Raw genomic sequence first — 54,522 nt, 5'->3', positions numbered from 1 at the left:
TAGCTTGTTTTGCTTATAAGGGCTCAGTCGACTTTTTTTCATGGGATTTATTCTAAATGATTTTGAATAAATCTAGTTATCTAGTACAGCCCCTTTTTAATTGCCGATGCCGAGGCGCGTTACCGCTATTTTGTGCAAAAGCAGCCTGATTTGTTCCGCCGCCTGTCGCTGTCGGATTTGTGTTCGTATCTGGGGATTCAGCGTCAGCATTTGACCCGTATCCGCAAAAATCTGCTTACGCAAAAATGACACATTTGTGTCAGGCAAATAGATGCGGCTGTGCCTAAAATGCTGTTATCTTATTTCATTGCCCAAGCCACATTCGTTAAGGAGCAACCATGTCATTTAAAATCCACTGCATTACCACCGGCTGGGTGCAAATCAAAATCCACCACCAGCTTGCCCGTTTTCTCAAACGCCCGCTGCGGGTGCTGGACGTGCTCACCGACCGCAAATGGTCGCCGCAGCTGCCCATCGGCTGCTGGCTGATTGAGCACTCCGAAGGCTTGATTATGGTGGACACGGGCGAATCGGCGCATGCCAACGACAAGGGCTATCAACCCTGGTGGCACCCGTTTATGCAGTTTTGCGAACGCCGCGGCGTAAAGCCCTCCGAGCAGGTGGGCGGAAATCTAAAATCGCTGGGCTTTGACCCGCTTGCCGTCAAAACCGTGGTGATGACCCATATGCATGGCGACCACGCGGGCGGTATTCCCGATTTTCCGAACAGCCGTTTTGTGCTGAGCGAAACGGAAAAAGCCGCCATCTCCAAGCCCGATGCGGTGTTCAACGGCTATCTGACCATGCACTATCCAAGCTGGTTTGCCCCCGAAGGCATTGCCTTTAACGATGGTGCTTTTGAAAGTTTTGAGCGTTCGCACAAACTCACCGCCGACGGCAAAATCCGCCTTGTGCCCACGCCGGGGCATACGCTCGGGCATATGTCGGTGGTGGTAGATCAGGGCGACCATTATGTGCTCATCGGCGGCGACGCTTCTTATTGCGAAGCCTATCTGAAAAACGGCGATGTGGACGGCGTATGCGTGGACGAAAACCTGCACCATCAATCCACCGCCAAAATACGCGAACTGTGCAACCGCAAGCCGACCATTACCCAGTTTGCCCACGATAGGCAAAGCGAAGAACGGCTGGAGAATAAGGTTTTTACCCGGTGTTGAAATGAGAATGCCGTCTGAAAAATTTTCAGACGGCATGGTGTTATCCGCTTCCTCACAATACTAGCTTTATCCGTCTGCTTTCGGGCTGATACCAAAAAACTGCTTATATTCACGGCTAAATTGTGACGGGCTTTCATAACCCACTTCATAAGCGACGGCGGTAATGCCAAGCTGCCGCTGTTTCACCAATTTGCGCGCTGCCAATAAGCGCAGATTTTTTTGATATTGCAGCGGGCTTAGGCCGGTGATTTCTCTAAAACGGCGGTAAAAATTCGAGCCGCTCATACCCATTTGAGCCGCCAAATTTTCCATTTCAAGATGTTCGGCAAAATGCTGTTGCAAAAAATTGACCGCCTGCCCGATTCGGTGCAGGCTTTGTCCGCGTTGGAAGTGGCGGTGCAAACTGCCGCCCAAGTTGCTTTGCAGCAGATAAAAATAAATTTCTGTTTGCAGCAGCGGAAACAAAACTTGTTGATGATTGGGCGAATCAAGCAAGTCAATCAGGCGTTCCAAACTATTGAAAAGCGCGGTAGGAATCGGCGCGGTTTTCTGTTCATTCGGCGGCGGCAGAGGACGGATTTTCACCGCCAGCCGTTCAATTTCGTCATAATCCAAAGGCAGACTCAAGGCCAGATAGGGCTTATCGGGGCTTGCTTCCAGCACTTCGGTGGCAATCGGCAAGCTGGTGGCATACACCGCCATTTCACCCGCACCAATGGTATAGGCTTGATTACCGCCCCGTAAAATCTTACGGCCTTGCAGAGAAAAATAAATCCCCGCCGACTGCATATAAGTCAGGTTTTCCGCCGGATAATCCGCGCCATAAAGCACCATACCGCCTAAATCCGTATAAATAATTTGATTGGGCGGCGTGTGGCGTTGCAGTTTTTCAATCAAAGACATCGCAAGCTCCTTGTTTTTATCTATTATCGCATTTTGATAGAATTAGGCAAATTTTTCGGTGTATCGGGCAAGTATGGCAAATGAAAATCCCTATAATAACGTCCATCCCGCAACAACGCGGCTCACTCAACAAAAAGGAAATGATTATGTCAACTATGCAAAAATTTAACGAATTATCCGCCAAAACCGATTATCAAAACGATGACGAACTGTTCGCTTTCTTTGGCAGCCTGCCTGCCGTCAGCGCACAAGAAATGCTCGGAAAATGGCAAGGCGGCGATTTCAAAACCGGTCATTGGGCTGGGCAAGCGCTGATTGATACCCGATGGTTCGGCAAATGGTTTAAAGGCAAATTCGACGTTGCGCCGCTGGTGTCTTACAACGACGAAGGCAAACTGTATTCCAACAAAATGATGGGTGGACAAGAGGCCAGTCTGCAAATGGTGGAATTTCGCGGCGTGGTATCCGCCACGATGATTTACGACGGCGCACCGATTTTCGATCATTTCCGCAAAGTGGACGACAACACCGTGATGGGCGTGATGGACGGCAAACCGTTCAAAGGCTTTCCCGATATCGTGTCAAACGGCCGCTATTATTTCTTTTTCTTAAAACGCATTGATGAATTTCCGGTGGAATTTGTAGAAGCGTAAAAAAAAACAATGCCGTCTGAAAATTTCAGACGGCATTGTTATCGCAAAATTTCTCCAAAAATGACCGCGCTTTATTTGAAATATTCCACCGCTTCGCTCATCGGGCGGTGTGTTTTGGCGTGTTTCGGTTCGCCTGCGCGGTAGCCGAAGGTAGCCATGACCGACAGTTTGAAACGGCTTTTGTCATACACGCCGCGATCAGACAGCAGTTGGTCAAATTCGGCGTAATTAAAACCCTCAATCGGGGTGGAATCAATGCCCAACATGGCGGCGGTGGTGAGCATATTGCCCAAGGCGATGTAGCTTTGGCGCGCTGCCCATTCGTGCACCAAGCGCGGGTCGTGGGCAAAAGTGGCCTCTTTTTCGCTGTAATGGCGGAAGAAATCCGTGTAACCCTGCTGCACCTCGGCGGGCATGTGCATAATGTCCTGCATTTGGTGTTTGAGGTAGTCGCTGCCCGCAGTCAGGTCGGCTTGTTGGCGCACCACAAACAGCACAAAATGACTGGCGTCCACGGCTTTGCCCTGCGCCCCGCCCACGTCAAGCAGACGGCGGATTGCAGGATTTTCCAGCACAATCAGCTTCCACGGCTCAAAGCCGAAGGAACTCGGCGACAGGCGCGCGGTTTCTAAAATCAGATCGAAATCTTCCTGAGGGATTTTCTTGCTTGGATCGTAGGCTTTGCAGGCGTGGCGAAAGTGGTAGGCATCGAGAATATCTTGTTTGTGAATCATGGTTTGTCCTTGTGTGTAGGTGTTTTGATGGGGGTATTATAGGTATGCCGATTTTGAATGGTAGTGCTGAAAATGAAAAATGGTTTTTCAGATTTGAAAAAACCGATAAATAAAATGCCGTCTGAAAACTTTGCGAAAACCGACCGCACTTTCAGACGGCATTTTTATTTGTAACGCCTTCATTAGTGAATTTTTCTCACAAGGGTATAAAGATAATCGCCTATTATCAATGCAAATGCTGCGGCTTATACTATGTCTATTGAAACAATATGACTTAGGAGTAGCACCATGAACCCGACTTCCCGCCGCCGTTTTTTGCAAGGCAGCGTGGCCGTTGCCGCCGCAGCCGCCTTACCCGCCCGCTCTTTATTTGCCGCACCGGTGCGGCCCAAATCCAAAGCAGCGGTTAAATCTTCCTTTTTATCCGACCGCAACATCGGCGGCTTGACCGTGTCCGCCATCGGTTTGGGCTGCCAAAATGCGGGCGTGGGCAGCAGCTCTTACGGCTCTTTTGCCGAGCCTAAGTATTTGGAAAAAATGATCCGCCAAGCCGCTGATACGGGCGTGACCTTTTTCGACACCGCCAAAGTCTATGGCGAAGCTTTTGAAAGCGAAAAACGCACGGGCGCGGCGTTAAAACCCATCCGTCAGCAGGTGGTGATTGCCTCCAAATTCGGTATGAACGTGGATTTGCAAACAGGCAAGCGTTTGGGCGGTATGAACAGCCGCCCCGAGCAGGTGCGCGCCTCCATTGAACGGATGCTCAAAACCCTGCAAACCGATTATTTGGATTTGGTGTACCAGCACCGTGTCGATCCTGCCGTGCCCATTGAAGATGTGGCGGGCGTAATTAAGGATATGATGAAAGAAGGCAAAGTGCTGCATTGGGGCTTGTCGGAAGCAGGGGCAGATACGATTCGCCGCGCCCATCGCGAACAGCCGCTTGCCGCCGTGCAAAACGAATATTCGCTCCTGTATCGCGGTGTGGAGCGGGAAATCCTGCCTTTGTGCGAAGAACTCGGCATCGGTTTGGTGGCGTGGTCGCCGCTGGGTATGGGCTTTTTGACCGGCGCTATTGACGAAAACCGCCGTTTTGCCCAAGAGCCGATATTTGATTTTCGTGCCGTTACGCCGCGTTTTGCCCCTGAAAATCTGGCGAAAAATATGGCGTTGGTGCGCCTGATCCAAAAATGGGCAATGCGCAAACAATGCACCGCCGCCCAGCTTTCGCTGTCGTGGCTGACGGCGCAAAAACCGTTTATCGTGCCGATTCCGGGAACGACCAAAGTGCGGCATATGCTGGAAAACACCGGTGCGGACGATGTGGCGTGGACGGCGGACGAACTGACCGCTTTCCGCAAAGAATTGGATCAAATCCAAATTGCGGGCGAGCGTTTGCCCAAAGCGGTATTGGACGGCACCAATGTGAATGCGCCGCGCAAACGTTGACAAAGTGCGGTCGGTTTTTGACAAATTTTTCGCTCTTGCGATTGAGTTTTGCCCGCGCTTTGCCGATAATAAATCTCGGTTTAACAGCGAAGCAGGCGGGGTGGCCTGCTTTTTTGCAAACAAAAGGTAGGTGAATATGAGCACAGACAATTTCCCTGACTATGCCGTCGGCGTTGCCCATTTGCAAAAGCGCGACAAAAAAATGGCGTGGCTGATTGGGCAAATCGGCGAGGTCGGTTTTTGCGACCGAAAAGAAGATTTTTGCTTTTTGGCAGAGCAGATTATCGGGCAGATGTTGTCGGTAAAAGCGGCAAACACCATCATTGCACGCCTTGCCGCCTTATGCGGCGGCGAGATAACGGCGCAGGCGGTTTGCCGCTTTTCTGCCGAAGAGCTAAAAAGCGTCGGCATTTCAGGGCGTAAAGCGGAATGTATGCGGGCGTTGGCACAAGCCGTGCAGCGGGGCGATTTGGATTTCGGCCGTCTGAAAGACTTATCCGACCGCGACATCACCGCCGCGCTGACCGCCTTTAAAGGCATCGGCGGTTGGACGGCGAAAATGTACCTCTACAAAATCCACCGCCCCGACGTGCTGCCTTTTGAAGACGTGATTCTGCTTTCCGCCTACCGCTGGCTTTACCGCACGAAGGACGACAGCCCCGCCGCCGTGAAAAAACGCGCACAAAAATGGTCGCCTTATTGCTCCATCGCCTCGATGTTTCTGTATGAAGCGGCGGAGCGGGGATTGTTGGACAAGGAAGTGCCGAGGTTGAAGGATTTGTAGGCAGATTTTAGGCCGTCTGAAAAATATGGCTGCTGGGTTGCGGGATTTTTCAGACGGCCTTTTGCGTTCCCTTACATAATCATGCCGTCTGAAAATAATGGGCTGTGTTACAATGCCGCCCTTCCAAGTAATTCAATTTAAAACAAAAAATGCATACTTCCGACTTGCAGGATTCAGACGGCCAAACGGCGCATGAATATTTTGCCGACAATCCCGATTTTCCCGCCAAAACCATTATTGCCACGCTGTTTATCGGCGCTTTTTTTGGCTTCCTCAACGATACGCTGCTGAATGTCGCGCTGACGCGGATTATGCAGGACTTCGGCGTGGACAAAACCACGGTGCAATGGCTGACCACCGGTTTTCTGCTGGTGATGGGCGCGTTTACGCCGATTACTGCCGCCGTCATCCAATGGATTGAAACGCGCAAAATGGTGTTGCTGACGCAGGCGGTGTTTTTGGCCGGGTCGCTGATTTGCGCTTTCTCGCCGACGTTTGGCGTGTTGCTGGCGGGGCGCATGGTGCAGGCGGTGTCGGCGGCGTTTTTTGTGCCGTTGCTGTTTAACGGCGTTTTGTCGATTTATCCGCCGAGCCGACGCGGGACGGCGATGGGCGTGATTACCATGATGTTCACCGCCGCACCCGCGCTGGGGCCGACATTGTCAGGAATCATCATCGACCACAGCCACTGGCGCGTATTGTTTGCTTTTATCGTGCCGTTTATGCTGGTGGCGATGTGGCTGGTGAATAAATATCTGACGGTTAATTTGAGCAACATCGGCCGGCCGAAGATTGATGTGTTGTCGGCGTTGCTGTCGATTGCGGGCTTCGGCGGGCTGGTGTATGCCAGCAGCAATTTCGCCCATCTGCCGCTGGCGGAATTTATTTTGCTGTTTACCGTATCGCTGGTGTTGGTCGGTTGGTTTGCCCACCGTCAATTCCGTTTGGCTACGCCGTTGTTGAACCTGCGCGCGTTCCAATACACGCAGTTTGGTTATTGCGTGGTGATTTTGGGTATTTCGGGCTTTCTGTTTTTGGGGATGGAACTCTTGATGCCGATGTACACGCAGCAGGTGTTGCTGCTGACGGGTACGGCCACCGGCCTGATTCTCATGCCCGCCAGTATTGCGCAGGCGGTGGCGGCGCCGCTGTTTGGCAAACTGTTGGATAAAAAAGGCGGCCGTTTTGTGGTGCTACCGGCGACGGTGCTTTTGGTGGCGGCATTGGCGATTTTGTGGGCATTTTTGCGCATTGATACGCAGGTGGTGATGTTGTCGGCGATGTTTACTCTGTTTGCGGTATCGGTATCCGCCTGTATGACCGGTGAAACCCATGGCCTGAACGCCTTGCCGAAAACCCTTAATCCGCACGGTGCGGCGATTATCACCACGCTCAACCCGATTTCCGGCGCGGTCGGCGCGGCGTTTTTTGTCGGCGTGACCAATATCGGCGAAAAATTGTCTTCAGCTGCTTCGCCGCAGCAGGCGATGTTGGACGGTATCCATTTGGCGATGGGCAGCGCCTTGGTGTTGGGCGCATTGATGATTTTCTGCGCCGCACGCTTGAAAGCAGATAAAAAGTAAGCGCATGAATAAACAATAAAAAGGCCGTCTGAAAATTCACGATTTTCAGACGGCCTTTTATATTTGAAACAAACCTTATAGCCGTGTGACGCTCAATACGCCTTTGACATCGCCCAAGCTTGCCAACACACGCGGCAAGTCGTTGACTTGTTTCACTTCCAGCGTAAAGCGCATGCTGGCTTCCAAATCGCGCGATTGGGTTTGCACTGCGGTGACGTTTAATTTATGGCGGGCGAGGGCGTCGGAGACATCGCGCAGCAGACCCGGGCGGTCTTGGGCGCGGATTTCCACATCCACGGCAAATACCTGCCCTTCCTGCAACGCCGCCCAGCTTGCGTTCAATACCTTATCCGGTGATTGCTCGGCCAAGTGGCGGAACGACGGGCAGGTGGTGCGGTGGATGGAAATGCCCCGCTCGCGGGTAACGAAGCCGACAATATCGTCCGGCGGTGCGGGTTTGCAGCATTTGGCCAGCGTGGTGAGCAAACCGTCTTCGCCATCGACCAACACGCCGTTTTTGCCGCCTTTTTTGATTTTGGACTGCTTGACGATGGTGGTTTCGGTTACCGGTGCGGGCGGCGGTTCGTTGAGCATGCCGCAGGCTTTTTGAATTGCGCGCGGGGTCACTTCGCCCTGGCCAAGCGCGGTGTAGAGGTCTTCCAGCTTTTTAAAGCCGAGTTTTTCCGCCAAATCTTGCAGATTCGGTTTCGGATTAACTTTCAAAAGCTGCTTGTCGAGCAGGGCGCGGCCTTCTTCGCGCACGGTGTCGGCGTTTTGCTGGCGGATGTAGGCGCGGATTTTGCTGATGGCTTTATTGGATTTGACCCAGCCTTCGTGTAGCCAGTTGACCGACGGATGGCCTTCTTTGGCGGTGATGATTTCCACCCGCTGGCCGTTTTCCAGCGGCGTAGAAAGCGGCACAATCTGGCCTTCCACTTTCGCGCCGCGACAGCGGTCGCCGACGCTGCTGTGCAAAGCGTAGGCAAAATCAATTGGGGTCGCCCCGGCGGGCAGCGACAACACTTTGCCGTGCGGCGTCAAGACATAAATCGTGTCGTTGAAAAGCTCGGTTTTAAAGGCGGCAGCGAGGTCTTCCTTACCGCTTTCGGCCATGTTTTCGCGCCAGTCTAACAGTTGGCGCAGCCAGGCGATTTTCTGCTCGTAAGCCGAATCGCCCTTGCCGCCTTCTTTGTAGCGCCAGTGGGCGGCCACGCCGAATTCGTTGAACTGGTGCATGTCGAAGGTGCGGATTTGCACTTCCACGCCCTTGTCTTCCGGGCCGACAATCACGGTATGCAGGCTTTTATAGCCGTTGCTTTTCGGGTTGGCAATGTAGTCGTCAAACTCGCCCGGAATCGGCTGCCACAGGCTGTGGACAATGCCCAGCGTGGTGTAACACTCGGGTACGGTGTCCACCAAAATGCGCACGGCGCGGATGTCGTAGAGGCCGTCGAAACTGAGCTTTTTCTTTACCATCTTGCGGTAGATGGAGTAGATGTGTTTCGGGCGGCCGGCAACTTCAAAATGGATATTGTATTTGCCCAGCTCGGTGCGCAAAATATCGAGAAAATGGTCGATGTATTCCAAACGCTCGGTACGCTTTTCATCCAAGAGCCCGGCAATGCGTTTGTACTCTTCGGGATTTTGGTGACGGAAACCGAGGTCTTCCAACTGCCATTTGAGCTGCCATACGCCCAAGCGGTTGGCTAGAGGCGCGAAAATATCCAGCGTTTCTTTGGCGATGGCGCGTTTTTCGGCGGTATCGGGCAGGCTGCCGAGAAAGTGCATGGTGCGCGTGCGCATGGCGAGTTTAATCAACACCACGCGGATGTCGGTTACCATCGCCAGCAGCATTTTGCGCATGGTTTCCGCCTGTTGCGCACGCTCCTCCGGCGTGGCGAGGCTGTCCATGCGGGCAAACTGGGTGAGTTTGTGCACTTCATCCACGCCTTTCGCCAATTCGGTAACCGTGGCGTTGCATTGCTCGGTGACGACGGTTTGCCAGTCGGGGAGGCATTGCGAAATGCTGGTCAACAGCGTGGCCGCCACCGCGTCGGGCAGCAAGTCCATATCTTTAACCATTTGCGCCGCGCCGAAGACATTGCTGACCACCGGCTCGCCGCTGAGGGTTTGCAAATCGGCGGGATAATACTGCTCCATCAGCTTGAGCGCCGACTCAAGCATTTTGCGGTCGGCGTCGTTTTGCTGCGCCAGATAAGCGTCAAACCAATCGCGGTAGGCGTTTAAATCGGGCGAAAGGGAGCTGGGATGGAGTGCGGGATTCATACGGATCTTTCTCGTGAGCAGGGGAGAAAAGGCATATTGTAACAGGGTTTGCCGTTTTTAAAGAATAACTATTACATAGATTGTTAATATATTGCAAAGCATTGGCCGCATTTTCAGACGGCCTGCGAGAATCAGGTAAAATAGCATTTTTAGGAGCGAAACATGAAACTGTATATTTACGACCATTGCCCGTTTTGCGTGCGTGCGCGCATGATTTTCGGCTTGCGCGGCGTGCCGTTGGAAACCGTGATTTTGGCTAATGACGACGAAGCAACGCCGATTAAAATGATTGGCGCCAAACAAGTGCCGATTCTGGAAAAAGAAGACGGCTCGTTTATGGGCGAGAGCCTCGACATCGTGCGCTATATCGACGAAAAAGCCGGCAAAGGCCGTCTGAAAGAAGATGTCCGACTTGAATTGCAGGCTTGGTTGGATAAGGTCAACGAATACAGCGGCAAGCTGATTCAGCCGCGTGCCGTCAAACTCGGCCTGCCCGAATTTGCCACTGCGGAAGCCGTTAAATATTTCCAAGACAAAAAAGAGAAAACCATCGGCAGCTTTGAAACTAATCTGAACAAAACCGCGCAATATCTGGCGCGGATGAATGCTGATTTAGCCGATTTGCTGCCACTGGTTTCCGCAGAAGGTGCGGGCGTGAACGGCGAGGCTGCGATGGAAGATATTTTGCTGTTCCCGCTGCTGCGCAACCTGACTTCGGTGCGCGGTATCGAGTGGCCGCAAAACATTATGGATTACCTGCTGCGCATGAGCGAAGCGAGCGGTGTGAATCTGTATTTTGACCGTGCGTTGTAACCGCTTTCCGGATTGATAAAAGGCCGTCTGAAAATTTTTCAGACGGCCTTTGTATATGGGAAAACGCTTGCAGGGCGGTATTTTGCATATGCATGGCGTAGGCGGTAATTTTATGCTATCAACATTTTTGCATAATGATGTCGGAGCGGGAAAACAAACGGATGAGCCGTGATAATCCTTTATAGATTCTGTTTTCAGACGGCCTTAATTTAAACAGCCTTAAGGCCGTCTGAAAATCAAGCGATAATCCGTACTGCTTCCTTACCCTGCTTAAACTTGCCTTTCAACAGCGCGAGCAGGGTGTCGTCGAAATACCAGCGGCCGTCGGGCAGCACCAGTGCGCCGCCGGCGCAGTAAAAGGTCATGCTGTGGCCGGTGAGCGGGTCGGTTTCGGTGATTTCAATTTCGTGCGCACGCCCCCAGTCGGAGACGGGTAGCAGCGGGGCGAGTTGGCGGACGCGTTCGTTTTGCCGTGAGATGCCGTCTGAATTTTGGCACGCGCCGCTGCATTTGCCGACGGCGTGCACGGGGCAGGGCACGCCTTTGGCGTGGGTGTCGGGCAGGATGTTCAGCGAATCCGGGCACAGGCCGTATTCCTGCGCCCACGCCGCCAATGCGCGTTTGGCGGCTTTTTTATGCAAAAAGAAACCGTAGGGACGCTGGTTGCGGCTACCGTTTTTCAGCGGCACAATCCGCGCCTGCAATGCGCCGTGTTCGTCGGCGGCAAAGTGGACGGTGGTAAAGGTGCGCAGGCTTTCAGACGGCATAATATGGTATTCCTGTATGGTCTGCGCCTTGAGCCATAAGGCGTGCAAGCTGCCGACAGCGGGGAGGAAGCGCACGGCGGCGGCGCTTTGCGCATAATGCAGCACTTTTTTACCGTGCAGCAGGGCGGCGGTTTCTTGATAGGCGCGCTCGTGCGCGGTAACGGCTTGCGCTTGGCCGAATTTATCCAGCCAAACCAATACGCCGTGGCGGTCGGGCAGGGCGTAGAGCTGCTGCGCCAGCACCTCGGGTAACCAAGTCGGCAGCATTTTCGGGTTCATCAGGCTGCGGCACTGGTTATCCCATTCCTGCGCGTCTTTGTCGCTCAGGCTGTGTTCCAGAAAATCGCTCAAAGCCAAGACGTCGGTCATGGCGCGGTGACGGTGTTCCACTTGGATATGGAAACGCTCGATAATGCTGTCGAGATTGTGTTTGTAAAACTGAGGATACAGGCGGCGTGAAAGCTGTACGCTGCACAACGCGGGCGTGGCGAAATCCAGCCCGGCTCGGCCGAATTCGTGGCGCAAAAAGGTGTAGTCGAAACGGCTGTTGTGCGCGACCACCAAAGCGCCGCGCAACAGCGGCAGCAGGTCGGGCGCGATTTGGGCGAAGGTTGGCGCGTCGGCCACCATTGCGTTGCTGATGCCGGTGAGGTTTTCGATAAAGGGCGAAATCGGCTGCTCGGGATTGACCAGCCATTCGTAGCGCTTGACCGCGCCGCGCTCAAAACGCAATACGGCCACTTCGGTAATTCTGTCCTGATAAAAATTGCCGCCGGTGGATTCCAAATCCACCACCGCCACGGGCAGCCCCAAACGGGCGAAGGCGGCGGCCAGTTGCGGCCAACGCGAAGCGTGCGCCATTTTCTTTTCCTGTAAATTCAACAAACAATCGCGCATTCTACACTTTTTTGAAGTTTTTTCCAGTATGGTGCTTGACAGGATTTTAGTGTATCTCTATAATCCAAATCTTTCTTGCAGTGCACCCGTAGCTCAGTTGGATAGAGTATCTGGCTACGAACCAGAGGGTCGGGCGTTCGAATCGCTCCGGGTGCGCCATCAAGAATTTCCGCGCCCATCGTCTAGCGGTTAGGACATCGCCCTTTCACGGCGGTAACCGGGGTTCGATTCCCCGTGGGCGTGCCAGATTTTAAAAAGCGCTTCTGTTTTGCAGAAGCGCTTTTTTGCATATTGGTTTAGAGGCGATTCGGCTCAGGGCGGGCTTTAAACGGCTCGGCTATGCCCCCTTAACCTATCTTTATCTTTCAGACGGCCTATTTGTAAGGGCTTACGCGTACACTTAAGCCTGTCGTGTCAATAAGAATGAATCTCAATGTATCAAGGCGAACGGTTTAACGCATACAGCCATTTGGTCGGCGCACTGCTGGCGGTGGCTGGGATGGTGCTGCTGATTGTCAAAGCGGTGTCACAGGGCGACGGCTACAAGCTGGCGGCGGCGATTACTTACGGTATCAGTCTGTTTTTACTCTATTTCGGTTCGACGCTGTACCACAGCATTCCCTATACCAAAGCCAAAGCGGTGCTGCAAAAAGTGGATCACTGCATGATTTACCTTTTGATTGCGGGCAGCTATACGCCGTTTACGCTGGTCACGCTGCACGGCGGCTGGGGTTGGTCATTATTCGGTGTGTCGTGGGGTTTGGCGCTGTTTGGGATTATTCAGGAGCTGACCATCGGCCTGAAAAGCGAAAAGCGCATATTGTCGCTAGTGATTTATGTGGTGATGGGTTGGTTGATTTTGGTGGCGATGTATCCGCTGGCCAAAGTGTTGTTGGGCGCGGGGCTGTTTTGGCTGGCGCTGGGCGGTGTGTTGTACAGCGCGGGGATTTATTGGTTTGTGAACGATACCAAAATCAAGCATGGACACGGCATTTGGCATTTGTTTGTGTTGGGCGGCAGTTTGGCGCAGTTTATTTGTATTTATTTTTATGTGTTTTAAACGCAATACCGCCGATATTCAAAAGGCCGTCTGAAAAATTTCAGACGGCCTTTTTTATGCGGGTAGATTATTGCTCGTGGTATTCGTGATACTCATATTGGTAAGACAATTCTTTGCCGGCTTTGGTTTGCGCCAGATAATCGTCGTAAATGCCGCGAATTTCCTTGCGCAGCAGGAAGAGGGCGATTAAGTTGGGAATTACCATAAAGCCGTTGAACATGTCAGAGAGGCTCCACACCAAATCCACTTTACCCAGCGTACCCAAGACAATCGCCACCAATACCAAGGCGCGGTAGAGTTTCATGTGTTTGCCGTGAAACAGGAAATGGATGTTGGATTCGCCGAAGTAATACCAGCCGATGATGGTGGTAAAGGCGAAGAAGGTCAGACAGATGGCCAAAAGCTGCGAACCGAAACCGGGGAAAGCCATGGTAAAAGCCTGTTGGGTCACGGCGGCACCGTTTAAGCCGAGACCGTCGGCGCCGGTCAGCAGGATAATCAGCGCGGTGGCGGTGCAGACCAGCAGCGTGTCGATAAACACGCCGATAAAGGCGGCCATGCCTTGCAATACCGGATGTTTGACGTTGGCAGTGGCATGCGCATGAGGGGTCGAACCCATACCGGCTTCGTTGGAAAACAGGCCACGCGCCACGCCGTAGCGTACCGCTTCGCGCATACCGATACCGGCCGCGCCGCCTAATACCGCTTCAGGATTGAAGGCAGCGGTAAAGATGTGGTCAATCATCGGCACGATGTTTTGCGAATATTGGAACAAAATCACCACGGCGCACAAAATATACAATACCGCCATAAACGGCACGATAAATTGCGTAAAATTGGCAATGCGGTTGACGCCGCCGATGACAATCAGGCCGGTCAATACGGCCAAGGCAATGCCTACCGCCAAAGCGGGAATATCAAATGCGATGGTTACTGCTGAAGCGATGGAGTTGGCTTGCGTGGCGTTGCCGATAAAGCCCAGCGCGATGATGATGGCAATGGAGAAAAAGCCGGACAGGAAGCGTGCCGCGCCCTTGCCGATTTTCGGCGTCAGGCCGTGGGTGATGTAAAACGCCGGGCCGCCGATGTATTTACCGTGGCTGACCACGCGGTATTTTTGCGCCAACACCGCTTCGGCAAAAATCGTGGACATGCCCAAAATGGCGGAGAGCCACATCCAAAAAATCGCGCCCGGCCCGCCGGCGGTAATGGCTGTGGCGACACCGGCGACGTTACCCGTGCCGATTTGGGCGGAAATGGCAACGGCCAGAGCTTGGAATTGCGACAGGGACTTATCGTCGCGTTGGCCGTCTTTTTTCTTGGCAAACAGCCCGCCGAACACGGATTTGAAACCCGTGCCCAGCTTGGTAATCTGCGGCGCACCCAGATACAGCGTGAAAAAAAGACCGATACCGATTAATGCGTAAATCAGCAGATAGTCCCATAAAATCAGGTTGACCGCGCCCACCAGCGCAGACAAAGTGGCTTCCATAATAAACACCTCAAAATAAAGATGGATAACAGGCGGCGGATGCGCCGCCACACCGCCCGCAGCATGGCCGACGCAGTGAGCAGACCGCAGCAACCGGCTGTTGGGCGGAAACCGATATTTCCGTTAAATAAGAAATATTCCCACCATCATACTGGAAACCTTTCCTGATGAAAATACATAAATTAGTTTAAAAAAACAAAGTTTAACAAATACATGTTTTTCAGACGGCCTCGTGAGCAGAGCAGGTATAGGCCGTCTGAATATTTTGGCGCACTACAAACTTATGCTAAAATGACCGACTTAAAAATTAACCGACCCTTCCGTTTCGAGGAAGGAAAAACCGAAAGGAATCAACATGGCCGGCCATAGCAAGTGGGCGAATATCCAACATAAAAAAGCGCGACAAGATGCCAAACGCGGCAAAATTTTTACCAAGCTGATTAAAGAAATCACCGTAGCCGCCCGTATCGGCGGCGGCGATGCCGGCGCTAACCCGCGCCTGCGTCTGGCTTTGGAAAAAGCGGCGGAAAACAATATGCCCAAAGACAACGTGCAGCGTGCCATCGACAAAGGTACGGGTAATTTGGAAGGTGTGGAATATGTCGAGCTGCGTTACGAAGGCTACGGTATCGGCGGCGCGGCTTTGATGGTGGACTGCCTGACCGACAACAAAACCCGTACCGTGGCCGATGTGCGCCATGCTTTCACTAAAAACGGCGGCAATTTGGGTACCGACGGTTGCGTGGTATTTAACTTCGTACACCAAGGCTATTTGGTATTCGAGCCGGGCGTGGATGAAGACGCGCTGATGGAAGCGGCGCTGGAAGCCGGTGCGGAAGACGTGGTCAACAACGATGACGGTTCGATTGAAGTGATTACCGCACCGAATGATTGGAGTACGGTAAAAGCGGCGCTGGAAGAAGCCGGTTACAAAGCGGTGGACGGCGAAGTGACCATGCGTGCGCAAAACGAAGCCGAATTGAGCGGCGAAGACGCGGTAAAAATGCAGAAGCTGATTGACGCTTTGGAAGATTTGGACGACGTGCAGGATGTTTACACCTCCGCCGTATTGAATTTTGACGAGTAATGGATAAAACAGGCCGGATAGGTTCCGGCCTGTTTTTATTTGCAAGGATGGGAAAATGAAGCCAATCCGCTATTTGCCCTTGGCGCTGGTGTTGGCTGCCGCCGTTTGCGCCGATGTCGCGCACGCAATGTCGCCACCGCCGCCGGAAGTGTTTATGGTGCTCAACCGCTGCCAACATGAGGTCAGCCTGAAGGTCAAACAATCGCGCAAAATGCGGTGGAGCATGATTCGCCCGCGTGAAAACGGCAAAGGCTGGGAAACTGTCGGCAGGGAAAGAGTCATGACTGCTGAATTGGCAAGCGGACAGGCTTTTTATTTGCTGGCTCATAAATGGGGTTTGTTCAAATTTCATCCCAACCGCAGGCCGCATGTGGCGGTGTCTTATCAGGGCAAAAAAGTGCCGTTTGCAAAAAATTGGCGGGTGGCGGACGATCAGCAGCTAAGGCAGCGATATTCGTTTTTTGAGGGTTTGCTATTCCCACGCGCTACCGTAATCGCCTGCCCTGACAATATGACGAACAACGATAAAGCCATTTGGCAGCGGAAATAAACCAAGGCCGTCTGAAAAAATTTCAGACGGCCTTGGTTATATATTTGAATAAAAAAGGATATTAAGACATTGTCCAGCCGCCATCGACGGGCAGGGCGTGTCCGGTAATATAGCTTGATTGTGCGCTGGCTAAGAACAATACGGCATTGGCGACATCGGTCGGTTGGCCTAAACGCTTCATCGGAATCGGTGCGACAAATTCCTGATAAATTTCCGGAATTGTCAGCAAATCTTTGGTCATGCCGGTTTCGGCTGTTCCGGGGCAGATGGCGTTAACTCGGACACCGGCCGGCGCATAATCTACCGCCATGGCGCGTGTGAACGAGATAACCGCGCCTTTGGTGGCGGCATAGGCAACGGCATTCGGGAATCCGATAAGGCCGGCTGCCGAAGCGGTATTAATCATGGTGCCTTTGGTTTCTTTCAAATACGGCATGGCATATTTTCCGGCCAAAAACAGCGCGGTCATATTCACGTTTACTGAATGGTTCCATGCGTCGAGGCTGGTTTCTTCTACGTTTCCCGGCGCATAAATGCCTGCGTTATTGAACAAAATATCAATTTTTCCATAAGCTGAAACCGCAGCGGTGACAAAGTTTTTTACATCGGCTTCTTGGCCGACGTCCGCCTGCACGCTGATGGCGTTGCCACCTGCCTGCTGTATTAGGGATACGGTTTCTTGCGCGGCCTCATGATTGAAATCGACAGCAACAACTTTAGCCCCTTCCTACGCAAATAAGACAGCTGTTGCTCTGCCGAAACCGCTGCCTGCTCCGGTAATGATGGCGACTTTATCTGTTAACAGCATGGTATTTATCCTTTCTTCTCACTATTTGTTTGATTATTGTACCACTTAGGGAAAAACAAATGCCGTCTGAAACCTTAGAACCTGTATTCACAATCTTGATAGCGGCTTTTTATTGCCTAATCACACGCCTACCGCGTTGGACTTTTACGCCAATAGTCCACTATTGGCGCAAAAATCCGCCTTGTATTCGTATGATTATTCAACAAAAATCCATCTATCAATCTTATGAATACAGGTTCTTAAATTTCAGACGGCATTTTCAATAGAATAGGATTCAGAGTTTGCGCGTTTTTACCCACATCGTCCAGACCACAATCAAGACGAAGCCGAAATACAAAACGCTCCAAATCGGCAGCGGTACGCCCAATACATAAGACGGCACGTCGCAACTGCCGAAACCGCGTACCACAAATTCCCAATATTCAAACAGCGGCCAATCGCGCAGGCGGAATGTCCACGGGGCGCCGCAGGAAGGGGCGGTACCGGCGGGCAGGCTTTGCAGCCAGATTTGGTAAACGGCTACGCCGAAGCCATATACGGCGGGAATGCTGATAAGTAGGGCGCTGACGGTACGCGCTGTTTTCGAGGCTTGGCGGTTGCAGGCGACCAAGAGGGCGACCACGCCGACCGCCATTACCGACAAGCGTTGCAGAATACATAAAACACAGGGTTCGAGTTTCATCACATATTGCGCGAAAAACGAGCCGCAATCGGCAACAACAGACAGGGCGACAATACCCCACAGGGTTTTACGGAACAGGTTCATAAGAAATTCAGACGGCCATGTATGCAGCCGCAAGGGAGGAATAATGCGCTTAATTTACCATAAATCGCGGGTGTAGGGTGATGTTACGGACGATGCTGTTGAGCGTGCAGCCTGTTTGGAAGCAGAGGGAGAAATAGGGCGTAAGGTGGAAATATGGCAGATAGGCCGTCTGAAAACAAACGCTTTACGGCTCATGCCCGTCCAAATGATAAATCTGCGCCACGGCCTCGACCAAATCGCTGTCTTCCGAACCGGCTTTATTGAGTGTTCGGGTAGGGGAATGCAGCAGTTTGTTGGTGAGCTGGATAGACAGGCGCTCTAATACATCTTCCGGCGAAGCGCCTTTGGCCAGCTGCTTCATGGCGTTTTCCAACACCTGACGGCGGGCGCGTTCGCCCTCATCGCGCAGGGCGCGGATTAGCGGCACGCTTTGGCGGCTTTTTTGCCATTCGACAAATTCGGCAACCTTGCCTTCCACCATCGCTTCGGCTTCGGCAGCGGCTTTTTGGCGCGCTTCTTTACCGCTTTGCACAATGCCCATCATGTCATCGACGGTATAGAGATAGGCGTCTTCCAAGTCGCCGACTTCGGCTTCAATGTCGCGCGGCACGGCCAAATCCAGCAGGAACACCGGCATATTGTGGCGCTGCTTCAAGGCGCGTTCGACCATGCCTTTGCCGACCAGCGGCAGCTGGCTGGCGGTGGAAGAGACCACCACATCGTATTCGTGCAGAATGTCGGGCAGCTCGCTGAGCAGGCAGGGTTCGGCATTGACGCTGAGTTTGTCGCACAATTCCTGCGCACGCGCCAAGGTGCGGTTGGCGACGGTGATGAGCTTGGGATTTTTGGCGGCGAAATAAGTCGCCACCAATTCAATCATCTCGCCCGCGCCGATAAATAAGACATTTAAATCGGCAATATCGGGGAAAATCTGCTCGGCCATTTTCACCGAAGCGGAGGCCATCGACACGGAATTTTCGCCGACATGGGTATCGGTGCGCACTTCCTTGGCTACGGAAAAAGTCTTTTGAAACAGCGCATTCAGGTTGCTATTGATGCTTTCCTGCTCTTGCGCGATGCGCACGGCGTCTTTGATTTGACCGAGAATTTGCGGCTCGCCCAAGACCATCGAATCTAAGCCGCAGGCCACGCGGAAGGCATGGCGCACGGCTTCCTGACCGTCTAAAGTGTAAAGATAGGGGCGGATTTCCTCGGCGGGCAGGTCATGATATTGCGCCAGCCATTCGATAACGGCTTCGGTATCGCCGACGCAATACAATTCGGTGCGGTTGCAGGTGGAGAGAATCACCGCTTCTTTTGCCGCACGGCTTTGCGCCAAGGCATGCACGGCTTCGGGCAGGCTTGCCGCAGCAAAAGCCAGCTTTTCGCGTATGCTCAAGGGCGCAGTTTGGTGGTTGAGGCCGACGGCGGTAAGTTGCATGGGAAGATTCGGTTTGGTGTGATGGTGTGTGTAACGCGATATTATAGCCCAAATCTGCTTTGCGATGAATGTTTTGCCAAGCGGATAAATGGGGGCGATTGCGGGAATTTGGGATAGAGGAGGATGACGGCCGGAATAGGCGGATATTGCCTTCAAGTATGAGAGGCTGCCAAAAAAGGCCGTCTGAAAATTAAATTTTCAGACGGCCTTTGTCGTTTTCGGCACGTTAAACCGCTTCGGCTTCCTCAGCCAAGAAACCGCGTAATTTCTGCATGGCTTTGGCTTCGATTTGGCGGATACGTTCGGCGGAAACGCCGTATTCGTCAGCCAATTCGTGCAGGGTCAGACCGCCGTCGTCTTGCAACCAGCGGCTTTCTACGATACGGCGGCTGCGGTCGTCAAGTTTGGCCAAGGCGTTTTGCAGGCCTTCGGTTTGCAGCGCGTAATGGGCTTGTTTGGCTAACTGCTGGGTCGGCTCGGTTTCGTGGTCGGCCAGCCAGTCAATCGGCGCAAAGCTGTCTTCATCATCGTGGTTATCGGCCATAATCGCGATGTCGTGGCCGGTCATGCGCTGTTCCATTTCCAATACTTCGGAAAGTTTTACGCCCAAATCGTCGGCGATGTCTTGCGCTTCTTTCGGGGAGAGCGCATTCAGGCTTTTGCGCATGGAGCGCAGGTTGAAGAACAGTTTGCGCTGCGGTTTGGTGGTGGCAACGCGCACCAAGCGCCAGTTGCGCAGGATAAATTCGTGGATTTCGGCTTTAATCCAATGCACGGCAAATGAAAACAGACGCGCGCCACGGCTGGGGTCGAAGCGTTTGACGGCTTTCATCAGGCCGATATTGCCTTCCTGAATCAGGTCGGATTGGTTGAGGCCGTAGCCGTCGTAACCGCGCGCGATGGATACGACCACGCGCAGGTGGGACAAAATCAGTTTTTTGGCGGCTTCCAAGTCGCCTTTCAGTTGGCGCTCGGCCAGATTGGTTTCTTCCTCAGCAGTCAGCATAGGAATGCTGTTGACGGTATGAATGTACTGCTCCAAGCTGCCGTTACCGCTGTGGATGACGGGTAATGCAAAAGCGTGATTCATGAGGTTTCTTTTCCTTTTATGTGTCGGCCTGATATTTCAAACCGACGGTAATCTGTATGACAGACGGACAAGTATAACACCGCCTGCCTGATGTGGCTATTAGACAACTTTGCTTGTTAATATTCTACATATGATAGGTTAAATCGCGTATAAAACGAGAGATGATAGGTTTTTAAAATTTGAGTAATTTACTCGGATAATTTAATTATATTACAAACAGTATTGTATGTAAATAGGTTTGAGTGAATATTATGTAAATTTTTTCTTTTAAAATCAAAAGGCCGTCTGAAAATCTAATCATTTTCAGACGGCCTTTTTACACGGTTAAAACTCAATCCTGTTTTCGGGGACGCAAGACAAACAGCAACACAGCAATCACTGCCAATATCCCTGCCAGCCAGCGCGAACCGCCCATTCTCATATAGGGGGTATCGCCGGTGTAGCCGCGGATATGGCCTTCCAATACGGTGTCGGTATTGGGCTGCGCTTGGGCGATGACGCTGCCTTTGGGTGAAATGATGGCGGTTACGCCGGTGTTGGTGGCGCGTACCATGTAGCGGCCGAGTTCCATGGCGCGGGCTTGGGATTGTTGCAGCTGCTGGTACATGGCGTTGGAATCGCCGTACCACGCCATGTTGCTGATGTTGGCCAACAGGGTGGACTGTTTGGCGGTGGCGATCAAGTCATCGCCGAAGCCGTCTTCGTAGCAGATGTTGAAGGCGACTTTTTGGTCTTTCATCAATAGCGGCGCTTGTGCGTCGCCGCCGCGTTTGAAGTCGGACAGCGGCATGTCCATCATTTTATACAGCGGGCCGGTAATAAAAGGCAGGGGTTTGTACTCGCCGAAGGGAACGAGGTGGTTTTTGGCGTAGTAGGGGATGTCTTCCGCGCTGCTGTTGTTGTAGCTGGATAGATTAATGACGGCGTTTTCGTAGCCGCTGCCGTCGGCGGTGTATTGGGCGATACCGAGCGCCAGGGCGCTGCCGTTGTCGCGGGCTTGTTCGGCAAACTGGCTTAAAATGTCTGGCGGCAAGTCCTGCCGCATGACGGGAATGGCGGTTTCGGGCAGAATCACGAGGTCGGCTTTGGTTTTGCCGACGGCTTCATAATATTTCTGAATGGTGGGCAGGATTTGCTCTTCGCTCCATTTGAGGGTTTGCGGGATATTGCCCTGCACCAGCGCGACGGTGCGGGTACTGCCGTCGGGTCGGGTGAAATCGGTTTCCTGCGCGATGTAGCCGAATGCACACAGTGCGACGCCGCAGACAAGCGGCAGCAGGCGGTTTTTCAGACGGCCGGGGTTGTCCACCAGCAATACCAGCCAAGCGCCGATACAGGCGGTAACGAAGGTAACGAGCAATATGCCGCCGATGGGGGCGAATCCGGCCAGCGGGCTGGCTTTGGTGATTTGCGAGTAGCTGAGCGCACCCCAGCCGAAGCCGGTGAACACATGTTCGCGGGCAAATTCGGTGAGCGTCCACAATATCGGCAGGATAATGCCGGTTTTCAGCCAGCGAGGATACGGGAATTTTTTCCACAGCCAAAAACACAGCGCGGGATAGAGCGCGAGAAAGGCGGGAAAGAGCAGGGTCAGCGGCAGGGCATACAGATTGGGTAGGCCGGAAATGTCGTGCAGGGCGGTATGAATCCAGTAAAACTGGGCGGTATAGCCGACCAAGCCGAACAGATAGGCGGTGGATACGGCGCGATGGGGGCGCAATTCAATCAGGCGGATGAGCGCGGCAAACAAAAGCGGCATCAGCCAGAAATGGTAATACGGCGCAAACGCCCACGGCGTGGCGGCGGCGATGAGGACAATCAGCGGCCAGTAGAGCAGGGGCTTTTGCCAATAGCGTTCGAGTGTGCGGGTGATTTTCATACCGGGTTGATGGGGAAAAGGCCGTCTGAAAAAACGGGATTTTCAGACGGCATGTCGGGTTGTTCGGGTAAAAAGGGTAGGGTGGCCTTGCCCACCGCGTTGCAATCGCGCAAAGGATTTGCTGTTTGGTTTGCGGGGTTTGCCTGATATCTTATCTGCAATGATGGGCGGAAAGGATGGCCGCCCTACATCATTAATGTTTGCCCAAGGCTTTCATCAGCGGCAAGACGACGGCGCAGATAATGGCGCCGGATACAATGCCGACCACCAAATTGGCGCCGTTGCCTGCCCAGCCGTCGAGCCAGTGGCGCGCTTCTAAAAAGTGGTGCAGCGGGCCGAAGTTGTGCGCAATCAGGCCGCCGCCGACCAAGAACATGGCGAGGGTGCCGACTACGCTCAAAGCGCGCATAAACCACGGCATAAAGGCAATCAGGCCGCGGCCGAAGGTTTGTGCGGCGGCGCTGCCTTTGCGCATCAGATACAGGCCGATGTCGTCGAGTTTGACAATCACGCCGACCAATCCGTACACCAATACGGTCATGCCCACGCCGATGGCGGCCATCACCAAACATTTGGTCAGCACGCTGTAATCGCCCACCACGCCCAAGGCGATGATGATGATTTCGGCGGACAAAATAAAGTCGGTACGCACCGCGCCTTTGATTTTGGCTTTTTCGTCCACCAATTCGTCAGCAGTGTGGTCGGCTTCGGCATGGTCGTTTTTGTGCAACATTTTGTGCAACAGCTTTTCCACGCCTTCAAAACACAAATACGCGCCGCCGAGCATGAGTAGCGGAGTAATCAGCCCCGGCAGGAAAATGGAGAGCAGCAGCGCCACGGGCACCAAAATGGCTTTATTGACCAGCGAACCTTTGGCGACTGCCCAAATAATCGGCAGTTCGCGTTCGGCAGAAACGCCGGTCACTTGGTTGGCATTGAGTGCCAAATCATCGCCGACCACGCCGGCGGTTTTTTTGGCGGCCATTTTGGTCATCAGGGCAACATCGTCCAAAACGGCGGTAATGTCGTCGAGCAGGGTAAAGAGGGAGGCAAAAGCCATGATGTAATGTGTCCTAAGTCCTAAAAAGAAAAAAAAGGATAGCCGCTGGGTTGGAGCGGGCGGATGTTTTTGTATATGGAAATCTGTATTCATGCTGCGGATACAGATTCTAAGCCTGTCATTATAACTGAAATTCCAAGAAATTATTTTTTCAGACGGCCTGATGGCTGTTTTCGGATATGTGCGGTGCGATTTCGTTTACACAAATCCAAAATACGCATACGCGAAACGGCAGAACGGCGGTTATCCCGATACGGATTTCTCTGAAGTTGGGCAACTGACCGGCCAAATGCAGGCAGATGGCGAGAAAATTCGGCAAATGTTTCAAAATATAAGTAAATTCGTATGTTAGAATAAGCGGGGTTATCGTGCGGCCGCTGTAAAGGGCGGGTTGGCGGTTTCATTTAAAAAAATTCAAATTCAGCTTTGGAGAGGAAAATTATACGTGGATTGGATAAACAGCTTCTTCCTTTTGGGCGGCGCACTGCTGTTTCTCAGCGTTATTTCAACGACTTTGTCGGCACGCTTGGGCATGCCGTTGCTGCTGATTTTCTTAGCCGTCGGCGTATTGGCCGGCGAAGAGGGAATCGGCCATATCCATTTTGACAATGTCGTTCAGGCCAACTTTATCGGCCAGTTGGCGTTGGCGGTGATTCTGCTCGACGGCGGTTTGCGCACCAGCATGAGCAGCGTTCGGCTGGTGTTGAAACCGGCGGCGGTTTTGGCCAGCTGGGGCGTGTTTGCCACTGTATTGGTTTTGGGGCTGTTTACCACGTTTTATCTCGGTTTGGACTGGCGCTTCGGCGTATTGATGGCGGCGATTGTCGGCTCGACCGACGCGGGGGCGGTGTTCAGCCTGCTGCGCAACAGCGGCGTGCGCATCAACGAGCGCGTGCAGGCGACATTGGAAATCGAATCGGGTGCGAATGACCCGATGGCGATTTTCTTGGTAACGGCGCTGATTACCATGATTATGCAGCCCGAACAGTCGGGTGTGATGGCATTTTTGTGGATGTTGGTGCAGCAGTTCGGATTCGGCCTGCTGATGGGCTGGATAGGGGGGCGGATTTTGGCCAAATTGGTACGCCGTCTGAATCTGGCCGACGGCTTGTATGCGCTGATGATTGTGTCGGGCGGATTGGTGGTGTTTGCGGCGGCCAATATGCTTGGCGGCAGCGGCTTTTTGGCGGTTTATCTGGCGGGGATTATCGTCGGCAACCGCCACAGCTTGGCGACCGAATATGTGTTGCGCGTGATGGACGGCTTTGCCTGGCTGTCGCAGGCAACTTTGTTTGTGGTATTGGGTTTGCTGGTCACGCCGTCGGACGTATTGGCCAACAGCGCCGACGCGCTGGTGATTGCCGTGTTCCTGATGTTGGTGGCGCGCCCGTTTGCCGTGTTTACCGGCCTGTGGAAAGGCGATTACAGCCTGCGTGAAAAAATTTACATCAGTTGGGTGGGCTTGCGCGGCGCGGTGCCGATTACGCTGGCGATGATGCCGCTGGTGATGGGCGTGCCCAATTCCAATTTGTTGTTTAACGTGGCTTTTGCCGTGGTGGTGCTGTCGCTGCTGATTCAAGGCGCGACCATTCCGGCCGCGGCGCGGCTACTGAAAGTGGCCATGCCGCCCAAGCCCGAACCGGCGGTGGTGCAGGATATTTGGCTCTCGCGCAGTGAAAGCGTGCAGCTGACGGCTTACCGCGTGATTGCCGAATCCGAAGCCGAGGGCATGCATCCGGACAAAGTGGCGCCGATTTCCAATTCGTTTGAATTGCGCTGTTTTGCGCTGATTCGTGACAACGAACGGGTGGAGCTGACAACCGATACCAAATTGCAGGCAGAGGATATTGCTTGGTACATTCTGCCGGAAGCGCAGACCGACCAGATGGCGCGTTACTTTACCGAAACCGGCAGCAGCGTGCGCGTCAATTTCAACTTCTTCGGCGAATTCGTGGTCGATCCGGGCAGCCGGGCGGGGGGTTTGGCACAGGTTTACGGTTTCAAACTGCCCGAGGGCGAAGAGAGTCTGAGCCTATATGAGCTGTTTGAAAAACGAACAGACAGCAAACATCCGGTGGAAGGCGACCGCGCCGACATCGGCAATATCTGCCTGGTGGTGAAAGAGCTGGATAAAAACGGCCTGATTAAATGGTTCGGCTTAAAAGTGCGGCAGTAGGGCTTTGACTGCGCTCAGCCGCCTGATGTTTGTCGGTTCAGGATTTTGTAGCCATACTTTAAGTAATACAATGCCGTCTGAAAACCATGTTTTCAGACGGCATTGTTTTGAAATAGCGGTTTATTTTTGACTGCGTATCTTTTTAACCGCCTGTTCCGTTACCGTGCCGCCGCCGTTTTGCATGGCGCTCATGATATAGCTGGCGAGGGCGGCGGTGTCGCGGTCGCTGAGGGCGGAAGCGGGCATAAAGCCGTTGTAGCTTTTGCCGTTGACGCGGATGGCGCCGTTGATGCCGTTTACCATGCTGCCGATTAAAACCTGCGGTTTGCCTTTGATGTAGTCGGACTGATACAAGGGCGGAAAGGCGTTGCCGCGCCCTTCTCCGTTCCTGCCGTGGCAGGCGGCGCAGTTGCTTTGGTAGAGTTGTTGTCCTCGGGCAAGTTGCGCGTCGTCGGCAGCCTGAGCCGATAAGGGCAGAAGCAGGAGGAGAGTACTGAAGGTGGTCGTGTTCATGGCATGTTTTATGTTGGTGTGGTTTGACTGTTATCTTAATACAAAGGCCGTCTGAACGGTTTGACGCAAATCTATTGCGTATCAAACTGTTCAGACGGCCTTAGCCTTTGTATTTGGAAAAAGCGTTTAAAACGCTTCGCCGACTTTTACGCCGTTTGCCAAATCTTTTGGTGTCGCCAGCCCTGCGGTTACGGCTTGAGCGGCTTTAAATTCGGGTGTCTCCATTACCGCCTGCGCCCCGGCTGCGCTCAGGGTGTTGGCCATATACTGCCAACGGGCAGCCAAGTCAGGATTGGTGGGAATCTCGAAACCGTCGCGCAATTTGTCCACCAAATCGGGGCGGTTGCACACCAACACGATGTCGCAACCGGCATCAAACGAAATCTGCGCACGCTCTTTAATTCCGCCTACGCCGCAAGCGCCTTCCATCGTCAGGTCGTCGGAGAAAATCACGCCCTTAAAGCCGATGTCGTGGCGCAGAATATCCTTCAGCCATTTTGCCGAGAAACCGGCGGGGTTGGCATCCACTTGCGGATAGACGACATGGGCGGGCATGACCGCCGCCATACCTGCCGCGCTGAGTTTACGGAAGGGGACAATGTCGGCGGCTTCGAGTTCGGCCAGGCTGCGGTCGTCTTGCGGCAAGACATGATGGCTGTCGCCTTCGACGAAGCCGTGGCCGGGAAAATGCTTGCCGCAGGATTTCATGCCGCCTTTATTCAGGCCGCGTTGCAATGCCAGCGCCAATTCGGTGACGATGTCGGCGTTGCGGTGGAAGCTGCGGTTGCCGATGACGGCGCATTGCCCCCAATCCAAATCCAATACAGGCGTAAACGACAAATCCACGCCACAGGCGGAGAGCTCTGTTGCCAATACCCAGCCGACTTGTTCGGCTTTTTCGCGGGCGGCGGCGGGACTGATGTCGTCCCAAATTTCGCCCAATACATTCATGGCGGGCAGGCGGGTAAAACCGTCGATAAAGCGTTGCACGCGGCCGCCTTCGTGATCGACGGCGATAATCAGCTCGGGCGTGCGCACGGCTTTGATTTCTTGCACCAGCGCTTTCAACTGCGCCACGTTTTCAAAGTTGCGGCGAAACAGAATCACGCCGCCGACGGCGGGGTCTTGCAGGCGTTGTTTTTCTTCGTCGGTGAGGTGGAAGGCGGCAACATCGGCCATTACCGGGCCGCGCGGGAGATGGGCTTGGGTCATTTTGTTCTCTTTAAGTTGGGCGGTTTATAAGTACAAACGGTAAAACCGCAAAATTTTCAGACGGCCTCAAAGGTTATGGAGGCCGTCTGAAAAAGTTTGACAATCAGGTATTTGCCGCTGCGCTTTGTTTGCTGCGGAACAGCAGAATCATCACGGTCATGGCAATGCCGGTTACCACGAAGCCCAGTAGGGCGGAATGGCTGAAACCGAGCACCAGATAACCGCAGGCGGCGGAGGCGGCCACAATCATGGCGTAGGGCAGCTGCGAGGTCACATGGTCGATGTGGTTGCAGTGCGCACCGGTGGACGACAAAATGGTGGTGTCGGAAATGGGCGAACAGTGGTCGCCGCACACCGCGCCGGCCATGACTGCCGACATACACGGGATAATCAGGCTGGGGTCGATTTTTACCGCCATGGCGGCGGCAATCGGCAGCATAATGCCGAAAGTGCCCCAGCTGGTGCCGGTGGCAAAGGCCATCACGCAGGCGAGCAGGAACAGAATCACCGGCAGGAAGCCCGAATGGATGTTGTTGCCGACCAGGGTGGAGAGGTATTCGCCGGTGTGCATTTCGCTGACGACGGTGCTGATGAGCCAAGCCAAAATCAGGATGGTAATCGCACCGAACATGGAGGTCATGCCTGTCCAAACCGCTTTCGGGTAATCGGCGGGATTGATGGTGCCGATGGTGCACAGCAATACGGCAATCACGCCGCAAGTGCCGCCGAAAACCAGCGAGGTGTTGACGTCGGTGTTTTCAAACGCGCCCAAAACCGTGAAGCTGTCGAGCGCCTGCGCACCGGTGTAGAGCATGGCGGAGATGGTGGATAAAATCAGCACCAATACCGGAATAATCAGCGCATACACGCGGCCGGGCTTGCCGTCTGAAACCGCATTTTCATCGTGGTCTTCATTCAGGGCGGCGCGTTCGAGGTGCGCCATCGAGCCAATGTCGAAAGAGAAATACGCCACCACAAACACCATAATCAGGGCAAACAGGGCGTAGTAGTTCATCAGGCTCATTGATACAAACGCGCCCATCGGGGTGTATTCGGTGATTTTATAAGTCGCCAGCAGGTCGGCCAGCGTGGCGATAATCGACGCGCCCCAACTGGATACAGGCATCAAGACGCACATCGGCGCGGCGGTGGAGTCCAGAATATAGGCGAGTTTGGCGCGGGAAACCTTGAATTTGTCAGTAACCGGACGGGCAATCGCGCCCACGGCCAAGCTGTGGAAATAGTCGTCGATAAAGGTGACAAACACCAGGCAGGCCGTCAGCATTTTTGCCCCGCGACGGCCTTTGATGTGCTGCTTCGCCCAATCTGCAAAGGCTTGGTTACTGCCGGAATAGGTGAGTAGGGAGGTGAAAATACCCAAGAGCAGTAGGAAAATCAGGATTTTCAGCTTGCCCAGCGACCAAGCGCCGTTTTCCCAAACCAGTGCCACCACCATGTCTTTCAAATGCACGGCGGTATCGGCCAAATGGCCGCCGGTCAAAAGCAGCGCCCCGACGATAATGCCGATACCTAATGAGAGCAAGACACGGCGCGTGACCACGGCCAAGGCCAGCGCCAAAAACGCCGGTACGACGGATAAATAAGAATGTGAATAATCGACTAATTGCATAAAAATATCATCAGAGAGAGTGTTTTTCAGACGGCCTTTTGCAAAAGCGCCATGCCTAAAAATACCCGCCATCTTTGTTCAAAATAGCGGGCATTCTATCATTAAATTCAAGCTTATGCCGTCTGAAACGCGTTTTATTGCAGATTCAGCGCCAAAAACAACGTGTCGTTACCGCGTTGCACCAAGAGCGGCACGTTTTTACCCGCGCTGCCCAAGGCGCTGCGGAACGAGGTTTCATCGCTGACGGTAATTTGGCTGACGGCAATAATCACGTCGCCGCGTTTCACACCCGCGCGCTCGGCCGCGCCGCTGACGCGTGTTACCACCAGCTGCTGTTTGCCGTCGGCGCTTTGCGCCTGCAGGGTCAGACCGGCTTCGTCAATGGCAAAATTCTGGCTGTTGGCCTGATAGTCGGGATTGTCCGGCTGCGCCGCACCGGTTTCGGCCGACGTGTTGGTGCTGCCCAGTTTCACTTTCACCGAGGTTTTCTGGCCTTTGCGCCATACTTCCAAAGTCACTTCCGAACCCGGTGCCATCGAGCCGACCAATACCGGCAAATCGCTGGAAGCACGTACTTCCTCGCCGTTGACGCTGCGCACGATGTCGCCCACTTCCAAACCGGCTTGCGCCGCCGGGCTGTTCGGCATGACTTTGGCGATGAGCGCGCCGCTGGCTTTGTCCAAACCGAAAGATTTGGCCAAATCATACGATACTTCTTGGATAATCACGCCCAACTGACCGCGCTGCACCTTGCCGGTGGCTTTGAGCTGGTCGGCCACATTCATCGCCACATCAATCGGAATGGCGAAGGAAATGCCCATAAAGCCCCCGCTGCGGCTGTAAATCTGCGAGTTGATGCCGACCACCTGGCCTTTGAGGTTAAACAGCGGGCCGCCGGAGTTGCCCGGGTTGATGGCGACGTCGGTTTGGATAAACGGCGTGTAGTTTTCGTTCGGCAGACTGCGGCCTTTGGCGGACACGATACCGGCGGTCACGCTGTTGTCAAAGCCGAACGGCGCACCGATGGCGGCCACCCATTCGCCCGGTTTCAATTCTTTCGGATTGCCGATTTTGACCACTGGCAAATCTTTGGCGTCGATTTTCAGGAGTGCTACGTCGGATTGCTGGTCAGAGCCGATGAGTTTGGCGGTGTATTCGCGCTTGTCGTTGAGCATGACTTTGATGTTGCCCATGCCCGATACCACGTGGGTATTGGTCAGGATATAACCGTCGGGGCTGATGATAAAGCCCGAGCCGAAGCTCACTTCGCTGGCGCTGTCGTCTTCCTGCGGCATGTCCGGCATATTGGGGACAAGGCGTTTGAAAAATTCGTAGAACGGATCGTTGTCGGGGAATTGGCTCAAATCCATACTGTTGTCATCGCTGCCGCTCTGACTGCTTTTGCTGCCCGGCGCTGCTTGGATATTGACCACGGTCGAGCCTTCGTTTTGTACCAGTTGGGCAAAGTCCGGCAGCAGCATGCCGATTTTGCCGTCGTCGCCTTTGGTTTCTACGCGTTGCACCAACGTTTCATCCAGCTCGTCGTTGCTGAAGAAACTGCTGACTTTGTCGCAACCGCCGGCGGAGAGCAGGGCGGTAAGCGCTAAAGCCAAGCCAGTGTATTTTTTAGTGTTTTTGTTCACGGCGTTTCCTTTTTCCGTATTTTTTTCATCAATATCAAAACAATCGCTCAGACGGCGGCACAAGGCCGTCTGAAAAATCCGTTAAATGCAAATTCTACATCGTATCGGCGTTTTTTCAAACATTTCATTTTTAATTAAAAAAAGCCGCTGTACGGTTTCAGACGGCCTTTTCGGGGGGGGGGTATGAAAAACGGTTATTTAGATATAAGCAATCAGCCTATTTGAACAGTATATCGAAGAACGGAATCAATCCATCAGCTTGGCCGGATATTCGCACAAATCGTTGATAAGACACTTGCCGCACAAGGGTTTCAGCGCCTTGCAGGTGTAGCGGCCGTGCAAAATCAGCCAATGGTGCGCGTCCATCAGAAATTCCTTCGGGATGTAGCGCATGAGTTTGTCTTCCACTTCGTGCACGTTTTTGCCTTTGGCGATGCCGGTGCGGTTGGAAACGCGGAAAATATGCGTATCCACCGCCATGACCGGCACGCCGAAGGCCGTGTTCAACACCACATTTGCCGTTTTGCGCCCCACACCCGGCAATTCTTCCAAGGCTTCGCGGTCGGCGGGTACTTCGCCGTTGTATTTTTCCAGCAGCATGCAGCAGGTTTGCATGATGTGTTTAGACTTGGTTTTATACAGGCCGATGGTTTTGGTGTAGTTCATCACGCCGTCCAGCCCTAAGTCCAGCATTTTCTGCGGCGTATCCGCCACAGCAAACAGTTTTGCCGTCGCCTTGTTGACACCCACATCCGTCGCCTGCGCCGACAGCAACACCGCAATTAAGAGTTCAAACGGCGAATTGAAGTTCAGCTCGGTGGTCGGGTGCGGATTGGTGGCGCGCAAGCGCTCGAAGATTTCTTGGTGGATGTGTTTGTTCATTTTAATTTGATGTGTTCGCTTGGTTTGTGTGGACGGAATTATAGCGCAAGCGGCAGGCGATAGGGGTTTAGAAAGGCTATTGTGATTTAAATACAAGGGATTATCAGTATTGCTTGAAATAAGAAAAGGCCGTCTGAAAAATACGTTGTTTTTCAGACGGCCTTTGCCAATCGGTATTTTAGGCTTGTTCTGCCAACACCACCGCAATCAGCTCCATTGCGCCGTCGTCGGCCAGCTTTTTCGCCACGGCGCGGCCGAGCGCGTCGGCATAGTCGGCGGGGGCTTGCGCCTCGGCTTGGATAATGACCGATCTGTCGGGGTGGCCGACCAAGCCGCGCAGGGTTAAGAGGCCGTTGTCTTCGGTACAATACGCCGCCAGCGGCACTTGGCAGCTGCCGCCCAGCGCACGGGCAAGGGCGCGTTCGGCGGTCACGCAGGCGTGGGTGACATCATGATTGAGCGGTTTGAGAACCTCCAGCAAATCATTACGGCTGGCGGCGATTTCAATGCCGAGTGCACCTTGTCCGGCGGCGGGCAGGCTGTCGGCTTCAGATAAAATCAGGCGGATACGCTCGTCCAGCCCTAAACGTTGCAGACCGGCGGTGGCGAGGATAATCGCGTCGTATTCGCCCTTGTCGAGTTTGCCCAAACGGGTTTGCACGTTGCCGCGCAAGGGTTTAATCACCAAATGCGGATAGCGGGCGCGTAATTGCGCTTCGCGGCGCAGGCTGGACGTGCCGACTACCGCGCCTTTGGGCAGGTCTTCCAAACGCGCATATTGGTTGGACACAAACGCGTCAAACGGGCTGGCACGCTCACCAATAGCCGCCAGCGCGAAGCCCTCGGGCAAATCCATGGGCACGTCTTTAATCGAGTGCACCGCCAAATCTGCGCGACCTTCTTGCAGCGCTTGTTCCAATTCTTTGATAAACAAGCCTTTTCCGCCGATTTTAGAGAGGGTTTTGTCTAAAATCTGGTCGCCGCGCGTGGTCATGCCGAGAATGCTGACTTCGCAGTCGGGGTACAAATTTTGCAGGCGCGCTTGGATGTGTTCGGCCTGCCACATCGCCAGCAGGCTTTCGCGGCTGGCGATGACGAGTTTTTTCGGGTTCATCGGGAGGTTCCGTCAGGTTGTATCGGCAGCGAGTTTATCATATTTTTGCCGTGCTTTTTCAGACGGCCTGCGGCGGATATGGTATATTTGAATGCAAAATCCGTTTATTTTTGATTCTTCATGAAACGCGCCAAACAATACCCTTTTTTGCAGTTGCAGCGGCAACGCTTTATTCTGAATTTTGAAAACGCCTCGTCCGCAGCCGGTATGCCGTCTGAAAACAATTTCTACCGCTGGATTTGGGCGGCTTTGCAAAACGAATACCGCCGTGCCGACATCAGCCTGATTCTGCTTGATGAAGAAGAGGCACGCGCCTACAACCGCGATTACCGTGGCAAAGATTACGCCACCAATGTCTTGAGTTTCGCCCTCAACGAAGGTGAAATCCTGCCCGACCAGATTTCAGACGGCCTGTATGGTGATTTGATTATCTGCCCGCAAGTGGTTTTGAAAGAAGCCGCCGAGCAGGGCAAAACGCCCGAGCAGCATTTCGCCCACCTGACCATGCACGGCACCTTACATCTGATGGGCTACGACCACATCGAAGAGGCCGACGCCGAAATCATGGAAGCCAAAGAAATCCGCCTGTTGCAGGCCGCCGGCTACCCCAATCCCTATTAATTCGAGGACATAAACCAAAATGGACGACACGCAGTCGAAACCGAAATTTTTTGAGCGCCTGATTTCCCGTTTGGCGGGCGAACCCGATTCCGCCGAAGACGTACTCAGCCTGTTGCGGCAGGCGCACGAGCAGGAAGTTTTTGACGCCGATACCCTGCTGCGCTTGGAAAAAGTATTGGATTTTGCCGAGTTGGAAGTGCGCGACGCAATGGTGACGCGCAGCCAGATGAACGTGGTTAAAGAAAACGACAGCTTGGAGCGGATTGTGGCGTACAGCGTCGAAACCGCGCATTCGCGTTTCCCCGTCATCGGTGAAGACAAAGACGAAGTGTTGGGCGTTTTGCACGCCAAAGACCTGCTCAAATATATTCTCGCGCCGGAACAGTTTTCCCTGCAGTCGGTATTGCGTCCGGCGGCGTTTGTGCCGGAAGGCAAGTCATTAAATTCATTATTGAAAGAGTTTCGCGAACAGCGCAACCACATGGCGATTGTGGTCGATGAATACGGTGGCGTGTCCGGCCTGATTACCTTTGAAGACATCATCGAGCAAATTGTCGGCGACATCGACGATGAATTTGACGAAGACGAAAGCGATGACAACATCTTCGCCGTGTCCGCCGAACGCTGGCGCATTAATGCCACCACCGAAATCAAAGACATCAACGAATTTTTCGGCACGGATTACAGCAACGAAGAAGTCGATACCGTCGGCGGCTTGGTGATTCAGGAGCTGGGTCATCTGCCGGTACGTGGCGAAAAAGTGGTCATTGGGCCGTTGCAATTTACCGTCGCCCGCGCCGACAACCGCCGTTTGCATACACTGATGGCGGTACGGGTGAAGTAATATAGTCAAATTACCTAAAAACCAAACCATAAGCCCCGTGTAGGTTGGGTTGTAAACCCAACATATGTCCGTATTTTCGTTGGGATTTCATCCCAACTACTCAGTTTGTTTTTTTGATGATTCTACTATAGATTGAGATAGCATAAGCAATGCCGTCTGAAAACATCAGTTTTCAGACGGCATTTTTAATGGCGGATTATTTCACGCTCTCTCACCATTTTTCCTGCGGCAGGGCATTGATGTCCAAATGGAACACCTGCCCGATTTTCGGCGTAGCCAGCGGCAGATTTTTGGCGGCAGCAGCGGGCACGAAGCGTTCAATCGGTTCTTTCCACGGATGGAACGACAAATCGAATTTCGCCCAATGTATCGGCATGGCAGCTTTGGCGCCGACATCGAGGGCGGCTTGTACCGACTGCTCCGGCTGCATATGGATTTGCGCCCAGTCTTTGTTGTACGCGCCGTTTTCCATCAGGGCGAAGTCAAACGAGCCGTAGCGTTTGCCGATTTCGGCGTGGTGTTTGCCGTAGCCGCTGTCGCCGTTGAAAAACAGTTTGAAATCAGGAGATTGGATGACATACGAACCCCACAGCGTTTGCGCACGTTGCAGGCTGCGGCCGGAAAAGTGGCGGCCGGGGGGGGCAGGGTCAGCTTGACTTTGCCCAAATCGGCCGATTCGTGCCAATCCAATTCGGTGATTTTGTTGTCAGCCACGCCCCAGCGTTGCAGGTGGGCTTTTACGCCCAGCGGTACGAAATAGCGGCCGACTTTTCCGTCCAGCTCTTTGATGGCGCGGTAGTCGAGATGTTCGTAATTAGGATAACGGCGTCGATGGGTGGCAAATCGGCGGTGGTGGTCGGGTTTTGCTGGGCAAACGGCGCGCCGCCGAAAGGTAGCGGCGTGGCGCGGTAAAACACGGGGTCGGTGACAAACAATTTGCCGTCGGTTTTAAATACCACGGTGGAATGCCCCAGCTAGGCGAAATCGCCGTTTTGCATGGTTTCGGCTTTGAGCTTTTCAGACGGCAGCGGCGAGGCCGGATTTTTGCCCGGCGATGTTTTCCAGCCACAAAAACAGAGGAAATGTCTGCCCCTGTTCGGAGGTATCCAATACGGTCGGCTCGGGATTGACAAACGCTTCGCCGTTGAAATTCGGCGAGGCTTTGATTCTCGCCAAACTTGCCGCATCGGGTTTGCCGCCAAACACGGGATGGAAGTTGACAAACAGGGCAATGGCTGCGGCTAAAATCAATAAGATAATCAGCAACCATTTGAGGATTTTTAAAATCAGCATGGACAGTAATCGAAATATTCAAATGGAAAAATTATAGCAGGTACGGTTTGGCAGGAATATTTTTGTGTTGGCAATAGTGTATTGTGGGAACTGGAACAATAAGGCCGTCTGAATGGTGCAAAACTTTTTCAGACGGCCTGATATTCAAAATGTTGACTTGTATATTGTGTAGGGCTTAGGGATGAGCAGATACCAAAAATGCCGTCTGAAAAATTTTCAGACGGCATTTGCATTTGTATCGGGACGGATTAGAAAATCTGCCACACAAAGAAGATAAAGGTCAGCAGGATAAACAGCGGAATCAGGATACCGACCGACCAAGCCATGTAGCCGAAGAAGCTCGGCATTTTTACGCCGCGTTGTTCGGCGATGGCTTTTACCATAAAGTTAGGCGCATTGCCGATATAGGTTACGGCGCCCATAAATACGGAACCCATCGACACAGCCAGTAGGGTATGGAACAGCGAGCCGGTCATCAAGGCTTGCGGATCGCCGCCGGCCATGTTGAAGAACACCAGATAAGTCGGGGCATTATCCAAGAAGGCGGATAATGTGCCGCTCATCCAGAAATACATGGCGTTGATGGGGTTGCCTGCTTCGTCGTGTACCATAGACACCACGCCACCCAGCGCACCGGCTTCGCCGGCCTGTAAAATCGCCAATACGGGCGCAATGGTGATGAAAATGCCGAGGAACAATTTGGCCACTTCGATAATCGGGCCGAAATTAAATTCGTTGCCTTCGCGCACGGATTTCGGCGTGAAAATCAGCGAAATAGCGGTTAAGGCAATAAAGATGATGTCGCGCACCAAGTTCGGCAGGGCATAGTGGCTGCCGAAAATATCAAAGCCCGGATGGTCGGCCTCCCAAATGCCGGACATCAACACGGCCGCAACCACGCAAAACAGCAGGATAAAGTTGAATTTGCCACGGATACGCAGTTTACTGTCGGGCGTGGGGTCGTTTTGTTCTATTTCGTCTTCACGTTTGAACAACATGCTGTCGAGAATATAAAACACAGCCAGCAGGATAATGACGCTGATGGCAACGGGCAGCAGCATATACTGTACTGTCCACATAAAGTCCACGCCTTTTAAAAAACCGAGGAAAAGCGGCGGATCGCCCAGCGGAGTCAGACCGCCGCCTATATTGGCGACCAAGAAGATAAAGAACACGACGACGTGTACTTTATGTTTACGGTTGTCGTTGGCTCTCAAAATTGGACGAATCATCAGCATGGCCGCGCCGGTCGTGCCCATCACGGAAGCCAGCGCTGTGCCGATAAACAGCAGCAAGGTGTTGAGCTTGGCCGAACCGTGCAGGTTGCCTTCAATCAGAATGCCGCCGGAAATGGCAAACAGTGCCAAGAGTAGCAGGATAAACGGAATATACTCGCCGACCAGCGCATGCACGACGGTATGGAACGCCGCGCCGCTGCCGAAGGTCACAGCAAACGGAATCAGGAAGACCAAAGTCCAAAGAATGGTAATTTTGCCGAAATGGTGATGCCAGATGTTCGGCACTAAAATCGGGCCGAGCGCGATGGAGAGCAGTACCAAGACAAAGGGAATGCCCCAAGCCAGGCTGAGTGTGGCACCGTTTAATTCGGCAGCCTGCGCCAGCGCGGGGGCGAACAGTAGGGGAAGGAGGGATAGCGGACGCATATGTTTCCTTTTTTCTTATCGTGAACAATCGAAGCCGTCTGAAAAACGCACGACACTGCGCAAGTGATATGACAACCCAACTCTATTTGGTATAACAACTAAGTTTACGATTGTAAAGGAAAAGCAGGCAGGATTCCAGTAAAACGGCATGGATTTTACATCTTGTTTCCGTCAAATCATCGGGATAGGCGTGGTCTAGGCGGATGATTTCCCAATAAATCCGATTGGGAAGAGTGATTTACATGCAAATGGGTATCAAAACATCAATACGCTTGGAAAACGTAAAAAAAGATTCCGCTTATGCCAAAGGCCGTCTGAAACCGTATATTTCAGACGGCCTTTGGTGCGGATTAAACAATTAGGCTTCGGGTAGGCGTATCATCCAAACGGCAACGCAGCCGCAGAATACGGTGGATAAAGCGCCGACATACCAGCGATCGGGGAAGTGCCAAAATAGAAACAGGCAGGACAAAGTCATCATGCTGACGGCCAAAATTTTTGCTTTACGCGGCACGGCGCGGTGTTGCTCCCAATTTTGCACCATCGACCCGAAATAACGGTGGTGGTAGAGCCAATGATGAAAGCGCGGCGAGGCTTTTGCCCAGCACGCGGCGGTCAGCAAAACAAACGGCGTGGTCGGCAATACCGGCAGAAAAATGCCGATAATGCCCAAGAGGAGCGAAACAGCGCCGCAAGTCCAAAAAAAATAGCGGGTAATCATGGTGTGCGGCTTTTATTTTTCATGATGGGGAAACGGGCAACGCGGAATCTCCAGCTTGTCCCAACCTTCCTGCCCCATTTTTTCCAGCAGCGCGATGTTGCGGTCGAAAATGTCCGACGCATCGGGGAACGCGGCGGCGGCTTTGGCAATGCTGTCTTCGCGAATCAGGTGCAGGGTCGGATAGGGGGATCGGTTGGTGTAATTGCTGATGTCGTCGGATTGGGTATTTTCAAACTGAAAATCGGGATGGAAAGGGGCGATTTGGATGATACCCTCCAAACCGTTGTCGGCAATGGCTTGGTCGGCAATATCCAGCATGTCGTTAAACAGGAAGAAATCGCCGAACAGCGTCGGGTAAACCAGCAGCGTGGTTTCCAATTCGTCGGTCGGGGTCTCGCCCAATAATTGCAGCTCGCTGTCGAGGTCTTCTAAAAAGCCGTCGAGGTGTTTGGCTTCGCTGACGCGGATGCGCACGAGGTTTTTCACATAAGGGGCTTTGGCAAACGGGCAGAGGTTGAGGCCGATAACGGCTTTTTCCAACCATTCGCGGGTATGTCGGGTAACGGTAGCGGTGTCGGGTGGGGTCATGGCGGTTTGTCTTTTTATTTAAGAGTTATTCTCATCAAGTATAGCAAAGATTCAGGCCGTCTGAAAACGAAGTTTCAGCGCAGCTAAAATGCAGAATAACCTTATTGTTTTTATCCGGCGGTAAAAAAGCACCGCCAAACAGCGGTGCTTACATATATTATTTCTCTGTTTATTTCTGCTCTCTGTTTATTTCTGCGGTTGGGTTTAATCCTGCTGCAAATGTCCCAGCGGCAGGGCAGTTGTATTTTTAATCTCTTTCAATACAAAGCTCGATTGCGCGTCTTGCACGCCGTGGTGCGACAGCAGCGTATCTAATACAAAATGCGAAAAGGCGTTCATATCGGTAAAAAACGCATGCAGCAGGTAATCGGTTTCGCCGGTCAGTGCGAAGCAGCTTAAAACTTCCGGCCAAGTTTGCACCGCGTTGGAAAAGTCTTCCCGCGCGTCTTTGGCTTTGCTGATGGAAACGCGGATAAAGGCCTGCAAACCCAATTCGACCGCCACCGGAGACAGCAGCGCGGCATATTGGCGGATAATACCCGTGTCTTCCAGCTGTTTCAGACGGCGCAGGCAGGGAGAGGGCGACAAAGCCACCCGCTCAGACAGCTCGACATTGGTCAAACGGCCGTTTTCCTGTAATACCTGCAGAATTTTAAGATCGGTTTTATCCAAAGTAATTTGCGCCATAAACCACTCCCTTTGCAAGATGTACGCAATAAACAAGCCTGAAATCGGCTGTGTAACCGACCGTATTCGATTTGCGGCCGGAAAACCGGTCGGGAAAACCATCTTGACGCCGTTAAGATACGAATAAATTTGCGGTTGCAGGATGATTTCCTCTGTATGACTATATTATGCTAAATAAACTTAACATACAATAGTGCGGCAAAATTTAAAATTAAAAAATAATCTGTGTCAAGAATCCGTTTTTGCGCAAGATTAATTTTTCAAATTTATTGAAAAATTATTTTTGATAGATTGTGTTAAATTGATAAAAACGCCTCTTGATGAAAACAAAGGTTCAGTCCATAATCGGGATGTGTGTGCAGGAGAGTGTTACACCGGATTACAGTCCGGCCTAACCACCGAAGGCGCAGATGCCCTTAAATCGCTCAGGTATCCAAGACTGCACACTGGTAGTAAACATCTGGAGAGCGGCGTATTGCAAAATGCGCCCACCGAAGGGGAGAAGGCCGTCTGAACCACCATTCAGACCAACCGCCGCAGCCGGTAATGAGCAGATTACGCGGTTTGCACCAAAAAGCGGGGTTGGCCGAAAATCTCAGGTTCAAGGACAGATAGGGTCATTCTCCTCCAGTAGGCAGATGACACTGTATCAGCATAAAAATCCGGAGACCTTCTATGACTGCTCTAAAAACTACCCCTTTCCTTCAAGCCCATAAAGACGCAGGCGGTAAGCTGGTTGATTTTGCCGGCTGGGAACTTCCTGTTAATTATGGTTCGCAAATCACCGAACACGAAGCCGTGCGCACCGATGCCGGTATGTTCGACGTATCTCATATGCTGGTGACCGATGTCAGCGGCGCCAATGCCAAAGCCTTCTTCCGCAAACTTCTGGCTAACGATGTAGCCAAATTGTCTTTCGCCGGCAAAGCCCTGTATTCGGCCATGCTCAACGACAACGGCGGCGTGATTGACGACTTAATCGTCTATCTGATGAATGAAGACGCCACCCAATACCGTATTGTTTCCAACGGCGCGACCCGTGAGAAAGACTCCGCCCAATTTGCCAAAGTTGGCGCAGAATTCGGCGTGACCCTGACCCCGCGCTCCGATGTGGCCATGTTGGCCGTACAAGGCCCGAAAGCCGTGGAAAAATTACTGACCGTGAAACCCGAATGGGCGGAAACCGTCAACGCTTTAAAACCGTTCCAAGGCGCAGACATGGGCGGTGACTGGTTTGTTGCCCGCACCGGCTATACCGGTGAAGACGGCGTGGAAGTGGTTATGCCGGCGGGTGAAGCCGATGCCTTCTTCAGAGCATTGCAAGCGGCAGGCGTACAGCCTTGCGGCTTGGGTGCGCGCGATACCCTGCGCATGGAAGCCGGTATGAACCTCTACGGCAATGATATGGATGATGATACCAGCCCGCTGGAAGCCGGTATGGGTTGGACGGTCGATCTAAAAGACGAAAGCCGCGATTTCGTCGGTAAAGCCGCAGTGCTGGCGCTGAAAGAAAAAGGCGTGACCGTCAAACAAGTCGGCCTGCTGCTGGACAAAGGCGGCGTGTTGCGTTCGCACATGGAAGTCATTACCGACCAAGGCAAAGGCATTACCACCAGCGGCGTGTTCTCGCCGAGTCTGAAACAATCCATCGCCATTGCCCGTGTGCCGAAAGCTTTTGAGGGCGATACCGCCAAAGTCGTGATTCGCGGCAAAGAAGTGGATGTGCGCGTATTGAAACTGCCGTTTGTACGCAACGGCCAAAAACAGTTTGATTGATTTACCCCGTTTTCAGACGGCCTAATGAAAGCAAGGCCGTCTGAAAAGTAGGACTTTTATTCAATCTTTCTAATAAGGGTATAATCATGTTCTTATCCAAATTGGCATTACCGCTTTCCGTATTGACTTTGGCTGCTTGCGGTACACTCAGTAGTGAACCTAAGCCTTTGCCATTTACAGATACGGAAGGTAAAGTGCAAACGGCAACCTTTATGAAGCTTGTGGGTAGTAATAGCAAAATCGCAGGTGAGGTAATTATCAGCGGTGAATATTCGTTGGATATTGTCCGTATGAATAGCGATTTGACTATTGCAATCCGCAATGATAAGGGTATAAGTAGTGCCACTAATTTAAAATCTTTGGCTGCCGTAAAAGGCTTTACTCTCTATACTTTCAGTAAATACGCCGGTACGGTAGAAGTTAACCGAGTAAGTGCCACAAAAAATGTTTGTAGTGATTATCGGGGCAACGGTGTACGAGTTGCGATTGCCGATAATATGTACGATGCGTCGCGCAATCGGATTGTTTTCAAAAGTACTGGTAATATCGCTGCAACAAAAGGCAAAAGCAAAGTAGATACAGCTGAGCTGGATTATGCTGCTGTGCCTAAATTGTCGGTTGAAATGAAGCAAAAGCTGGAGCAGGATAAGGTCAATATGACTGCTATTCATTATGCCCGCTTGGAAGAGCTGATTGCCCGTGGGATTTGTTCCTAAGGCAAAAGACTATCCGAAATCTATTTCTTTATCCATCCAACAGGAGAACACACCATGAGCAATATCCCTGCAGATCTGAAATATGTTGCCAGCCACGAATGGCTGCGTCCTGAAGCAGACGGTAGCGTTACCGTAGGTATTACCTTCCACGCGCAAGAATTGCTGGGCGACATCGTATTCGTCGAGCTGCCGGAAGTCGGTACAAGCTTGGCTGCCGAAGAGCAATCCGGTGCGGTGGAATCCGTAAAAGCCGCTTCCGATGTGTATGCGCCGATTGCCGGTGAAGTGGTTGCCGTCAACGAAGGCTTGAGCGACGCGCCGGAAACCGTCAACAGCGATCCTTACGGCGAAGGCTGGTTCTTTAAAATCAAACCGGCCAATCCTGCCGATTTGGACGGTTTGCTGAGCGCCGAAGAATACGCCAAAGAAGTGGAATAATCCGATACCTGCCTGCGTTTTGCGGGCAGGGTAAGGACAGGCCGTCTGAACGGTGTTAGGGAAGGATGTACAACCTGTTCCGGCATTGCTTCAGACGGCCTTTTTAATCAAGATAATAATAAGAAGTGAAATTACTAATAAACCGGTACGGCATCAAACCGTGGGTATTCCCGTATATTCAACCATACCCGTTTTATTATTAATTTCGCTGCCATCAGAGATTTTCTCAGGATAACAGTGAACATGAAACTGCGCTTTATCAAGCATACTGCCATTACCGTATGGCGCGAAGTAAAAGAGCTGACCCGAATCAACCATCACGACCGCCCGTGGCATTTGCCTTTTGCCGCAGCGTTGGCCTCCGGCCTGCCCTTGTTTGTCGCCCTGTATTTCGGCCATTTGGAATACGGCCTGATTGCCAGCTTGGGAGGTATGGGTTTTCTGTATATGCCGCCCACGCGCATGATTGTGCGCATGGTGTTGCTATTGTGCGTGACCACCGTGATGACGGCCAGTTTCTTTGTCGGTCTGGTGGTGCACCACTCGCCCACGCTGCTGGTCACGGCGATTACCGTGCTGACCATTTTGGTCACGATGTTGTGCCGCTATTTCAAAATTGCCCCGCCGGGCAGCACCTTCTGCCTGATGGCCGCCATGATTGCTGCATTCGTGCCGCATGAGCCTGCCGATATTCCGATGCTGGTCGGCGTGATGTTTTTGGGCGGACTCGGCGCCTGTATCATCGGCTTTGTGTACAGCCTGTTTGTCTTGTGGCGCGGCATGGAAATCAAGCGCCTGCCCGAGCCGGTACGCGATTTGAAGCTGGTGGTGGTGGATGCGCTGATTATCGGCGTGATGGTCGGCTTGTCGCTGCAAGCAGCGCAGGCATTGGGTATGCAGCGGCCGTATTGGGTGCCGGTGGCTTGTGTGGCGGTAACGCAGGGCATTACCTTCCGCGCCGTGTGGAACAAGCTGGCGCACCGCGTCCTCGGTACCGGCGCAGGCTTGGGCTTGGCTTGGCTGATGTTGTCGCTGCACCCGCACGGCTGGGTGGTATGCCTGCTGATAATGTGCTTGAACTTTATCATTGAAATTTTGGTGGTGCGCCACTATGCGGCGGCAGTCGTATTCATCACTCCGCTGACGATTTTCCTGGCAGAGGCGGGCAGCGGTGGCAGCCTGACCAAAGAAACGGCCACTATGTTGGTTCAGTCGCGGTTTTGGGATACCTTTTTAGGCTGCATTTTCGGCTTGTTGAGCGGTTTGTGTCTGCACTTTAGCGGTTTGCGTGACGGATTGGCGCGGGTGGTGTTGCGTATTTACCTTAGAGGGCGCCGACTGTGAGCTACTGCCGTTTTGCCGCCGAACTGTCCGCCGATACCGACAACCCCAACAAGCATTACCACGACCATGTGTACGGCTTTCCGGTAGCGGGCGATAACGAATTATTCGAACGGCTGGTGTTGGAAATCAATCAGGCCGGTTTGAGCTGGACGATTATTTTAAAGAAACAGGCAGCTTTTCAGACGGCCTTTAAAGGGTTTGACATCGCCACCGTCGCCGCTTTTGACGACAACGACCGCGAACGCCTGCTGCAAGACGCGGGTATCGTGCGCAACCGCTTGAAAATCAATGCCGCCATCTACAACGCGCAGCAGATTCTGGCGATACAGCGAGAATACGGTTCGTTTAAAAATTGGCTCGACAGCCACCATCTGCAAGACAAAGCCGCTTGGGTGAAGCTGTTTAAAAGGCAGTTTAAATTTGTCGGCGGCGAGATTGTCGGCGAATTTTTAATGAGCACGGGTTATCTGGACGGCGCGCATGATGAGGATTGTCCGGTTTGGGCAAAAATTCAGACGGTCTTAGAGTCGGTAAGAAAAGAATAACAAAAGGTTTGGCAATCCAAAGGTTTACCGTTTTCTGGTGATATGGCGCAGATAGGTTTCGATATCCGCTTCTGTGTAACCTAAAATCCGCCCGATTTCGCGTTCGGTTTCCACGACAAAACCGCGCCCGACAGAATCCAGCAGCAGCGATTTCAGGCGTTCGGCCTGTTGGCGGGATTTAGGGCAAAAAATAATCATGCCGGTAAAGCCGAATTTTGGAAACGGCACTTCGAGCGCATGGAATTTTCCTTGTTGCAGATAGGGCGCAAAGTCGGCAGGCAGGCTGTCAAATAAAGCGACATGCTTGCTGCCGGACAACATCAGCGCCAATTCGCGTCCTTCATGCGGGCCGATAACGCCTTGCGGAGCCGGGGTGTTTGGCATGAGGTGATTCCATCAAAAGAGAAAAGACAGGATAACCTAACTCAGGTTTGTCATTCCTGCAAATCTGACCACTAAACCGACTGGCCGTGCGGTTTTCAGACGGCCTCTTTCAAAAGGAAAAAAGCAATGAAACTAAACGAATTATTCGATCCCAACGAATTTGCGCCGCGTCACATCAGCTTTGGTGACGAAGCCGCATTGTTGGCAGCTTTGGGCGAAAAAGATATGGATTCATTTGTGGCCAATACCGTGCCGCAGGGTATCCGTATGCCGGGCGAGTTGGATTTGCCGGAAGCCCTGACAGAGGCCGATGCGCTGGCTGCGCTCAAAGCCATCGCCAGTAAAAACAAGGTTAATAAATCCTATATCGGTTTGGGCTATTATCCAACCCGTATGCCGACTGTGATCCAACGCAACGTATTGGAAAATCCGGGCTGGTACACCGCCTATACCCCGTATCAGGCCGAAATCGCGCAAGGCCGTCTGCAAGCCTTGTTGAACTTCCAACAAGTGTGTATCGACCTGACCGGCCTGCCGGTAGCGGGCGCGTCTTTGTTGGATGAGGCTACTGCCGCCGCCGAAGCGATGGCGATGGCCAAACGCGTGGGCAAAGTTAAATCCAACCAATTCTTTGTTGACGAGCGCGTGTATCCGCAAACTTTGGACGTAATGAAAACCCGTGCCAAATACTTCGGCTTCGAGCTGGTGGTCGGCGATATTCAGACGGCCGCAGAGGGCGATTACTTCGGCGCTTTGCTGCAATATGTCGGCAAAGACGGCGATGTCGCCGATTTGAGCGGCGTGATTGCTGCTTTGAAAGCCAAAGGCGCGATTGTGGCCGTGGCTGCCGATGTGATGAGCTTGGTATTGCTGAAATCACCGGGCGAACTGGGCGCGGACATCGCTTTGGGCAACACCCAGCGTTTCGGCGTGCCGATGGGCTTCGGCGGCCCGCACGCGGCTTATTTCGCCTTTAAAGACGAGTTCAAACGCTCTGCGCCGGGTCGTATCATCGGCGTATCCAAAGACGCTTCCGGCAAACCGGCGCTGCGCATGGCGCTCTCCACCCGCGAGCAGCACATCCGCCGCGAAAAAGCGACTTCCAATATCTGTACCGCGCAGGCGCTGTTGGCCAACTTGGCCGGTATGTATGCCGTTTACCACGGCCCGCAAGGGGTGAAACGCATTGCCGAGCGCATTCACGCTCTGGCTTCCGCCTTTGCCGTTGCCGCCGCCGGTTTGAACGTGGTACACGCTACTTTCTTCGATACCGTGGAAGTAGATTTCCAAGATAAAGCCAAAGCTGACGCCGTTTACCAAAGCGCTTTGGACAAAGGCTACAACTTGGGGCGCGCAAGCGATACCGTATTGGCGGCAGCCTTCAGTGAAGAATCTTCGCCCGAGCAGTTGGCCGAACTGGTAGCCGTGTTTACCGGCAAAGCCGCCGAAATTCCGGCCGATGTCCAAGGCCGTCTGAATGAGAGCCTGCTGCGCAGCGACGCGATTCTGACCCACGAAGTGTTCAACAGTTACCACACCGAACACGAAATGCTGCGCTACCTGAAAAAACTGGAAGAGCGCGACTTGGCGATGAACCGCAGCATGATTTCATTGGGCTCTTGCACCATGAAATTGAACGCCACTTCCGAGATGATTCCGATTACCTGGCCGGAATTCACCAACATCCATCCGTATGCGCCGAAAGACCAAGTGGCCGGTTATATCGAGCTGCTGACCGATTTGGAAAACCAACTCAAAGCGATTACCGGCTTTGACGCGATTTCCTTCCAGCCGAACTCCGGTGCGCAAGGCGAATACAGCGGTATGCTCGCCATCCGCCGTTACCATGAAGCCAATGGTCAGGCAGAGCGCGACGTGTGCCTGATTCCGAAATCCGCCCACGGTACCAACCCCGCCAGTGCCGCCATGGTCGGCATGAAAATCGTGGTGGTCGATACCGACGAACACGGCAACGTCAATGTGGACGATTTGAAAGCAAAAGCCGAGCAATACAAAGACACTTTGGCCGCGCTGATGATTACCTATCCTTCTACCCACGGCGTGTATGAGGAAGGCATCCGCGACATCTGCAAAATCATCCACGACAACGGCGGTCAAGTGTATATGGACGGTGCCAACCTCAACGCCCAAATCGGCATTATGCAGCCGGCGGAAGTGGGCGCGGACGTGTTGCACATGAACCTGCACAAAACCTTCTGTATTCCGCACGGCGGCGGCGGCCCGGGCATGGGTCCGATTGGTTTGACCGCGCACTTGGCACCGTTTGCACCGGGTCATCTGTTCAGCCAAATCGACACCGCCAGCGCAGGCCAAAGCGCGACTTCAGCCGCTGCGTTCGGTTCGGCCAGCATTCTGCCGATTACCTGGATGTACATCACCATGATGGGCAAAAAAGGCATGGAAGCGGCCACCCGCTGGGCATTGCTCAATGCCAACTATGTGGCTAAAAAATTGGGCGAAGTGTACCCGATTCTCTACACCGGCAAAAACGGCCGCGTGGCGCACGAATGTATCGTTGATTTGCGTCCGCTCAAAGCCGAAAGCGGCATTACCGAAACCGACATCGCCAAACGCCTGATGGACTACGGCTTCCACGCGCCGACGGTGTCCTTCCCGGTGGCTGGTACGCTGATGGTCGAGCCCTCCGAAAGTGAAAGCAAAGCCGAACTCGACCGCTTTATCGCCGCGCTGACCGCCATCCGCGCCGAAGTGCAGAAAGTGCAAGACGGCGTATGGCCGGCCGAAGACAACCCGCTGGTTAACGCGCCGCATACCGCAGGCAACATCGCTGCCGCCGAATGGAGCCATCCGTACAGCCGCGAAGAAGCCGTGTTCCCGCTGCCGTATATCCGCGAGAACAAATTCTGGCCGAGCGTCAACCGCGTGGATGATGTGTACGGCGACAAACATCTGGTGTGCAGCTGCCCGCCGATGGAAGCCTACGAAGACTGATGTCTGCCTGATAATTGAGGCATAAGCCAAGGCCGTCTGAAAGATACGGATTCCGTATGTTTTCAGACGGCCTTTTTATTGTGTAAAACCCGCCGCAGATATGGAGAAATATGTAAATGCGGTGCAATATTATGGAAATGGTTTTGCCGAAATACATTTAAAAACAAGCGATTGAAGCGGAAAAGGCGCAGGCAAAGTCTTGGCTCAAGGGCATATTTCCAGTAGAATCGCTGCATTTCATTCTTTATCCGACACATCCGGCCGTCTGAAAACCAAGCGGCCGCTTATCAGGTATCCGCTATGTCTAAAACAATCAAATGGATCATCGGGCTGCTGGTATTGGCAGCAGTGGCCGTCGGCGCTTGGATGTATTTCAAGCCCAAGGATCAAACCAATTACATCACGGAAACGGTAAAGCGTTCCAGTATCCGCCAAACCGTATCGGCCACTGGCGAGATTTCTTCGCCGAGTTTGGTGGAAGTCGGTTCGCAGGCTTCCGGTCAGATTAAAAAGCTGTATGTGAAATTGGGACAGGAAATCAAAAAAGGCGATCCGATTGCCGAAATCGATTCCACCACTCAAACCAATACGCTCAATACCAACAAAGCCAAGCTGGATACCTACCGCGCCCAACTGGTATCGGCAGAAATCGCTTTGAAGAGCGCCGATAAAAAATACAAACGCGAACAAGCCTTGTGGAAAGAAGACGCGACTTCCAAAGCCAATTTGGAAGATGCGGAAGACACTTACGCTTCGGCCAAAGCCAGCGTGGAAGAGCTGAAATCCTCCATCCGCCAAACCCAAATCTCCATCAATACCGCCGAAGCCGACTTGGGTTATACCCATATCGTTGCGCCGATGGACGGTACTGTCGTGGCGATTCCGGTGGAAGAAGGCCAAACCGTTAACGCCAGCCAAACCACGCCGACCATTATCCAAATGGCTAACTTGGATGTGATGTTGAACAAAATGCAGATTGCCGAAGGCGACATTACCAAAGTGAAACCCGGCCAATCGCTGACCTTTACCATCTTGTCGGAATCCGACGCACCGATTTCCGCCACGCTGGATAGTATCGACCCGGGTCTGACCACCATGTCGCAAGGTAGCTATGACAACAGTACCGACACCACCGAAAGCGCGATTTACTACTATGCGCGTGCGCTGGTACCGAATGAAGACCGCAAACTGGCCTTCGGTATGACCACGCAAAACACCATCGAAATCAACAGCGCCAACGATGTGCTGGTAATTCCGACCCTGACCGTCAAAACCGAAAACGGCAAATCTTATGTGCGCGTATTGGTGCAGGATGAAAAAGGCAAGCCCGGCCGCGTTGAACACCGCGAAGTTACTACCGGCCTGAAAGACAGCATGAACATCGAAGTGAAAAGCGGTCTGAAAGAAGGCGAAAAAGTGATTGTGTCGGAAATGAGCGCGGATGAAAAAGCTGCAGGCAGCAGCAACCAACGCGGCATGGGCGGCCCGCCGATGTAAACGGCAATACCGCCATTCACTAGAAAAGGCCGTCTGAAACAAGTAGGGTGGTATGAACCACCATTTGGAAACATCAGAATGACAGGTTTGACCTGCCCTACGCATGATTTCAGACGGCCTTTATCCAAACGCGGCTTCTCCGCACACCACGGTAACACCCCATGAGTTTAATCGAATGTAAAAACATCAACCGCTACTTCGGCAGCGGCGAAAACCGGGTACACGTTTTGAAAAACGTCAGCCTGTCGGTAGAGAAGGGCGATTTCGTCGCCATTATCGGCCAGTCGGGTTCGGGCAAATCTACCTTGATGAATATCTTAGGCTGCTTGGATTCGGCCACCTCCGGCTCTTATCAAATCGACGGTATCGAAACCGCGCAAATGGACGCCGATGAGCTGGCCGGTTTGCGCCGCAAGCGTTTCGGCTTTATTTTCCAACGCTACAACCTGTTGAGTTCGCTGACTGCCCGCGACAATGTGGCGTTGCCGGCAGTGTATTTGGGCATGAACGAGAAAGAGCGTTCCGAACGCGCCGTCAAGCTGTTGCACGACTTGGGCTTAGAAGGTAAAGAAAACAACAAACCGAGCGAGCTTTCCGGCGGTCAGCAGCAGCGTGTGTCCATCGCCCGCGCCTTGATGAACGGCGGCGAAATCATCTTTGCGGACGAACCGACCGGCGCACTGGATACCGCCAGCGGCAAAAACGTGATGGAGATTCTGCACCGCCTACATGATGAAGGCCACACCATCATCATGGTAACGCACGACCCGAGCATTGCTGCCAACGCCAACCGCGTGATTGAAATCCGTGATGGCGAAATCATTGCCGACAACAGCAAAAATACCGACATCAAGCCCAGCCAAGTCGAAAGCGTAAAGGAAAACAATTCCTGGTCGTTTTACTACGACCAATTTATGGAAGCCTTCAAAATGTCGGTGCAGGCGATTGTGGCGCACAAAATGCGCTCGCTGCTGACCATGCTCGGCATTATCATCGGTATCGCTTCGGTGGTGTCGGTGGTGGCCTTGGGTAACGGTTCGCAAGAGAAGATTTTGGCCGACATCAATGCGATGGGTACGAATACCATTACCATTTTCCCGGGTAAGGGCTTCGGTGACAGGCGCTCCAGTAGGATTAAGACCCTGACTGTCAATGACGCACAGGTAATTGCCAAGCAAAGCTATGTCGCCTCAGCTACGCCGCAAACGTCCTCCAGCGCCACGCTGACGTATAAAAATACCGACCTGACCGCCACTTTATACGGCGTGGGCGAGCAGTATTTTGACGCTCGCGGCCTGATCTTGGGCGAAGGTCGTTTGTTTGACGAGCGTGATGTCAAAGAAGACGCGCAAGTGGTGATTATCGACCGCAACACGCAGAAAAAGCTTTTTAGCGATGGCGTCAATCCGCTGGGCAAAGTGGTGCTGTTTAAAAAACGCCCGCTGACCATCATCGGCATTATGGACGACCAAACCAACAACTTTGGCAGCTCCGACAGCCTGATGTTGTGGTCGCCTTATACCACGGTTATGCACCAGATTACCGGCGAGAGTTACACCAACTCGATTATCGTCAAAATCAAAGATGATGCCGATAGCCAAGTGGCACAAAAAAGCCTGTCCCAGCTCTTGATTGCGCGTCACGGCACTGAAGACTTCTTTATGCGCAACAGTGACAGCATCAAGCAGACCATCGAATCGACTACCGGTACGATGAAGCTCTTGATTTCCTGTATCGCCATGATTTCGCTGGTGGTCGGCGGTATCGGCGTGATGAACATCATGCTGGTGTCGGTCACCGAGCGCACCAAAGAAATCGGTGTGCGCATGGCGATTGGCGCACGGCAGAGCAATATTTTGCAGCAATTTTTGATTGAGGCGGTGCTCATCTGCCTAATCGGCGGCTTGGTCGGTGTGGCCTTGTCGGGCATGATTGGTGTGGTATTCGCTTATTTTGTCAGCGATTTCCCGATGAGCTTCTCCACCCTGTCGATTATCGGCGCGGTATTGTGCTCCAGCATTATCGGCGTGGCCTTCGGCTTTATGCCGGCTAACCGTGCGGCTCAACTCAATCCGATTGACGCGCTGGCGCAGGATTAATCCGAATAACGCAACATCGTAGGGTGGGCATCCTTGCTCACCGATTGCCTATACGGGCAAATTAAAGTGTTAACCGACACTGCATTGATGATTTTCAGACGGCCTTTGTGACCCAAAGGCCGTCTGAAAACCCGAGAAAGAACGACCATGCAAAAGCAAAGCAAACAGCATTTTCAGACGGCCTTAGCCCTCTCCGTTGCGCTGGCCTTAAGCGCCTGCGCCATCAACCCCAAAGTCGGCACCGTGCCCACGCTGGACAACAGCGGCGCGGTGATGAGCGCGGCGCAAACCGCCGAGCAGTATGAAATCAACGGCAACTGGTGGGAAATCTACCAAAGCAGCCAGCTCAACGCGCTGGAAGAGCAGGCCTTGGCGAACAATATCGACTTGAAACAAGCCGCCATCAGCGTGAATAAAGCCCTGTATCAGGCGAACATTCTTGGCGCCGATTTGGTGCCGACCTTTAGCGGTTCGCTGGGTGCTTCTACCTCGAAAAACCTGAAAACCGGCGGCAGCAGCAGCGACAGTTTCAGCAGTCAGCTCGGTTTGAGCTATGAGCTGGATTTGTGGCAGAGACTGCGTGCCACCGCCGACGCGCAAGTGTGGGAATACCGCGCCACGCAGGAAGACTTGGCCAACACCCGCCTGACCGTGGTGAATAATGTCGCCGACGCCTATTTCAACATCGCCTACATCAACGAAGCGATGGCGCTGACGCAAAAATCCATCAAGGAATACGAAGAAATCGCCCGTATCGTGGCGGTGAAATACCGTTACGGCAAAGTGGATTCCAGCGAAGTGACCAGCGCCAACCAATCGCTGCTGAGCGCCCGCAACAATTTATTGTCGCTGCAAGACAGCCGCAACACGCTGGAGCAGACCCTGCGCAACCTGCTTAACCTGAAACCCGGCGAAGCCATCGCCGCCGAGCCTTCCACCTACCGCTTGCTGCCCGTGAAAGGCGTGGATTTGAACGTGCCGATTACAGTATTGGCCAACCGCCCCGACTTACGCGCCGCCGAATTGCGCGTGCAGTCGCTGCTGCAAACCTATGCCGCGCAAAAACGCAGCTGGTACCCGAGCGTAACCCTCGGTGCGACCTTGAGCACGTCTTCCAGCAAAGCGCGTACCATGTTCAATATCCCGTTTATCGGCGGCAGCGCCAGCATCAGTCTGCCGTTCTTGGATTGGCCGACCCTGAAATGGGAAGACAAAACCGCTGCCGCTAACTATGACAACGCCAAACTGGATTTTGAAGAAGCCCTGACCACCGCGCTGAACGAGGTCAACACCAACTATCTGGCCTATCAGAATTCCCTGGCCGAGCAGCGCAATCTGGAACAGCGCTACCAGCTTGACGTGAAAAACAGCCGCTACTACAAAATCCGCTACGAATACGGCAAAAACGAGCTCAAAGACTGGCTCGAAGCGCTCAATACCCAATACAGCAACGCGCAAAACGTCTTGAGCCAGCGTTATACCACCCTGAAATACGAAAACATGGTGTATAAAGCAATGGCGGGACGTTATACGCCGAAGTAAAAAGTATTTTTGCCGTTAGGCCGTCTGAAACTTGTCCGTTTTCAGACGGCCTTTTATTTATATGCCAAGCCCGCATAAACCGCTATAATCCCCTTATCTTCTTTCCCACACACACCATGACCGGCCACCGTATCAACCACGAACCCGCTTTCCTGCTTGCCTCCGCGCCGTGGCGCGAGAGCAGTCTGTGGCTGGAAGTGTACAGCCGCCGCTACGGGCGCGTGGCGCTGTTGGCGCGCAGCGCGAGAAAACGCATGAGCGAGTTGCGCGGCGTATTGGTGCCGTTTGTGCCGATGAGCGCTTCGTGGTACGGCTCTCAGGAATTGAAAACGCTGCACCGCGCCGAATGGCTGGGCGGCTGGCCGCAACCGCAGGGCAGGGCGCTCTTCAGCGGCCTGTATGTCAACGAGCTGATGTTGAAACTGACCGCCCGCGAAGATCCGCTGCCCGCGCTGTATGACGCGCTGGTGGAGGTGATGGAAAGCATTTGTACCGAGCCCAACCACATCGCCGCCCTGCGCGGTTTCGAGTGGACACTGCTGACCGCGCTCGGTCACGCCCCCGATTTATACGCCGATTTTAACGGCGACAGAATCACCGCCGATGCCCAATACTGGCTGAGTGCGCAAGACGCGTTGGTGCCGCTGGCGCAGTCCGATAAGCAAGAAGGCAAAGGAGTGGCCGTCAGCGGCGAAACCCTCATCCAATTGCGCAACGGCGAATTTAATGATGGCGAAAGCCTGCAGCAAGCCTTAAAAATCACACGCCTGCTGCTGGATTTCCACCTACCCGAGGGGATTAAATCGCGGCAGGTGTTGCAGCAGATTCAGCAGTTTCAAGGGTAGGGCGTGTGCGGATGCTAAACTGAACCCATATTTTTCAGACTTGCGAATACAGGTTCTAACAAGGCCGTCTGAAAACCCAAGCCAATGAAAGGAAAAGCCATGCTTTTAGGTGTCAATATCGACCACGTCGCCACCGTGCGCAATGCGCGCGGTACGGTGTATCCCAGTCCGGTTGAGGCCGCGCTGATTGCGGAAATCCACGGCGCTGACCTGATTACCATGCATTTGCGCGAAGACCGCCGCCATATCAAAGACGCAGATGTGTTTGCCGTGAAAAGCGCCATCCGCACGCGCCTGAATCTGGAGATGGCGCTGACCGAAGAAATGCTGGAAAACGCGCTCAAGGTTATGCCGGAAGACGTGTGTATCGTGCCGGAAAAACGCCAAGAGGTAACCACCGAAGGCGGTTTGGACGTGTTGGCGCAGCAGGAAAAAGTGGCGCATTTCACCAAAATCCTGACCGACGCCGGTATCCGCGTGTCGCTGTTTATCGACGCCGACGGCGATCAGATTCAGGCCGCCAAAGATGTGGGCGCGCCCGTGATTGAGCTGCATACCGGCGCTTATGCCGATGCGCACAGTCATGCTGAGCGGATGAAACAGTTCCAACGTATTGAAAACGGTGCGCATTTTGCCAGCGATTTGGGCTTGGTGGTCAACGCCGGCCACGGTCTGACGATTCACAATGTTACCCCCATTGCGCAGATTTTGGCGATTCGCGAATTAAACATCGGCCACGCGCTGATTGCGCAGGCAGTTTTCTTGGGTCTGCCGGAAGCCATCCGCCAGATGAAAGAGGTGATGTTTAAGGCGCGTCTGCTGCCTTGAGTCATCAAGTTGTGGTGATTGAGTGTGAAAATCAGGCCGTCTGAAAACGGATATAGGGTATGCGGCGCAGCTACGCATACCTGCGGTAAGGTTTTTCAGACGGCCTCCTGCCCGCCCCGCCATAAGGAGAACCCATGATTTACGGTATCGGCACAGACATTGTGTCGCTCAAACGCATTATCCGTCTGAATAAAAAATTCGGTCAGGCTTTTGCCGACCGCATTCTCAGCCCGGAAGAGCTGCTGGAGTTTCCGCAGGCGGGCAATCAGGTCAATTATTTGGCCAAGCATTTCGCTGCCAAAGAAGCGTTTGCCAAAGCCGTCGGCACCGGCATACGCGGCGCGGTGTCGTTTCGCAACATCGGTATCGGCCACGACCAGCTGGGCAAGCCCGAATTTTTCTACGCGCCCGCGCTGGAAAAATGGTTGGGCGAGCAGGGTATCCGCCAAGTCAGCCTGAGCATGAGCGATGAAGACGATACCGTATTGGCTTTTGCGGTGGCGGAAAAATAAAACCGTATTGGCCGTATTGGGTTTTTACCCAATATTTTATGATTTTGGTGGGTTAAAACCCACCCTTGTATATTGAAATCAATATATCATAGCAACCAAACAGGCTGCCTGCCTCAGAATGCACCCTTGGATCTCCATATCCGTTTCGTAGTATA

General features: G+C 53.1%; 48 protein-coding genes, 2 tRNA genes, 1 pseudogene and 1 riboswitch. Of the genes and pseudogenes, 26 read left to right on the top strand and 25 right to left on the bottom strand.

Annotated features, from left to right (window positions below; translation table 11 throughout):
- Positions 1–338: 338 nt before the first annotated feature.
- Positions 339–1,178 carry an N-acyl homoserine lactonase family protein gene (locus J2T37_RS08115; RefSeq protein WP_253355101.1) on the top strand — a complete coding sequence of 280 codons (840 nt, stop codon included), beginning with the start codon at positions 339–341 and terminating at the stop codon, positions 1,176–1,178.
- A gap of 66 nt (positions 1,179–1,244) precedes the next feature.
- Here J2T37_RS08115 and J2T37_RS08110 read toward each other — a convergent pair whose 3' ends face one another.
- Positions 1,245–2,081, bottom strand: a complete 837-nt coding sequence (locus J2T37_RS08110; RefSeq protein WP_253355100.1) for an AraC family transcriptional regulator — start codon at positions 2,079–2,081, stop codon at positions 1,245–1,247.
- 146 nt (positions 2,082–2,227) lie between these two features.
- Between J2T37_RS08110 and J2T37_RS08105 the strand changes: the two genes are divergently transcribed.
- A complete protein-coding gene (locus J2T37_RS08105; protein ID WP_253355099.1) occupies positions 2,228–2,734 on the top strand; it encodes a DUF4334 domain-containing protein in 507 nt (168 codons plus the stop codon).
- Positions 2,735–2,805: 71 nt separating this feature from the next.
- Here the strand turns inward: J2T37_RS08105 and J2T37_RS08100 are convergent, their stop codons facing one another.
- A complete protein-coding gene (locus J2T37_RS08100; protein ID WP_253355098.1) occupies positions 2,806–3,468 on the bottom strand; it encodes an NAD(P)H-dependent oxidoreductase in 663 nt (220 codons plus the stop codon).
- A gap of 288 nt (positions 3,469–3,756) precedes the next feature.
- On the opposite strand from J2T37_RS08100, the gene J2T37_RS08095 reads away from it, so the two are divergent.
- The 3 genes from J2T37_RS08095 (at position 3,757) to J2T37_RS08085 (ending at position 7,284) form a co-directional block, all read left to right on the top strand.
- On the top strand, positions 3,757–4,917 hold the full coding sequence (locus tag J2T37_RS08095; protein WP_253355097.1) for an aldo/keto reductase: 1,161 nt from the start codon (positions 3,757–3,759) through the stop codon (positions 4,915–4,917).
- Positions 4,918–5,053: 136 nt separating this feature from the next.
- Positions 5,054–5,701 carry a DNA-3-methyladenine glycosylase family protein gene (locus J2T37_RS08090; protein ID WP_253355096.1) on the top strand — a complete coding sequence of 216 codons (648 nt, stop codon included), beginning with the start codon at positions 5,054–5,056 and terminating at the stop codon, positions 5,699–5,701.
- 149 nt (positions 5,702–5,850) lie between these two features.
- Positions 5,851–7,284 (top strand): MFS transporter, encoded by a 1,434-nt coding sequence (locus J2T37_RS08085; protein ID WP_253355095.1) that lies wholly within the window; start codon positions 5,851–5,853, stop codon positions 7,282–7,284.
- Between the two features lie 75 nt (positions 7,285–7,359).
- Here J2T37_RS08085 and J2T37_RS08080 read toward each other — a convergent pair whose 3' ends face one another.
- On the bottom strand, positions 7,360–9,570 hold the full coding sequence (locus J2T37_RS08080; RefSeq protein ID WP_253355094.1) for a RelA/SpoT family protein: 2,211 nt from the start codon (positions 9,568–9,570) through the stop codon (positions 7,360–7,362).
- 162 nt (positions 9,571–9,732) lie between these two features.
- Between J2T37_RS08080 and J2T37_RS08075 the strand changes: the two genes are divergently transcribed.
- Positions 9,733–10,383: a GrxB family glutaredoxin gene (locus J2T37_RS08075; protein ID WP_253355093.1), complete on the top strand. Its 651-nt coding sequence runs from the start codon at positions 9,733–9,735 to the stop codon at positions 10,381–10,383.
- 236 nt (positions 10,384–10,619) lie between these two features.
- On the opposite strand, the gene J2T37_RS08070 is transcribed toward J2T37_RS08075, so the two are convergent.
- Positions 10,620–12,011 (bottom strand): 3'-5' exonuclease family protein, encoded by a 1,392-nt coding sequence (locus tag J2T37_RS08070; RefSeq protein WP_253355092.1) that lies wholly within the window; start codon positions 12,009–12,011, stop codon positions 10,620–10,622.
- 118 nt (positions 12,012–12,129) lie between these two features.
- On the opposite strand from J2T37_RS08070, the gene J2T37_RS08065 reads away from it, so the two are divergent.
- The 3 genes from J2T37_RS08065 to trhA all read left to right on the top strand — a co-directional run bounded on the left by J2T37_RS08065 (position 12,130) and on the right by trhA (position 13,107).
- Positions 12,130–12,206: transfer RNA gene (locus tag J2T37_RS08065), tRNA-Arg, on the top strand.
- Between the two features lie 12 nt (positions 12,207–12,218).
- Positions 12,219–12,293: transfer RNA gene (locus tag J2T37_RS08060), tRNA-Glu, on the top strand.
- A 187-nt stretch (positions 12,294–12,480) separates the two neighbouring features.
- The gene (trhA, locus tag J2T37_RS08055) at positions 12,481–13,107 is read left to right on the top strand and encodes a PAQR family membrane homeostasis protein TrhA (RefSeq protein ID WP_253355091.1); all 627 of its coding nucleotides are present in this window, start codon (positions 12,481–12,483) and stop codon (positions 13,105–13,107) included.
- Positions 13,108–13,174: 67 nt separating this feature from the next.
- On the opposite strand, the gene J2T37_RS08050 is transcribed toward trhA, so the two are convergent.
- Entirely contained in the window at positions 13,175–14,599 is a 1,425-nt protein-coding gene (locus J2T37_RS08050) for an alanine/glycine:cation symporter family protein (protein WP_253355090.1), read from the bottom strand.
- Between the two features lie 355 nt (positions 14,600–14,954).
- On the opposite strand from J2T37_RS08050, the gene J2T37_RS08045 reads away from it, so the two are divergent.
- Both J2T37_RS08045 and J2T37_RS08040 read left to right on the top strand, forming a co-directional pair.
- Positions 14,955–15,686 carry a YebC/PmpR family DNA-binding transcriptional regulator gene (locus tag J2T37_RS08045; protein ID WP_253355089.1) on the top strand — a complete coding sequence of 244 codons (732 nt, stop codon included), beginning with the start codon at positions 14,955–14,957 and terminating at the stop codon, positions 15,684–15,686.
- Positions 15,687–15,741: 55 nt separating this feature from the next.
- Positions 15,742–16,236: a hypothetical protein gene (locus tag J2T37_RS08040; RefSeq protein ID WP_253355088.1), complete on the top strand. Its 495-nt coding sequence runs from the start codon at positions 15,742–15,744 to the stop codon at positions 16,234–16,236.
- Between the two features lie 61 nt (positions 16,237–16,297).
- Here J2T37_RS08040 and J2T37_RS08035 read toward each other — a convergent pair.
- The 6 genes and pseudogenes from J2T37_RS08035 to J2T37_RS08010 all read right to left on the bottom strand — a co-directional run.
- Positions 16,298–16,951 (bottom strand): annotated as a pseudogene (locus J2T37_RS08035) (SDR family NAD(P)-dependent oxidoreductase); the annotation flags it as partial.
- Positions 16,952–17,318: 367 nt separating this feature from the next.
- Complete coding sequence (locus J2T37_RS08030) at positions 17,319–17,810, bottom strand: disulfide bond formation protein B (protein WP_253355087.1); 492 nt, start codon at positions 17,808–17,810, stop codon at positions 17,319–17,321.
- Between the two features lie 184 nt (positions 17,811–17,994).
- Complete coding sequence (gene hemA, locus J2T37_RS08025; protein WP_253355086.1) at positions 17,995–19,251, bottom strand: glutamyl-tRNA reductase; 1,257 nt, start codon at positions 19,249–19,251, stop codon at positions 17,995–17,997.
- A 226-nt stretch (positions 19,252–19,477) separates the two neighbouring features.
- On the bottom strand, positions 19,478–20,341 hold the full coding sequence (gene rpoH / locus J2T37_RS08020) for an RNA polymerase sigma factor RpoH (protein ID WP_253355085.1): 864 nt from the start codon (positions 20,339–20,341) through the stop codon (positions 19,478–19,480).
- A gap of 331 nt (positions 20,342–20,672) precedes the next feature.
- On the bottom strand, positions 20,673–22,220 hold the full coding sequence (gene lnt, locus J2T37_RS08015; protein WP_253355084.1) for an apolipoprotein N-acyltransferase: 1,548 nt from the start codon (positions 22,218–22,220) through the stop codon (positions 20,673–20,675).
- A gap of 193 nt (positions 22,221–22,413) precedes the next feature.
- On the bottom strand, positions 22,414–23,280 hold the full coding sequence (locus tag J2T37_RS08010) for a DUF808 domain-containing protein (RefSeq protein ID WP_253355083.1): 867 nt from the start codon (positions 23,278–23,280) through the stop codon (positions 22,414–22,416).
- A 445-nt stretch (positions 23,281–23,725) separates the two neighbouring features.
- Here J2T37_RS08010 and J2T37_RS08005 point away from each other — a divergent pair, with 445 nt between their 5' ends.
- Complete coding sequence (locus J2T37_RS08005; RefSeq protein WP_253355082.1) at positions 23,726–25,456, top strand: potassium/proton antiporter; 1,731 nt, start codon at positions 23,726–23,728, stop codon at positions 25,454–25,456.
- A gap of 120 nt (positions 25,457–25,576) precedes the next feature.
- On the opposite strand, the gene J2T37_RS08000 is transcribed toward J2T37_RS08005, so the two are convergent.
- From J2T37_RS08000 to hemC, 6 genes are all read right to left on the bottom strand, one after another.
- Complete coding sequence (locus J2T37_RS08000; protein ID WP_253355081.1) at positions 25,577–25,969, bottom strand: c-type cytochrome; 393 nt, start codon at positions 25,967–25,969, stop codon at positions 25,577–25,579.
- 126 nt (positions 25,970–26,095) lie between these two features.
- Complete coding sequence (gene nagZ, locus J2T37_RS07995; protein WP_253355080.1) at positions 26,096–27,181, bottom strand: beta-N-acetylhexosaminidase; 1,086 nt, start codon at positions 27,179–27,181, stop codon at positions 26,096–26,098.
- A 103-nt stretch (positions 27,182–27,284) separates the two neighbouring features.
- Complete coding sequence (locus J2T37_RS07990; RefSeq protein ID WP_253355079.1) at positions 27,285–28,811, bottom strand: Na+/H+ antiporter NhaC family protein; 1,527 nt, start codon at positions 28,809–28,811, stop codon at positions 27,285–27,287.
- A 134-nt stretch (positions 28,812–28,945) separates the two neighbouring features.
- On the bottom strand, positions 28,946–30,454 hold the full coding sequence (locus tag J2T37_RS07985) for a DegQ family serine endoprotease (protein ID WP_437179468.1): 1,509 nt from the start codon (positions 30,452–30,454) through the stop codon (positions 28,946–28,948).
- A gap of 246 nt (positions 30,455–30,700) precedes the next feature.
- A complete protein-coding gene (gene nth, locus J2T37_RS07980) occupies positions 30,701–31,336 on the bottom strand; it encodes an endonuclease III (RefSeq protein ID WP_253355078.1) in 636 nt (211 codons plus the stop codon).
- Between the two features lie 178 nt (positions 31,337–31,514).
- Entirely contained in the window at positions 31,515–32,450 is a 936-nt protein-coding gene (gene hemC, locus J2T37_RS07975; RefSeq protein WP_253355077.1) for a hydroxymethylbilane synthase, read from the bottom strand.
- Between the two features lie 120 nt (positions 32,451–32,570).
- On the opposite strand from hemC, the gene ybeY reads away from it, so the two are divergent.
- Together ybeY and J2T37_RS07965 are read left to right on the top strand one after the other, a co-directional pair.
- Positions 32,571–33,071 (top strand): rRNA maturation RNase YbeY, encoded by a 501-nt coding sequence (gene ybeY, locus J2T37_RS07970; RefSeq protein WP_253355076.1) that lies wholly within the window; start codon positions 32,571–32,573, stop codon positions 33,069–33,071.
- Between the two features lie 19 nt (positions 33,072–33,090).
- A complete protein-coding gene (locus J2T37_RS07965; RefSeq protein WP_253355075.1) occupies positions 33,091–33,915 on the top strand; it encodes an HlyC/CorC family transporter in 825 nt (274 codons plus the stop codon).
- A gap of 211 nt (positions 33,916–34,126) precedes the next feature.
- Here J2T37_RS07965 and J2T37_RS07960 read toward each other — a convergent pair whose 3' ends face one another.
- From J2T37_RS07960 to J2T37_RS07930, 7 genes are all read right to left on the bottom strand, one after another.
- Complete coding sequence (locus J2T37_RS07960) at positions 34,127–34,600, bottom strand: MBL fold metallo-hydrolase (RefSeq protein ID WP_253355074.1); 474 nt, start codon at positions 34,598–34,600, stop codon at positions 34,127–34,129.
- A gap of 52 nt (positions 34,601–34,652) precedes the next feature.
- Complete coding sequence (locus J2T37_RS07955; protein ID WP_253355073.1) at positions 34,653–34,874, bottom strand: hypothetical protein; 222 nt, start codon at positions 34,872–34,874, stop codon at positions 34,653–34,655.
- A gap of 58 nt (positions 34,875–34,932) precedes the next feature.
- Positions 34,933–35,208: a hypothetical protein gene (locus tag J2T37_RS07950; RefSeq protein ID WP_253355072.1), complete on the bottom strand. Its 276-nt coding sequence runs from the start codon at positions 35,206–35,208 to the stop codon at positions 34,933–34,935.
- 248 nt (positions 35,209–35,456) lie between these two features.
- Positions 35,457–36,872 (bottom strand): sodium:proton antiporter, encoded by a 1,416-nt coding sequence (locus J2T37_RS07945; RefSeq protein WP_253355071.1) that lies wholly within the window; start codon positions 36,870–36,872, stop codon positions 35,457–35,459.
- A 358-nt stretch (positions 36,873–37,230) separates the two neighbouring features.
- Positions 37,231–37,593, bottom strand: coding sequence for a YbaN family protein (locus tag J2T37_RS07940; protein ID WP_253355070.1), 363 nt, complete (start codon positions 37,591–37,593; stop codon positions 37,231–37,233).
- 12 nt (positions 37,594–37,605) lie between these two features.
- Positions 37,606–38,181 carry a DUF1415 domain-containing protein gene (locus J2T37_RS07935; protein WP_253355069.1) on the bottom strand — a complete coding sequence of 192 codons (576 nt, stop codon included), beginning with the start codon at positions 38,179–38,181 and terminating at the stop codon, positions 37,606–37,608.
- A gap of 204 nt (positions 38,182–38,385) precedes the next feature.
- Positions 38,386–38,868 carry an Lrp/AsnC family transcriptional regulator gene (locus tag J2T37_RS07930; RefSeq protein WP_253355068.1) on the bottom strand — a complete coding sequence of 161 codons (483 nt, stop codon included), beginning with the start codon at positions 38,866–38,868 and terminating at the stop codon, positions 38,386–38,388.
- Between the two features lie 349 nt (positions 38,869–39,217).
- Positions 39,218–39,320: riboswitch (glycine riboswitch) on the top strand.
- A 223-nt stretch (positions 39,321–39,543) separates the two neighbouring features.
- Between J2T37_RS07930 and gcvT the strand changes: the two genes are divergently transcribed.
- The 5 genes from gcvT to J2T37_RS07905 all read left to right on the top strand — a co-directional run bounded on the left by gcvT (position 39,544) and on the right by J2T37_RS07905 (position 43,687).
- Positions 39,544–40,644, top strand: coding sequence for a glycine cleavage system aminomethyltransferase GcvT (gene gcvT, locus J2T37_RS07925; protein WP_253355067.1), 1,101 nt, complete (start codon positions 39,544–39,546; stop codon positions 40,642–40,644).
- Between the two features lie 86 nt (positions 40,645–40,730).
- Positions 40,731–41,360 (top strand): hypothetical protein, encoded by a 630-nt coding sequence (locus J2T37_RS07920; RefSeq protein ID WP_253355066.1) that lies wholly within the window; start codon positions 40,731–40,733, stop codon positions 41,358–41,360.
- 54 nt (positions 41,361–41,414) lie between these two features.
- Entirely contained in the window at positions 41,415–41,798 is a 384-nt protein-coding gene (gcvH, locus tag J2T37_RS07915) for a glycine cleavage system protein GcvH (RefSeq protein WP_253355065.1), read from the top strand.
- A gap of 243 nt (positions 41,799–42,041) precedes the next feature.
- Positions 42,042–43,142 (top strand): FUSC family protein, encoded by a 1,101-nt coding sequence (locus J2T37_RS07910; RefSeq protein WP_253355102.1) that lies wholly within the window; start codon positions 42,042–42,044, stop codon positions 43,140–43,142.
- A complete protein-coding gene (locus tag J2T37_RS07905; RefSeq protein ID WP_253355064.1) occupies positions 43,139–43,687 on the top strand; it encodes a DNA-3-methyladenine glycosylase I in 549 nt (182 codons plus the stop codon). Before J2T37_RS07910 ends, J2T37_RS07905 begins: the two co-directional genes overlap by 4 nt.
- A gap of 24 nt (positions 43,688–43,711) precedes the next feature.
- Here the strand turns inward: J2T37_RS07905 and J2T37_RS07900 are convergent, their stop codons facing one another.
- On the bottom strand, positions 43,712–44,071 hold the full coding sequence (locus tag J2T37_RS07900) for a hypothetical protein (protein WP_253355063.1): 360 nt from the start codon (positions 44,069–44,071) through the stop codon (positions 43,712–43,714).
- Positions 44,072–44,197: 126 nt separating this feature from the next.
- Here J2T37_RS07900 and gcvP point away from each other — a divergent pair, with 126 nt between their 5' ends.
- The 7 genes from gcvP (at position 44,198) to acpS (ending at position 54,367) form a co-directional block, all read left to right on the top strand.
- Positions 44,198–47,044, top strand: a complete 2,847-nt coding sequence (gene gcvP / locus J2T37_RS07895; protein ID WP_253355062.1) for an aminomethyl-transferring glycine dehydrogenase — start codon at positions 44,198–44,200, stop codon at positions 47,042–47,044.
- Between the two features lie 300 nt (positions 47,045–47,344).
- The gene (locus tag J2T37_RS07890) at positions 47,345–48,541 is read left to right on the top strand and encodes an efflux RND transporter periplasmic adaptor subunit (protein ID WP_253355061.1); all 1,197 of its coding nucleotides are present in this window, start codon (positions 47,345–47,347) and stop codon (positions 48,539–48,541) included.
- Between the two features lie 161 nt (positions 48,542–48,702).
- A complete protein-coding gene (locus J2T37_RS07885) occupies positions 48,703–50,640 on the top strand; it encodes a MacB family efflux pump subunit (protein ID WP_253355060.1) in 1,938 nt (645 codons plus the stop codon).
- A gap of 147 nt (positions 50,641–50,787) precedes the next feature.
- Positions 50,788–52,182 carry a TolC family protein gene (locus tag J2T37_RS07880; protein WP_253355059.1) on the top strand — a complete coding sequence of 465 codons (1,395 nt, stop codon included), beginning with the start codon at positions 50,788–50,790 and terminating at the stop codon, positions 52,180–52,182.
- Positions 52,183–52,298: 116 nt separating this feature from the next.
- Positions 52,299–53,027: a DNA repair protein RecO gene (gene recO / locus J2T37_RS07875; RefSeq protein WP_253355058.1), complete on the top strand. Its 729-nt coding sequence runs from the start codon at positions 52,299–52,301 to the stop codon at positions 53,025–53,027.
- Between the two features lie 99 nt (positions 53,028–53,126).
- Positions 53,127–53,855 carry a pyridoxine 5'-phosphate synthase gene (locus tag J2T37_RS07870; protein ID WP_253355057.1) on the top strand — a complete coding sequence of 243 codons (729 nt, stop codon included), beginning with the start codon at positions 53,127–53,129 and terminating at the stop codon, positions 53,853–53,855.
- 134 nt (positions 53,856–53,989) lie between these two features.
- Positions 53,990–54,367, top strand: coding sequence for a holo-ACP synthase (gene acpS, locus J2T37_RS07865; RefSeq protein WP_253355056.1), 378 nt, complete (start codon positions 53,990–53,992; stop codon positions 54,365–54,367).
- The last annotated feature ends 155 nt before the right edge of the window (positions 54,368–54,522 follow it).

Origin of the sequence: Neisseria perflava (genome assembly GCF_024170405.1) — a bacterium.
Lineage (GTDB): Bacteria > Pseudomonadota > Gammaproteobacteria > Burkholderiales > Neisseriaceae > Neisseria > Neisseria perflava_B.
The sequence above is the reverse complement of the archived record's forward strand: the minus strand, read 5'-3'. Positions and strand labels throughout refer to the sequence as shown.

Bases quoted from the DNA above. Each gene is read 5' to 3' on its own strand.
- ybeY (WP_253355076.1), top strand. From the start codon at position 32,571: ATGAAACGCGCCAAACAATACCCTTTTTTGCAGTTGCAGCGGCAACGC.
- J2T37_RS07930 (WP_253355068.1), bottom strand. From the start codon at position 38,868: ATGGCGCAAATTACTTTGGATAAAACCGATCTTAAAATTCTGCAGGTA.
- J2T37_RS07870 (WP_253355057.1), top strand. From the start codon at position 53,127: ATGCTTTTAGGTGTCAATATCGACCACGTCGCCACCGTGCGCAATGCG.
- J2T37_RS08045 (WP_253355089.1), top strand. From the start codon at position 14,955: ATGGCCGGCCATAGCAAGTGGGCGAATATCCAACATAAAAAAGCGCGA.
- nagZ (WP_253355080.1), bottom strand. From the start codon at position 27,181: ATGACCCAAGCCCATCTCCCGCGCGGCCCGGTAATGGCCGATGTTGCC.
- J2T37_RS07900 (WP_253355063.1), bottom strand. From the start codon at position 44,071: ATGCCAAACACCCCGGCTCCGCAAGGCGTTATCGGCCCGCATGAAGGA.
- J2T37_RS08100 (WP_253355098.1), bottom strand. From the start codon at position 3,468: ATGATTCACAAACAAGATATTCTCGATGCCTACCACTTTCGCCACGCC.
- J2T37_RS08105 (WP_253355099.1), top strand. From the start codon at position 2,228: ATGTCAACTATGCAAAAATTTAACGAATTATCCGCCAAAACCGATTAT.
- J2T37_RS08095 (WP_253355097.1), top strand. From the start codon at position 3,757: ATGAACCCGACTTCCCGCCGCCGTTTTTTGCAAGGCAGCGTGGCCGTT.
- J2T37_RS07920 (WP_253355066.1), top strand. From the start codon at position 40,731: ATGTTCTTATCCAAATTGGCATTACCGCTTTCCGTATTGACTTTGGCT.
- J2T37_RS07885 (WP_253355060.1), top strand. From the start codon at position 48,703: ATGAGTTTAATCGAATGTAAAAACATCAACCGCTACTTCGGCAGCGGC.
- J2T37_RS08010 (WP_253355083.1), bottom strand. From the start codon at position 23,280: ATGGCTTTTGCCTCCCTCTTTACCCTGCTCGACGACATTACCGCCGTT.
- nth (WP_253355078.1), bottom strand. From the start codon at position 31,336: ATGAACAAACACATCCACCAAGAAATCTTCGAGCGCTTGCGCGCCACC.
- J2T37_RS08070 (WP_253355092.1), bottom strand. From the start codon at position 12,011: ATGGCGCACGCTTCGCGTTGGCCGCAACTGGCCGCCGCCTTCGCCCGT.
- J2T37_RS07945 (WP_253355071.1), bottom strand. From the start codon at position 36,872: ATGCGTCCGCTATCCCTCCTTCCCCTACTGTTCGCCCCCGCGCTGGCG.
- gcvT (WP_253355067.1), top strand. From the start codon at position 39,544: ATGACTGCTCTAAAAACTACCCCTTTCCTTCAAGCCCATAAAGACGCA.
- J2T37_RS08000 (WP_253355081.1), bottom strand. From the start codon at position 25,969: ATGAACACGACCACCTTCAGTACTCTCCTCCTGCTTCTGCCCTTATCG.
- J2T37_RS08085 (WP_253355095.1), top strand. From the start codon at position 5,851: ATGCATACTTCCGACTTGCAGGATTCAGACGGCCAAACGGCGCATGAA.
- J2T37_RS08080 (WP_253355094.1), bottom strand. From the start codon at position 9,570: ATGAATCCCGCACTCCATCCCAGCTCCCTTTCGCCCGATTTAAACGCC.
- J2T37_RS08030 (WP_253355087.1), bottom strand. From the start codon at position 17,810: ATGAACCTGTTCCGTAAAACCCTGTGGGGTATTGTCGCCCTGTCTGTT.
- J2T37_RS07935 (WP_253355069.1), bottom strand. From the start codon at position 38,181: ATGACCCCACCCGACACCGCTACCGTTACCCGACATACCCGCGAATGG.
- J2T37_RS08115 (WP_253355101.1), top strand. From the start codon at position 339: ATGTCATTTAAAATCCACTGCATTACCACCGGCTGGGTGCAAATCAAA.
- J2T37_RS07950 (WP_253355072.1), bottom strand. From the start codon at position 35,208: ATGCTGATTTTAAAAATCCTCAAATGGTTGCTGATTATCTTATTGATT.
- recO (WP_253355058.1), top strand. From the start codon at position 52,299: ATGACCGGCCACCGTATCAACCACGAACCCGCTTTCCTGCTTGCCTCC.
- hemA (WP_253355086.1), bottom strand. From the start codon at position 19,251: ATGCAACTTACCGCCGTCGGCCTCAACCACCAAACTGCGCCCTTGAGC.
- J2T37_RS08110 (WP_253355100.1), bottom strand. From the start codon at position 2,081: ATGTCTTTGATTGAAAAACTGCAACGCCACACGCCGCCCAATCAAATT.
- J2T37_RS07990 (WP_253355079.1), bottom strand. From the start codon at position 28,811: ATGCAATTAGTCGATTATTCACATTCTTATTTATCCGTCGTACCGGCG.
- J2T37_RS08040 (WP_253355088.1), top strand. From the start codon at position 15,742: ATGAAGCCAATCCGCTATTTGCCCTTGGCGCTGGTGTTGGCTGCCGCC.
- J2T37_RS08090 (WP_253355096.1), top strand. From the start codon at position 5,054: ATGAGCACAGACAATTTCCCTGACTATGCCGTCGGCGTTGCCCATTTG.
- J2T37_RS07940 (WP_253355070.1), bottom strand. From the start codon at position 37,593: ATGATTACCCGCTATTTTTTTTGGACTTGCGGCGCTGTTTCGCTCCTC.
- J2T37_RS07880 (WP_253355059.1), top strand. From the start codon at position 50,788: ATGCAAAAGCAAAGCAAACAGCATTTTCAGACGGCCTTAGCCCTCTCC.
- J2T37_RS07965 (WP_253355075.1), top strand. From the start codon at position 33,091: ATGGACGACACGCAGTCGAAACCGAAATTTTTTGAGCGCCTGATTTCC.
- hemC (WP_253355077.1), bottom strand. From the start codon at position 32,450: ATGAACCCGAAAAAACTCGTCATCGCCAGCCGCGAAAGCCTGCTGGCG.
- J2T37_RS08075 (WP_253355093.1), top strand. From the start codon at position 9,733: ATGAAACTGTATATTTACGACCATTGCCCGTTTTGCGTGCGTGCGCGC.
- J2T37_RS07890 (WP_253355061.1), top strand. From the start codon at position 47,345: ATGTCTAAAACAATCAAATGGATCATCGGGCTGCTGGTATTGGCAGCA.
- rpoH (WP_253355085.1), bottom strand. From the start codon at position 20,341: ATGAATCACGCTTTTGCATTACCCGTCATCCACAGCGGTAACGGCAGC.
- gcvH (WP_253355065.1), top strand. From the start codon at position 41,415: ATGAGCAATATCCCTGCAGATCTGAAATATGTTGCCAGCCACGAATGG.
- gcvP (WP_253355062.1), top strand. From the start codon at position 44,198: ATGAAACTAAACGAATTATTCGATCCCAACGAATTTGCGCCGCGTCAC.
- J2T37_RS08050 (WP_253355090.1), bottom strand. From the start codon at position 14,599: ATGGAAGCCACTTTGTCTGCGCTGGTGGGCGCGGTCAACCTGATTTTA.
- trhA (WP_253355091.1), top strand. From the start codon at position 12,481: ATGTATCAAGGCGAACGGTTTAACGCATACAGCCATTTGGTCGGCGCA.
- J2T37_RS07910 (WP_253355102.1), top strand. From the start codon at position 42,042: ATGAAACTGCGCTTTATCAAGCATACTGCCATTACCGTATGGCGCGAA.
- acpS (WP_253355056.1), top strand. From the start codon at position 53,990: ATGATTTACGGTATCGGCACAGACATTGTGTCGCTCAAACGCATTATC.
- lnt (WP_253355084.1), bottom strand. From the start codon at position 22,220: ATGAAAATCACCCGCACACTCGAACGCTATTGGCAAAAGCCCCTGCTC.